Below are 46,554 nucleotides of genomic sequence, written 5' to 3' on the forward strand. Positions count from 1 at the left end.
TCGGCGACACCCATGTCGGCGGTTTTACCGATCTCTGGGCGCTGGATAAAGCGGGAAAACTGGATCCACTGTTGGCGCAATCCTAAGCGCTGCTGTGCCCTTCACTAACACGTTATTTTTAAATCAGTTAAGTCGAGTTCATTATGTCAGAAGAAAATAACCAACAAGATGCTGGTCAGGCAGCCGCTGGCGGCCCGGTATTTGCGATCCAACGTATCTATTTGAAAGATATTTCTTTCGAAACCCCAATGGGCCCAGAGGCATTCACCAAAGCCTACAAGCCAAACATCCAGCAGGATTTAAACATCCAGGCCAATCAGGTTGAAGAAGGCCTGTTTGAAGTGGTATTGCTGCTCACCATCACTGCCCGCATCGAAGACCGCGCGGTATTTTTGGTAGAAGTGAAACAAGCTGGTCTGTTTGCGATTGCCGGTATTGAAGGCCCGGCAGTGACTCAACTGATCAACACTGCCTGCCCGCAAATCCTGTTTCCATATGCGCGTGAAGCGGTTGATGGCATCCTCGGTCGCGGTAGCTTCCCACCGCTGATGTTGGCGCCAATCAACTTTGACGCTGTATTCGTGCAAGCGATTGCCGCAGCACAACAACAAGCGGCGCAAGCACAGTCTGAAAAGCCGGAAGTTGTGAACTAAGCTATTAGCAATTCTGTTGCGAGGCGCAAAAGGCAACCACTTGTTGGTTGCCTTTTTTATTGCAGGTCAAGCCAAGGTAAATCTGTCATTGTAATCTCGTCAAAGTCTCGCATAATCTCCCCCTGCCGATAGCATCGAGTAATCTCTCATGTTCAACCTCTCCGCCAAAAACGACCATCAAACCAGCCACATAGCCGCGATTGACCTGGGTTCCAACAGCTTTCACATGATTGTGGCGCGCTGGGACAACGGCCAACTCACGCTACTCGACCGTTTGCGCGAGCCGGTGCGACTGGGGTTCGGCTTGCAGGAAGACTTGAGCCTTAGTGAAGATGCGCGCGAACGCGCACTCGCCTGCCTTGAGCGCTTTGGCGAATGCCTGCGCGGTTATCCCTCGCGCAGTGTGCGGATTGTCGGCACCAAAACCCTGCGCAGTGTGCGCGATTCAAGCCAGTTTCTGGCAGAGGCGGAAAAACGCCTCGGCCATCCGGTAGAAATTATTTCCGGTGATGAAGAGGCGCGCCTGATTTACCTTGGCGTCGCCAACGATATCGCCCCCGATGGCGACAACCGCATTGTGATGGACATCGGCGGTGGTAGTACCGAGGTGATCATCGGCAAAGGCATGCAGCCGCGCCTGAAAGAAAGTTTGAACATGGGTTGTATCACCATCACCAAAAAATTCTTTATGGATGGCAAGGTCACCGAGCGCTCCGTGACCCGCGCGCTCATCGCCTGTTTACAGGAACTGGAGCCGGTGAAGGATGAGTTCTTACAAGCCGGTTGGCTGCAGGTTCTGGGCGCCTCGGGCAGTATCAAGGCAGTCGCCAAAGTCTGTCAGGCCAACGGTTGGAGCGACGGCACTATCACCCTCGACTCGCTCGAAAAAATCATCGCTATCTATTTGAAACACGGCAAACTCGATGCGCCTATCGCCGGTTTGTCGGACGACCGCCAGCCGGTGTTCCTCGGCGGTGTGATGGTGCTTAGTGCGCTGTTTGACGCGCTCGAACTTGAGCAGATGGTCGCCTCTGAATGGGCGCTGCGCGAAGGCCTGCTGTTCGACCAAAAAGGCCGCTTGGAGAACCACGATATCCGCCAGGCGAGTGTGGATGCGCTCGCGGCGCGTTTCCACGTCAATATGGATAAGGCAGTCGCGGTGGAAAAAACCGCGCTCAATCTGCTGAAACAGGTGGCGCAAAGCTGGCAGCTCACCACCGATGACGCGGGCAAACTGCTCGGTTGGGCGGCACGTTTGTATCAGGTGGGCTTGGATATCGCGCACAACGACTACCACAAGCACTCCGCCTATATCGTGCAGAACGTCGATCTCGCCGGTTGCTCCCGCGCCGAACAGACCCAGCTGTCCGCATTGGTACTCGCCCATCGCAAACGTTTCCCTGCCAAAAGTTTCCCACTCGACAATACCGATCTGCTGCGCCTCGCGATTTTGCTGCGCATGGCGGCGATTTTTCATCGCGGCCGCATCAAAGAAGGCATGCCCGCCATCAAACTCAAGGCGGATCACAAGAAGATCAAACTCAGCCTACCAGTTGAGTGGATCAACGAGCATCCGCTCACCCAGGCCGACCTTGAAACTGAGCAGCGCCATCTGGGCGATATCGGCTACCAGCTGGAAGTGATCGCTGATTAAGCGATTGGCAAGGGCTGGTTTTGGGAGTAAAGTGTTACCAAAATACACACTTCTGTTTTATCGAGTTACCCATGCAAGAGTCCTCTCCCGCCAAAAGCGGCTATTTTTTTGTCGCTGGCGCTGTTTTGATTTGGTCCGGTTTTGTGTTGGTGTCGCGCATCGGTGGCACCAGTGTGTTGAATGCCTTTGATATCACCGCCTTGCGTTTTGCTGGCGCAAGCGCAATCCTGCTGCCGGTCTGGCTGTTCTGGAAGCGCGTCCCCCTGTTTAACAAGAAAGTCCTGTCGCTTGCTCTGACTGGTGGTATCGGCTACTCAGTGGTGGTGTATTTCGCCTTCAAGCACGCGCCCGCTGCCCACGGGGCGGTGTTGATCTCCGGCTTGCTGCCGTTTTTTGTGCCGCTGGTGGCGTATTTTTTATTGAAGGAACCGCTGCGCCGCAATTTGCGTATCGCCTTACCGGTGATTGCATTGGGAATGATCTGCTTGGGGGTGGATATTTTCTCGCGCAGCGAAAACACCCTGCCCGGCGATTTATTGCTGGTGGCGTCATCGCTGATCTGGGCGATTTACACCATCCTCGCCAAACGCTCCGGTTTGGGTGCATGGGAGACGGCGATTGGCAGCGCGCTGCTAGCCACACTCATCTATTTGCCGGTGTACCTATTATTCCTGCCCAAGGCGATTACGCTGGCACCGATCAACGACATCATCCTGCAAGCGTTCTATCAAGGTGTGGTGGTGGCGGTTATCGCCATGCTGTTTTTCATGGCCGCCATGACCCGCCTCGGGCCGACCAGAACTGGTGCTTGCATGGCCCTGGTGCCAGCGGTTGCGGGAATCAGCGCATCGCTGATTTTGGGTGAAGCCCTGGATGCATGGTTAGTGGCAGGTTTGCTGACCACCAGCGCCGGTGCCTGGTTGGGCGCACGCGGTTAAATCCAACAGGTTCAGACGAAAAAAGCCGATGGCATAACACCATCGGCTTTTTTATTGCGGCGGGAAAAACTAGTTACACACAGTGCCGGTCACTTGCGGGATTTCAGCGCTGGTGTGGTTGCCCTGAAAACCGAACTCAACCGTTTGCCCCGGTGCGATGCTGTTGTTCCAACCTGCACCCGTTGCCGAGTATGGATTGCTGCCAGTCACTGTTGCATTCCAGGTGCCGGTCAGGCGTGTACTGCCCGCGTACTGCCAACCGACATTCCAGTTATTGATCGTACTGGTGCCTTTGTTGGTAATGCGGATCGCACCGGTAAAACCTGATCCCCAGTTATTGCTGATTACATAGCTGCAATTGCCAGCCGTTGTTGCTGTGCTTGAAGCCGCGCTGCTACTGGCTGGGGTTGAACTTGCGGGAGTCGAGCTGGCCGGTGTGCTGCTGCGCGATGAACTGCTGGCAACAACCGAACTGGTGGCGCCAGTCGGTGTGGTGCTGAAGGCATTGGAATTGCCGTTGCCATCGGCAGTAGTGAACTTCACCCAGAACCAGTAAGGCGTGCCGTTGGTGAGGCCGGTGGCGGTGTAGCTGCGGGTACTGGCACTGAGCGATGCAATGCGGGTGCGCCCGTTAATGTCAGCGTCGGTATCACGGTAGATTTCGATCCCGGTGATATTGCCCGTCACCGTCCAGTTAAGTGTCACTTGCCCATTGCCCGATGTGCCGCCCAGATTAACATCCACAGCAGATGCCGACGAACTGCTGCTGGATGAACTGCTCGATGGCGCCGTCGCATTCGGGTTAGTGCCGACAAAATACAAATCAGGTGCCGGTGGTGTCGCCATGCCATCGCCGAGGAAGAAACTGGTGTGTGGCGGTTGGTTGTAGGCGACGTTTTGCCACGCAATCGCCTGGCGATATTGCGAGTCGTGCATGAGCGTGCGCAGCTTATAAGTAGTGGCAGTGGGGGTGCTGAAAATCAGCAGCTGGCTGTTGTTTTCGTGGCGCCAGATTACCTCTTCACGCCAGTCGCCGAGGATGTCGGCCGACAAACCGGGCGTGGATTTGGTGCCGTTGTTGGAGGCCGCGCCGTAGTTGTAAGCAGTAAGTAAACGCGAGCTGTTATTGCTGGCGTAATTCCATTTATCGATCATGGTGTTGTTCAGCTGCTCGCGCAGCAAATCGCCATCCCACCAGGCCGCAAAGTTGACTGATGCTGGTTTGCTACTAGTGATGGAGCCTCCGGTTGCCGAGGTAATACCCGTCACGCTGCTCCAACTTTCTGCGCCGGGGGTGCGTGGATCTATATCCATAATTACGCCACGGCCTACATCCGAGCCATTACTCGGTTTGGTCCAGATGACTTGACCGGTGCGCGCATCGCGCATACTGACACCGACGGCGTTGGCCTCATGCACCATAAATGCTTCCAAACCTGGGCGGCTGGGGATGAAATCCGACAGATGCAGCGCATCACCGTGGCCAAAGCCGGTGGAGTGCATGAAAGTGCCGTTGTCGTTGATGGTGGCTGAGCCGTAGACAATTTCATCTTTACCGTCCTGATCCACATCGCCCAAGGTCAGTGAGTGCGCGCCCTGTCCGGCTGCTGCGCCATTGCCACTGGAGTTGCTATCGAATGTCCAGCGGCGGGTGAGCTGGCCGTTGCGCCAATCCCATGCGACCAATACCGCGCGGGTGTAGTAGCCGCGTGTCATCACCAGACTTGGGCGGGTACCGTCGAGGTAGGCGACGCCAGCGAGGAAGCGGTCGACGCGGTTGCCGTAGTTATCGCCCCAGCTGCTCACGGTGCCGCGCGCGGGCAGATAATCAGTGGTCGCCATGGCGACACCGGTCTGACCGTTGAAGATCGTCAGGTATTCCGCACCGCTGAGGATATAACCGCCGGAGTTGCGGTAGTCAGTATTGGCGTTGCTGCCGCCGAGCACTGTGCCCGCCGCGTCTTTGGTGCCCGGTGCGGTTTTCAATGCGACTTCGGCTTTGCCGTCACCGTCCAGGTCATACACCATAAATTGCGTGTAGTGGGCACCGGCGCGGATGTTTTTGCCTAGATCAATCCGCCACAAACGCGTGCCGTTCATTTCATAGGCATCGATAAACACATTGCCGGTATAACCGGATTGGGAATTGTCCTTGGCGTTGGACGGGTCCCACTTCACCACGATTTCATATTCGCCATCGCCATCCAGATCGCCCACGCTCAGGTCGTTAGGTGAGTAGGTATAGGCTTCGCCGCTCGGCGTTGTCCCGCCATTCGGGCGGCTCAGGTTCACCGCCAGATAAGGGTTCGCCCAGGTTGCTTTGGCCGGATTGGCCGCCAGCTCGGTACCGTTGATAACCGCGCGTACTGTGTAAGCCGCACTTGTCGTACCGCTGGTATCCAGATAGTTGGTGCTGTTGGTAATTGGCGACGCGGTAATTTTGCTGCCGTTGCGATAGACGTTAAAGCTGACGTTGCTCGGGTCATCGCCCAACATCCGCCAACTGATCAGGATGCCGCTGCCGGATGGCAAGGCGACTACACCGCGATCCAGATATTCCGCCTGGCGCGCCGCAAAACTGCTGGCGGTAGCGAGGCTAAGTCCGGCGCACACACACGCCAATAGAGTTTTGCGTAGCCAGGGCTGCTGATTGAATTTGACCATTTTCGTTATCTCGTTATTCGGTAGGTAAGTCAGGCCAGCACGCACGGATAAACGGCGGGCAAAGCGCTGCGTCAGGTTTTGTGTATTTATTTACAGGTAGAACCGAATGCCGTTGTGTTCAGGTACAACTAAATTATTAGAATTATTGTGATTGTTAGCCTGCTGGAGAGATCCGATACATTGCCGGAAGCGGGGTGTGGGCAAGAATATAATATGTATGATGAATGAAAAACTGGCGCCGTTATTCTATGCGCCAGATCGATGATTTTTTATTAAATTTGCGACAAGATAGGATATTTAATAGCCAGATGTGCGAGGGGTTGGCGCCCCAACCCTCGGACCGTCGGTTCAGGTTGAAGGTGTTGTCTTAATATTGAATTCGCCGCGTAAGCGCAGGGAGATAGACGTGATATAGGCAATAAACAACGCCGAGAAGGCACTAAAGTGCAATGCATCAATAGTCGTTAAGCCCCAAAATGAAAACTCAACTCGCGGGACAATAAAGGATGCCGCATAGGCAAAAAGTGCGTAGGCCACGAGGCTTGCCTCATGTCGTATCAGGTCTGAGCGACCCAAACGGCCTAATGATGGTAGCCCCAGAATAAGCCTCACCCATAATGCATAATGGTCGTTCGATATAGTCATCTTTCGTGTTGTTCATTGCATATAGCTCCTGTTCCAGTAAGTCGACATTGATCTCAAATGTCGCGGCCAGAGCCCGAAGCGATGCATAACTCACCCTATGGCCTGCTTCAACCCGCTGAATGGTGCGAAGACTTAATCCGGCCGCCTCAGCCAACTGCTCTTGGGAAATACCCCGGTCTTCTCTATGTTTTCGAATTAGCATGTCAATCTCCGGTTGCGACTTACCCAATCTAGGTCATCCAACTCACTGTCGGTGACGACAGCACCCGCCAAATTAGCCGCCAGCAGTGATATTTTGTGATTTTTTCGGTTTGCCTTACGATAAAGGCAGAAAAAACCGGCAACCCTAGCAGCCCCCCTACGACGAAATGATTGCTGGCCACGCGCGTTCGAAGGGACTGATTGTAGTAACGAACAACACTAAACAATTTGAAAACGTACTGGGTATTCGTTTGGTGAATTGGGTTAAATAATTGTTGTAGCGTGATGAATAGATTGGCTTGAATTGTCGAACCTATATGTTACGAGTTGCTCGTAGCGTTCTAAGCTCTTTAACCGCTGCATCGAAGTTAATTAGCGCGTTATTAATGATTGCTTCTACTTGCAATTGGAGTTCTTGCATTTCAGGTGTTTGCACTGGTAGCTGCGTTAACCATTGAGCAATTCGACGGTGCCGTTCTGTTAGCAGATTTTGGTCGATTGTTTTGCGAGTAAGAATTGTTTAAATGTTTGCCTTTTAACTTATCCAATAAAACCTGTTGGGCTTCACAAACTCAGTCCACTTGATCCGCCCATCATTCATGGCTTCAATTAATGATTACGCACTATGCGCAGACCAGCGCTCCAGCAGAATGGCTTGGGCATCGATGGGTTCTTCGCCTTCGTGAACTTGGGAGGGAATGTAGCTGCCGTCTTCCTGCAACAACCAGGCGTGGGTGTTGTCGGTCAGGTAGAGATGCAGATCTTCCAAAATGCGGTCGCGGATTTTTTTGTGTTTGATCGGGAAACAAGTCTCGACGCGATGGAACATGTTGCGCAGCATCCAGTCCGCACTTGAGCAGTACAAATCCGGATTGCCATTGTTCTCAAAATAAAACACGCGGTGATGTTCGAGGAAGCGGCCGATAATCGAGCGCACGCGAATATTTTCTGATAGCCCCGCAACACCCGGGCGCAATTGGCACACGCCGCGCACAATCAAATCAATCTGCACACCGGCTTGCGACGCAGCGTAGAGTTCGTTCACCAATTCTTCATCGTAAAGCGAATTCATTTTGGCGATGATACGTGCGGGTTTGCCTTGCTCGGCGTGTTCTTTTTCTGTGCGGATGCGACGCACCATGCCTTTGTGCAAGGTGAAAGGCGCGTACAAAAGCGCTTCCATTTTGGAGGCTTTGCCCATGCTCGATAATTGCAAAAAGATGCGATACACATCTTCGCCGATATCTTTATCCGAGGTGAGCAAACCGTAGTCGGTATAAATTTTACTGGTGCGCGGGTGATAGTTACCGGTGCCCAAATGCACGTAGTAGCGCAGCTTGCCGGTTTCACGGCGTGCAACCAAAATCATTTTGGAGTGAGTTTTAAATCCAACTACACCGTAAATTACGTGGATACCAAAACGCTGCAAACGTTCGGCCAGTGCTACGTTTTGTTCTTCATCAAAACGCGCGCGCAATTCCACAATCGCGGTAACTTCTTTGCCTGCTTTAGCCGCAGCAACCAATGCATCCACAATCGGTGAATTAGAGCCGGTGCGATACAGGGTTTGTTTGATCGCCAACACGTTCGGGTCTGCAGCTGCCTCGCGCAAAAAGTCCACTACACCCTGGAATGAATCGAAGGGGTGATGGAGCAAAATGTCCTGCTTTTGCAGCACTTCAAAATAGGAGTTGGTGCGCTTGGGCAATTTGGGCATGGACTGTACAAAGGGTTTGAAAAAGTAGCGCGAGTCTTTTACCAGATCGAATAAATCGCTGTAGCGGTTTAAATTCACCGGACCGTTGATGCGGTACAAATCGCGCTCTTTAATTTCGCAGCGCTGCAATAAAAATTGCTCTAATTCCGATGGGCAAGTATCGGTAATTTCCAGACGCACTTCATCGCCGTATTGGCGATAGGCGAGTTCACCTTGTACTGCGCGCAATAAATCGTCGGTCTCTTCTTCGTCGAGGAAAATATCCGAGTTGCGCGTGAGGCGGAATTGATAGCTTTCCATCACCGTCATGCCGACAAATATTTCGGCCATGAAAAAATGGATGATGGAAGAAATAAATACGAAATTGCGCCCGTCCTTACTCAGGGCTTCGGGCAATTCAATAATGTGCGGCAATGAGCGCGGCACTTGCACAATTGCGCGGCCGGAGTTGCGGCCAAAGGCATCTTTGCCATCGAGCCGCACAATGAAATTCAAACTCTTGTTGAGGATGCGTGGAAACGGGTGCGCTGGGTCGAGCCCGATTGGGCTGAGCACGGGCAACACATCGGATAAAAAGATGTGTTTCAGGTATTGGATTTGTTCCGGCGTCCATTCTTCGCGGCGCAACACCTGGATGCCTTGCTCGCGCATCGCGGTCAGTAATTCGCTGTTGAGGATGCGGTACTGCTCGGCCACTAATTCGTGGGCGCGCAGGGAGATTTCGTTCAAGGTCTGGGTTTGGGTCATGCCATCCGGCCCTTGGGTGGGAGGGGCATTACGCTCAAGGATTTCTACCAGTCCGCCGACGCGCACTTCAAAAAATTCGTCGAGGTTAGTGGAAAAAATACACAGAAAACGCAGCCGTTCCAGCAAGGGTAAATTGCGGTTGTAAGCTTGATGAAGCACACGTTTGTTAAATTCGAGCAGGCTCAGCTCGCGGTTGAAATAGGCGTTAGACACCTTGTACCTCGTTAACCCGGGAAAATAGTGCGGTCAGATTATGGCAGTTATGTGACAGAAATAAGACAGCATCTGCCTGTGGCTAACACTAGCAAAGTTTTACGAATAACGGGGGACTTAGTGCAAAAACTAGTGGTAATTGGCGAGGATATAAAAAGAAGAGATGGCCTTGGACAACATCCAAGGCCGGGTACTGATTAATTGCACTTATACACATCAAAGCTTTGGCGACCATCTTGTACTAGGCTCGCTGGTACTACGGTATCACCGCCAAATTGGCTGGCTTCGTTGCGCGCCATGTTGGTCAACTCGGTCGCTACTTTCTCTGGTGAACGCTTCATTGAACCAACGAAGTTATCTTTCACTTTTACGTTTACGGTGCGCACTTTTTCACAGCTGCGAACGTTCGCTGCATTGGCTACAGCAACGCTGCTGCCTTGGTCGCTTACTTTTACCCAGGTACAAGCGCTGGTCAGGCTGACAGCGGCAACGGCTAACATCAGGGAGATTTTTTTCATACACAATTCCTCAGGGGTGATTAATTAATAATCAGGGGACAAAAAATGTGGAGCTACACTAATCGGATGGCCGCTGAGTTGCAAGCCGCTAGCCCGCATAGTGCGTGGCCTTACCCTGTCGCGCTGGTGAATATGTCACTGCGGTAATGGCCGGTAATAATTAATTTGGGTAAACATGGGTGACAGTAGTATCTTGTGCCAATTTATTGCCCGAAAACCGTGTGAACCGTGCGACATAGCACTGACTTACAAAATAAAAGTATCAATAGGAAAAATCGCTAAAGAGGAGTTTACCCATGGGTTCAGGTTCGTTCAGCCTTTCTAAAATATTTTCCTGGCGCGGTTTGTGGATGCTGGGAAAGTTGTTGGTCATTATCGCTATCCCTATGGGGATTTCACTGCTGGCCGGCAAAATCTACCAAAGTTGGGATGATGATCCGGATCGCGGCGCAGTGGCGATTGATAAGGGCGCCTTCGGTGAAAACTATTCCACCCCCATTTATCTGGATCAGGGTTGGACGCCCAACGACAGCCTTTGGTACTACAACACTACGCAAGGTTCGGCGTTAATTCCCTACGATTTTTTTATCGCGCTGGAACAATCCGATTCCACCGAATTATTCCGTTCAAATGACCTGATCGACAAATACCGCTATCTACCGCAAAAGCCGACGTTTTTTAATCCGGATGGATTACCCGTTGGCTTTGTTAAAGAGTCTTACAAAGGTAATGACTATGTTGGTTATACCTGCGCCGCGTGCCACACCGGCCAAGTGAATTACAAAGGCCATGCGATCCGTATCGACGGCGGCCCGGCGATGGCGGACATGGTGGGCTTCCTCACCGATCTGGAAAAAAGCATGGCGGCGACTATTGCTGATGCCGAGAAAAACCAGCGCTTTGTTGCCAAGGTATTGGAGTTGAAAAATACCTATTCCGATGCGGAAGCTGTGCAGGCCGACCTCAAGCGCTGGGCGCGCAAAACCCGCTTGTACAACACCATCAATTTATCCAGCGTTGAATACGGCTACGCGCGTCTCGATGCATTCGGGCGCATCTACAATCGCGTGCTGGAGCATGTGATCAGCCGCAACCAATTGCGCGATGTGCTGTTGGGTGTGACCAAAGCGGGCAATGAAGATCTCGATTTGTTGACACCGGCGCAGGTCGACAAAGTGCTGGAAGGCATCAGCGAAACCATCATCGGTGATTTGCAGTTCGCCAAAATTATCGACCGTTTGATGTCGACTAAAGAGGGTTATCCCGGCCTCAACATGGACGATATGAACCGCATTAAAGCGCTGATTTTTAACGAACCCAATGCGCCGGTGAGTTACCCCTTCCTGTGGGATATTGTGCAATCGGATTACGTGCAGTGGAATGGTCTGGCGAGCAACGCTGGCGTCGGTCCGATTGGCCGCAATACCGGTGAAGTGATCGGCGTGTTCGGCATCCTCGATTGGACTGCCCACAAGCGCGGCTGGAGTTTGTCGTCGCTGCTTACCGGACAAAAGAGCAAGAGCTACCAAATCGATTTCACGTCTTCTATCGATCTGGTGAATTTGTCGCGCCTGGAATCCCACTTGGCAAGTCTGACCTCACCGGTCTGGCCAACACAAAAAGCGGACAATCCTACCCAAGAAGTTGCCAAAGCGATTTTTGATAAATTACCCGAGTGGCAAATTGATGGAGCAAAAGTTCGCCGTGGCCGCGCGCTTTATGCGGAGTATTGCGAGTCTTGCCACGAGGTGATTGATCGCACCGACCGCGACCGCATTGTGGTGGCGAGTATGGCGAATATCGATGTGATGGGCACCGACCGCGCCATGGCGGAAAATAGCGTTAACTACAAAGGCTATTCGGGCAATTTCAACAACACTTACCAGACCGAAAGTGTCGGTGGATTGGTGATTAAAGATCGCGCGCCGGTAGTGCAAATCCTTACTGCGGCGACCATGGGTGAAGTGGCAACCGAGCCGGATCCGGATAAATGGTGGCCGCGCCGCGCGCTGGATTGGCTGTATATGATGGCCAAATCCTTCTTTGATAATCAAATTAAAGCCAGTGTAAAATCCGGCGATTATCTACCGGACACTACCGCCCAGCCGTATCAATCGCTGCTATCCTACAAAGGCCGCTCACTCAATGGCATCTGGGCAACTGCGCCCTATTTGCACAATGGTTCAGTGCCGACCCTGTACGATTTGTTGCTGCCGGTAAAGCGCGAAGGTGATGCCGAAGATGGACTTTATCGCCCGACTGAATTTAAAGTCGGTAGTCGCGAATTTGATCCAATTAAAGTAGGGTTGCGTTCCGAGGGTTATGAAGGCTTTACCTTCAAGGCCGATAAACGCGGCGATTTTAATACCGGCCACGAATACGGTACCGCCCATGCACCGGCCGTCAATGGCACAAAACAAGAGCCACTGACCGATGCCGAGCGCTGGGATCTGGTTGAATATATTAAAACCTTGTAATTGCCAATGCCGGATTTTTATCGCACTGGCGCCTGTTAAACAGGCTTATCCGGTGCGCTAATCAAAGGAAAGATAACGCCACTGTTTGCAGTAATGTCCCTTATTTAGCGAAGGGGCGATGCTGCAAAAGTGGCGTTGTTGTATTTAAATGGTCGCATTTTCTAATTACTCCACATTTTTATGGTCTAACGACGCAATCCACAATTTGATGCAGCGTTAAGACCCTTATCGAGTTATTTGTTTTGTTATGCGATCACCAATAAGTAGGCGCCAGCAATTGCTGGCCAGTTTGACCGGCGGCCTGTCGCTGGTATTGATGTTGGCAGTGCCGCCAGTGCAGGCACAGGGCGAAAAACGCGTGACGGTTCCGATCGCGCTGCCGTTCCAACAGTCGAGCAATGCCAGTGCATCCTCAGCTCCTGCCCAGATAGCACCCGCGCACGCGGTGCAGGCTACGCCATTCACCCAGTCCACTCCGCAATCGACCACCACTGTTTCAATTCCCATTACTACTGTCGTTGGCGGTAATGCGATCGTCGGTGCTGCGAGTTCTGCGAGTGTTTCCTCGGCGGCGTTGCAGGCGATAACGGCGGAAAACTCTCTGTCGGCGATGCCATTGGCGAGTACCCAGCTAGCCGCCGCACCTGTAGTGGTTGCTGCATCGAGCCCTGCCAGTTCTGCCGCATCCAGCGCAGCCTTGCCGCCTGCAAAACCTATAGTGGCGATCAAAGAGGCGCAAGAGAAAAGCGAACTGGCGGAGGCGGAAAAAGCCCAGCCAGCAGCGCAGATCCCGATAATCACCACCGCGCCGATCAAAGCACCGCGCTATCCGGTCGGTCATCCGGAAGCGTTTGTGCCGGAATTTGAAGATTACATCGCCAAAAAAGTTGCACCCTTTGTACCCGGTGTAGCAGTGGTGATTGTCTCTGGCGGGCAGATTAAATCGCTCAATGGCTACGGTGTGCGCCGTGCCGGCACCCGTGAAAGTGTGACGCCCGATACCGTGTTCCGCCTCGCGTCCCTGTCCAAACCCTTTGCCGGTACTGCAGCGGGTTTGTTGGTCGACGAAGGCAAAATTAGCTGGGATACCACCGTGACCTCGGTATTGCCCAATGTCGCATTCAAAAATAAAGCCTATGGCAAACAGCTCACCCTGCGCCACGCCCTCGGTCAATCCTCTGGTTTGCCGCGTCATACTTACACCCACTATATCGACGAAAACATGAGCTATGCCGATATGGTCAATCGTCTGCGCTATGTGAATTTTGCCTGCGCGCCGGGCAAATGTTTTGCCTACCAGAATGTGATGTACAGCCTCGCGGGCGACATGATCAAGAAAAAATCCGGCGTGAGTTTTGAAAATTATGTCGAGAAGAAAATATTCGATCCGCTCGGCATGCGCAGCGCCTCCTACGGTTTGGCGAGTTATAACGCCTCGCCCAACCGCGCATCCCCGCATATCAGTGGTGGTAAGCGCTGGGTTCCAACATCGGTTAATGCCAACTGGTATCGCGTTGCACCGGCGGCGGGGGTGAATGCGAGCATTGTCGATATGTCGCGCTTTTTGCTCGGGCAAATGGGTAAGCGGCAGGATGTGTTGTCCTTGCCAGTACTCAACTCGATTCAGGCGCGGGTGACCAAAAACACTCCCGGGCAAAACTATTATGCAGCGCACAAGCTAGCGGCGAATACCGCCTACGGTATGGGCTGGCGGGTATTTGATTACGGGCGCGATAAAAACTTTATCCACCACGGTGGTTGGGTAAAAGGTTTCCGCACCGAGATGGTGTTCAACCGCGATCTGCAGATCGGCATGGTGTTCCTGTCCAATTCCGAGACACCACTTGCGCGCGGTGTGATCTTTCAATTCCTCGATAGCTACCAGCGCTCCAAAGCCGCTGCACGCGCCGCTAACAAGAAGAAATAACCGTGAACTTGGCCGCTTTGCATCCCCGCCAGATACTGCGCGCGCTCGATGAGCTGGATGCAACTGCGCCTTCGCACAGCATGAGCAAACCGGCGGCGATGCGCCGGGTGATGCTGGTGTTGGCGTGCGTGTCGGTCAGTTTGCTGGTTTTGCATTATGCCAAATTCTCCACCCACTTCCTCGCGACTCTGGCCTGGTTGGGCGAATGGCGCGGATTGGGCGCGGATTACTACGAGCAAACCCTGGCGCAAAAGGGCTGGTTGGATTTGGGTGGTTATATCTGGTGGACAGCTTGCCACCTGCTCACCTTTATCGTGTTGCCTTGGCTGGTAATCCGCTACGGTTTCAAACAGTCGATGCTCGATTTCGGCTGGCGCTGGAATCAGGTCAGCCAGCATTGGCGTGGTTACTTGCTGCTACTCAGCCCGATTTTGGTGTTTGTGGTGCTGGTGAGTTTTGGCGAGGATTTCGTCAATCACTATCCCTTTTATCGCCATGCAGGTCGCAGCTGGCTGGATTTCCTGCTGTGGGAACTGCTCTATATGAGTCAGTTTATCTTCCTCGAATTCTTCTTCCGCGGGTTTATGCTCAATGCATTGCGCCCGGCCATCGGCGTCAATGCGATCTGGGTGATGTGCGTGCCCTATATGATGATCCATCTGCCCAAGTTGGCGTTGGAGGCAACCGGCGCAATTTTGTTCGGTTTGTTCCTTGGCATACTTGCGTTGCAATCCCGTTCAATTTGGGGCGGCGTTCTGGTTCATGCCGGCGTTGCACTCAGCATGGATATCGCCGCCTTGCTGCGAAAACAGGATTTTCCTGGATCATTTTTTCCCTTCTGATTTCCCTCTTATAACTCTTGGTGACTTGCAATTTTTGCTGCGCCGGGCGGGCCCAGCAAAATCAATGACTTGTCGCTTAAATAATCTGACCTGCTAAAAATGGCATTTAAATATGCAAAATTGTGTGACTTGAATCACTAATCTTTGCTGCTAGAGTCAGAGTTACCTAATCAATAAGATGGCTCCCGGGAGTGAAGGACATGCGTAGTTTCTACCGTCCAGCGTCCACCAGATATATGCTGCTAGCCATAGCCTTAATGGCGGCAGCAGCCAACGCTTCAGTACTCGAATGCAATAAGACACTTCAGGTCAATCAAGCCTTCACCGCCGAGTGCAAATCGGTTGAGCAAATTACCGGTGCCACATCGGTCAATACGTTAAAGGCTGCCATCCCTGCCGTAACCCCTGCTGCCATAGTGGCTGGGGGTGGATTTCCGCTTAACCAAACCCGTGTATCCGATGCTGCTACCGGCTCTGTTCCGCTGTTGGTTTTAATCAGTGCTCTGGTTGGCGTGATTCTGATTCGCGCCAAAAGTTACAACAGCAAATAAGTCGTCACTCATCAGCTGTAGTAGCAAAGACCAAAAACAAAGATAGTCATATGTATATCTAGCCAGTAAAATCACACTATTCATTTTTTACTGGCTTTGGTTATGGATGTCTCCCTCCTGTTAGATTCGCTCAACAACGCCCAGCGCGATGCCGTTGGCGCACCCGCGTGCAACCAATTGATCCTCGCTGGTGCGGGCAGCGGTAAAACCCGCGTGTTGGTACATCGCATCGCTTGGTTGATCCAAGTCGAGCAGGTATCGCCCTATTCGATTATGGCGGTGACCTTTACCAACAAAGCCGCGCGCGAAATGCGTGCCCGCCTCGACGAACTTTTCCATCAGAACGGACAGCCAATCAATAGCCGCGCCATGTGGGTCGGCACTTTCCACGGCCTTGCCCATCGCCTGTTAAAAGCCCATTGGCAGGATGCAAAACTGCCGCAGAATTTCCAGATTCTCGACAGCGACGACCAATTGCGTTTGATCAAGCGCGTCTATCAAACGCTGAATATCGACGAGAACAAATGGCCGCACAAACAAGCCCAGTGGTATATCAACGGCCAAAAAGATGAGGGCCTGCGCCCGCAACATATTCAGGATACTGGCGATCCGTTTGTGCGCACCATGCTGCAGATTTATCGCGCTTACGAAGAAGATTGCCAGCGCGGCGGCATGGTGGATTTCGCCGAAATTTTATTGCGCGCCCACGAACTTTGGTTGCACAAACCGCACATCCTCGAACATTACCAACAGCGTTTTCCATTTATACTTGTCGACGAATTTCAGGATACCAACAGCGTACAATATGCATGGCTGCGCGTGCTCGCTGGCAAAACCGCGTGCGTGACTGCAGTGGGTGACGACGACCAATCCATTTACGGTTGGCGCGGTGCAAAAATTGAAAATATCCAGCGCTTCTCGCAGGATTTTGCTAACACCCAAGTCTATCGCCTCGAACAAAATTATCGCTCTACTGGCAATATCCTCAGCGCCGCCAACGCGGTGATCAAACACAACTACGGCCGCCTCGGCAAAGAGTTGTGGACCGAAGGTGACAAAGGCGATCCCATTTCACTTTACGCCGCCTACAACGAGCAAGACGAAGCGCGTTTTATTGTGGAGCGCATTCAGGATTGGGCACGCAAAGGCCACGAGAAAAAAACCATCGCGATTTTGTATCGCTCCAACGCCCAGTCACGGGTATTGGAAGAAGCCTTGTTGCGCGAAGCAATTCCCTATCGCATTTATGGCGGCCAGCGTTTCTATGATCGCCTCGAAATTAAAAATGCCATCGCCTACATGCGTTTGATCAGCAATCGCCACGACGATGCGGGTTTTGAACGCGTAATTAATACACCCACGCGCGGCATTGGCGGCAAAACCGTTGACGATATTCGTTTGTTTGCGCGTGAACAGGGCTGTTCACTTTGGGCAGCGGCGGAACAAATGGTTGCCAAGCGCGTATTCGCAGCGCGCGCCGGTAATGCGGTGCAATCCTTTTTAAATTTGGTGGATAAGCTCGCGCAGGAAGCCCACGCGTTTGATGACCATGGCGAAACGCTTGCGCTCGATATGATCGCGAAAAAAGTCATTGAAGATACTGGTTTGCTTGAATTCCATCAAAACGAAAAAGGTGAAAAAGGCCAGGCACGCGGCGAAAACTTGCAGGAATTAATTACCGCTTGCCGCGCATTTGATGCCGACGAAGAAGGTGAGGATTTAACGCCGCTGCAACAGTTTTTGGATACCGCTGCGCTCGATGCCGGTGAAAACCAGGCCGATGAATTTGAAGATGCGGTGCAATTGATGACCTTGCACTCGGCCAAAGGTTTGGAATTTCCACTGGTGTTTTTGGCCGGTGTGGAAGAGGGATTATTCCCGCACAAAATGTCGGCGGATGATCCCGATCGTTTGGAAGAAGAGCGTCGCCTCTGTTACGTGGGTATCACCCGCACGATGGAAAAATTATTTATCAGTTACGCCGAAACCCGTCGCTTGTACGGTAACGAAACCTTTAATGCGGTCTCGCGTTTTGTAAAAGAAATTCCTGCGGATTGCATCGAAGAAGTGCGCTTGAAAACAGCGGTCACTCGACCAGTCAGTTTTAATCGCCCCGCATTAACCCAGGCTTCAAAACGCACACCCATGTATGAAACCGGCGAAGACACCGGCTTCCGCCTCGGTCAGCGCGTTACTCATGCGATGTTTGGTGAAGGTGTGATTTTGCAATTTGAAGGTAATGGGCCTAATGCTGTTATCCATGTTAAGTTTGAGCAAGACGGCACGAAAAAATTTATTATGCAATATGCAAAGCTGCAAGGAATATGATCGCAATCAATTATCGTGCCGCCGTTGATGTTTCTTCAGGTGAAAGAAGCGGTTCAATTAACGGATTAATGATGCCAAAGTAATCTAATTCTCGTTGACCACTAAAAAAAGTATCGAAAAAATTATAAAAGTACAATGTAAGATAATCGCGCTCTTGAGGAGATGGGGCAGTGGGAATTGCTCCTTCGGTCAGTTCGGCAAGCGTTAGTCTGGTAAAAAAATTAATTGACTGAAGCTTATCGAGACTTGCTTCAAGTTTGCTCTCGCCTAAGCCGGCAGCATTTGCTAATCGTTGGCCGAGTAGAGTGGCTGGTAGATGTTTAGGCCAATTGGCAGTGTGTAATTCTGTATTGCTCCATACCAGATAGGGAGTGGAAAAAATCTCCCTTGAGTGTGTTGATATTTCTGCTTTAGGTTTAAATCCCGTCTCTTCGTAAATGCGAAAATCCCCGCCTAAAATGGGTAAGTGATCGCCATAAAATAAAACCACAACAGGTGGTGCATCAATTTTTTCGAAGGTTTCAATAAGTTCATTCAGGGCTTTGCGTGACTCACGCACACCTACTGAGTAGGTGCTCAGCGCACGATATTCAGTAGTTGATAGATTAGGTACTGCATCCCAGTTAATCGTTACTGGTTCAAGGTTTTGATAGCGATCATCATCAAACGGGCCATGATTGGCCATTGTCACTGCAAATAAAAACGTGGGCTCAGAGGATGATTCAAGCGTGGTTTCGATCAACCGGTTAACAGCTCGATCTGAAATATAAATACTGTTTCTGTCCTCTTGATCAAAATAATTTTCATCCCAAAAAGTTTGAAAGCCAAGCATTGGATAAACTTTGTTGCGATTCCAAAACCAATTTTGATAAGGGTGCATGCCGATAGTTCTATAACCATTATGGCGAAATCTCCATGCCAAGCTAGGTTGAGGCTTTTGCATAAAATGAATGAAAGGTATGGAGCCGTCTGGGAATAGGCCTAGTGATGCGCCAGTAAGTATTTCAAATTCGGTGTTTGCTGTTGCCCCTCCAAATGTAGGTACTTGAACATAACCTGTTGCGCATGCACGCGTATTTTGATTACGACCTTCACACAGTATATTGAGATCACCCGGTGAGCCGTCAGGATATAAATCAGCGTGGAGTTTGCCCGGATCCCAATAAGCCTCCGATTGAATAACAATAACGTGCGGCCGTTTGGCATTCAGAGGTGCGGCTGCATTTTGGATGGATAGCTTGCTAGATAACATTGCTATCGATTCAGTACTATAACCGTCAGGTTTTTGAACTTTAAAATTAGTATAGTTATAAATAAAACCTGGCAAAAATCCGGTTATTTTATATAGCTCGCTTGCGTTGGTAATCTGCCATACCTCAGGCAAATGAGAAGAGTCTATGAGCTTTTGTGATTGATGCGTAAGTAATAATATAAAGGTGAGTGCTACTACCCCACGCAATGCGGTCAGTCTATTATGATTAAATACTTTAATAGATTTTAGCCAAAATAAGTAACCGACTCCTCCGATGACGGCCAAAATGGTTAATGCAGCGGCGATGGCAATTATTTTTCCTGCGACAAATATGAGTGATTCGAATGCTTGGTCAATTATGTAGAAGTCGCTCGGTAATAATGGTGAGTCGAGGAAGTTTAACTTTAATTTATTGGTGATTGCGAATAGTGTAAGAAATGAAAAAATAGATGAGATGGAAAAAATTCTTGAAAAAATAGAGCGCAAAATAAGATAAGAGAATAGTGAAACAATGATGCCTATTCCAAGAAAGTAGTAGTATTTTTCTGCCCATTCAATGGTGATTGAAAAATTCCAATCTCTCAATGGGAGTTCAAACAAGAAGAAAATTGCACAAGTAAAAGTTAATACCAGAAGAAAGTACTTCAATAGGAAAAAGTTCGAAATATATATCCATCTGAATGTCCTGAGCGGGGATTTTTTCAATCCAATGAATAAATGATAAAAGCGTATTGCTGGCTGGCTTACGGAGAAGCTTGTTGCCCAGCTGACCCAGCTGTCCCACCATTGAGAAAGCTGGGAGAAATAATTAAGTTTTAGTGTTGTAATGATGATTATTGAAATGAATGCGCTAAATATTGTGCCCGCAGCCAAGCCTTGGTTGTAAGCTGAGTTTAGTTGGGTGTTTAGGGCTATAAGTGCAAAACCGTGAAACAAAAGTATTGATTTGTATAGGGACTCGCGGTTTGTAAATATTTCACTGTCTATTTCTTTTATAGGAAGGAACCCTTTGTAGTATCCGGCAAGAAAAAAGATATATAAAAACGATATGACTTTCAGCTGTGAGGGAAGTATTAGTGCTGAAACAATAAGAATTGTTAGTCTAGCTACGGATGCAATAACGTTATCTTCTATGATTTTAGTTAGATAGGTTAGCGTGCAGCAATATAAAAATCCTGCAACAAAAAACATAGGGCCGATAGGTGTCAGGAACGATATGTCATTATCTGTACTGATTGACAGTGTTACTGAGTAGTAAAAAAATTGAAAAAATAGATAAGTAAAAACTGTTTGACTTACGATATGTGTTTTTGAAAAAAATTTTTCTTGGTTTTTAAGAAAAAGGCCAAAATAAATAAAAATTATAGGATAGAGAAAACCGCTGATGCTGTAATGGATGAAGGCAATTCTACTATCAACTGATGTTAATTCGGTTAGTATTTGGTTTAACACGAATAGAATCAAAATTGCATTCAGTGCAAGATTCGCGGAGGTTTTCGTTAATGGCGGAGGATTTGATTTTCTATTGACCATCAGAAATCTCCACATTAAACAGGGTTCTCTGCAAGCTATAAAGTGAAGATCCTAATGCCTGATTTAATGTGTGATTGTCCGGTGGGTAAATGAAGGTAGACACTTCGTAGATCCCCGGTATTGCATTTCCTGGAATATCTATAGAAATAGTGTCAGAAAAAATTATTCCTGTGCTCGGTATGTCTTTGTAGTATTGATTAAGGGAGCCAATTTTTTGGGTATCGATAAAAGTAAGTTGTTGGTGTTTGTTTTTTACGTAGTAACCAATGAGGTGAGATTCAGGCAGGGGCTCTGATAGCCTCCAGGAAACAGAAAATATCAATGTTTGACCTGGAGCTAATTTTTCAGTTTTGGGTGTTACGCTAATTAATTGTGCATTTTGCCCAAAATCAGCGTAATGATATTGCGGGGTTGTTGTTTGTTCCGGTTGCTTTATATACAGCCAGCAAATGAGCAGGAGGCAAATAACAATAAGTGTTTGGGATATTCGATCAATGCTGGAGTGTGTTTGTTTTATACCAGGCATCAGGACTCCTTGATGAAGAAAAAGGAAAATTCATGCGCATTTTCTAACAGTTAGAATTTTTACGCCAGAGTTACTGCTTTTTTGGATCGCCCTGCGCAGTAATTTCTACTAAAGTCGCAATCCCGTTCTTACGCAATTTTTCCATCAATGCGGCAAGCCGCTCAACATCGGCTGCGTCCAATTGTTCGCCGTGGGTAAAACTCAAACGTTTTTTTGCTACCAGTTCGCGCACGTATTCCGGGCGTACACGCAGGCGTTCGGCGGTTTGGGTGATGGAGAGAAGTTGACGCAACATTGCTGGCTCGCGGGCAGGTCGTGGTAAATAGTTAGAGCGGCTTACTATGCCATATTTGTCCTCAACTGAGTGTATTGGTGCAGTGGTTTTCACGCGTCGCCTTGCTGTTGTTGGCCGTTCTGCTCAGCTCTGGCTGTGAGTTGCGGCAAGCTGTGCCATAATTTGCCCCATAACATAGTCGCTATAAGGTTCTTTCAATGGCTAATCTTGGCACCCTCTACACAGTTTCTGCGCCCTCGGGTGCCGGTAAAACCAGTCTGGTCAGCGCGTTGGTGAAATCCAACCCGGAAGTCTGCGTCTCTATTTCGCATACCACCCGCGCTATGCGCCCCGGTGAAATCGATGGTGTGAATTACCATTTTGTCGATCACGCGACCTTTGAATCCATGCTGGAGCAAGGCGCCTTTCTTGAGCACGCGCGCGTATTTAGCAACCTGTACGGCACCTCCCAACAATGGGTGGTGGATACCTTGAATCAGGGTATCGATGTGATTCTGGAGATCGATTGGCAAGGTGCGCAACAGGTGCGCAAATTGATGCCGGATACTGTGAGCCTGTTTATCCTGCCGCCGTCGTTGGCCTGTTTGCGCCAGCGTTTGACCGGCCGTGGTCAGGACGATGATTCGGTGATTGAAGCACGCATGAATGAGGCGATCAGCGAAATGTCCCACTATGTCGAGGCGGATTATTTGATCGTGAACGACGACTTTACCGTCGCCCTCGCGCAATTCCAGGCACTGATTACCAGCCAACATATCCGTTTGGCGCGCCAGGTTGAGCGTCATAGTCAATTACTTAGCGATTTATTGGCTTAAATTTGGCCATGTGCGGTTGGCATAGATGCGGCCAGTAACGCATAATAGCCGGCCGAATTGCAGCATGGCTGCGTTTTCCCAAGCGCCTGCATACAGAACACCTTAGATAGAGCACACAAAGTTATGGCACGTATTACCGTTGAAGATTGTTTGGATCATGTTGATAACCGTTTTGAGTTGGTAATGGTTGGCAGCAAGCGCGCGCGTCAATTGGCAATCGGTGGTAAAGACCCACACGTTGCGCCAGAAAACGACAAGCCTACCGTTATCGCCCTGCGCGAAATCGAAGAAGGCTTTATCGATGCAAGCATCCTGTTGGAAAAAGATACACTGCCACAACCCAAGCCTGAGCGCGTGTACGAAAACGATATCTAAGTCGATTCTTAATATGCCAGTACCCGCTGCCGTTACGGATAGCGGGTTTGTCGTCTGGCGTGTTGTCTGGAGAGGCGTGTGCAAACCATAGAGGCTTTAAGCCACCGGCTATCGTCCTATCTGGAACCTTCCCAAATTAATTTGGTGAAGCGCGCCTACTTCTACGCCGAACAAGCCCACGACGGCCAAAAACGTCGCAGCGGCGAAGCTTACATAACCCATCCTCTCGCCGTTGCCGATATTCTCGCCAGCATGCATATGGACCATCAAAGTCTGATGGCGGCCATGCTGCACGACGTGATTGAAGATACCGGCATCAGCAAAAAAGCCATCGCCGGCCAGTTTGGCGATTCGGTTGCGGATTTGGTTGATGGTGTGAGCAAGCTCACCCAGATCGAGTTTGAATCCCACGCGGAAAAACAGGCGGAAAACTTCCAGAAGATGGCGTTGGCGATGGCCAATGACCTGCGTGTTATCCTCGTTAAACTCGCTGACCGCTTGCACAACATGCGCACCCTCGGCGCTATGCCGAAGGACAAAAAGCGTCGCATCGCCAAAGAAACCCTCGAAATCTATGCGCCCATTGCCCATCGTCTGGGTATGAATGAAGTGCGCCTCGAATTGGAAGACCGCAGCTTCTACTGCATGTATCCACTGCGCGCGACCCGCTTGCAGGCTGCGCTCAAAACCGCGCGCGGCAACCGCAAGGAATTGGTCGAGCAGATCCAGACCTCATTTGAAAAACGGCTGCTGAAAGAAAACATCAATTCGATTGTGATTGGCCGCGAAAAACATTTATTCAGCATCTACGAAAAGATGCGCCAGAAGAAAAAATTCTTCAAAGAAATTATGGATGTCTACGCCTTCCGCATCGTGGTGGATACGGTGGACACCTGTTATCGCGTGCTCGGTGTAGTGCACAACCTGTACAAGCCGGTCGCGGGCGAATTCAAAGATTACATCGCGATTCCCAAAGCCAACGGCTACCAATCGCTGCACACAGTTCTGGTTGGTATGCATGGCGTGCCGATTGAAGTGCAAATCCGCACCAAAGAAATGGACGAGATGGCGAACAGCGGTATCGCGGCGCATTTCCTCTATAAATCCAGCAGCGATGAGCCGATCAACGCCAGCCACAGCCGCGCGCGCCAATGGGTGCAAGGCCTGCTGGAAATGCAGAAAAACGCGGGCAACTCGCTCGAGTTTATCGAAAACGTCAAAATCGATCTCTTCCCTGATGAGGTGTATGTCTTTACGCCTAAAGGCAAGATTGTCGAGTTGCCTACCGGTGCAACTCCGGTCGATTTCGCTTACGCGGTGCATACCGATGTGGGCAATACCTGCGTCGCCTGCCGTATTAACGAGCGTATGGCGCCGCTGTCGCAGCCGCTGATGAGTGGACAAAAAGTCGCGATCATCACCGCGCAGGGCGCACAACCGAATCCTAACTGGCTTAACTTTGCCGTATCCGCCAAAGCGCGCTCCGCGATTCGTCATTATCTGAAACATCAGCGTCATCACCAGTCAGTGACACTTGGCAAGCGCATGCTCAGTCGCGCGCTGGCAGAAATCCATATCGATCTCGAACACATGGCCGAAGAGCAGCAACACAAATTGCTGCAGGGCGCGCAAGTGGAGTCGATGGATAAACTCTACGAAGAGATCGGCCTCGGTAACAAAGTGGTTTATTCGCTGGTGAAATTGTTGCAACCGGATGCGGAGCTTAAAGCGCGCGCCGGTACGCTCAACTCGGCGATTACGATTGATTCCGCCGAAGGCATGATGATCAGCTTCGCGCGCTGCTGCCGTCCGATTCCCGGCGACCCGATTATCGGCCACGTCAGCTCTGGCAAAGGTTTGGTGATCCATCAAGACACTTGTCGCAATATCGCCGAGATCCGCAACTATCCCGACAAAATCAGCCAGGTAAATTGGGCCGCAACCGTCAGCGGTGAATTTTTGGTGGATGTGCGCGTGGAAGTGGAAAGCGACCGCGGTATTATCGCCACCCTCGCGACGCGCATTACAGAGCAGGGTGCGAGCATCGAACACATCAACGTCCACGAACGCGATGCCCACAACAGCGTGATCCATTTGTGTATCGGCGTGCACAACCGTATCCACCTCGCCAACATCATGCGCCGCATTCGCAACCTGAGTTTTGTGATCCGGGTAAATCGCAGTAAAAACTAGCGACAATCTTCTATACTTTCGCTCTTCCTTCTTTTTTGATAACTACTCATAAAGGTTTTTCCAATGACCAATAAAGCCATTATCCACAGCGACAACGCCCCCGCCGCCATAGGCACTTATTCACAAGCGGTGAAAGTAAATAACACCGTTTATTTGTCGGGCCAGATTCCGCTTGATCCAAAAACCATGCAATTGGTGGAAGGCGATTTTGCAGTACAAGCGCATCAGGTTTTTAAAAACCTGCAAGCGGTATGCGAAGCGGCCGGTGGTGGTTTGAAAGATATCGTTAAGTTGAATATTTATCTGACCGACCTGGCAAACTTCCCCATCGTGAATGAAGTGATGGGTCAATACTTCCAGCAGCCATACCCGGCACGCGCCGCGATTGGCATTAGCCAGCTGCCGCGCGCGTCGTTAATTGAGGCAGATGGTGTGATGGTTATTTAAATTTTTAATCACTTTCACTAATAAAATTGCCAATCAAAAATGCCCGACTCGTCGGGCATTTTTTTTGCGAAAAAAAGCGGAATTATTGCGTAAAACTTGTTGAATGAATCGCAGTGAATTATTGTAGCCATGCAGCTGAGTGCCGAATTTTAAATTGGCATAGTCAATTGCATAGATAAAAATTAAGAAGGCAAACGCCAGGGCAAAAGGACTATTTATGAAATTATATTTACATTTACTGCTAGTTATTAGCACCGCATTTTTATCATCTATCGCGCAATCAGCGACTGCTCTCTCAACCGAAGATTTCTCCAAGCTGCCGGATGCAAACCGGTTGGTATTATCTCCTGACGGAAAAAAACTGGCTTCGATTGTTCGTCTCGATGCCGATGGGGTGCACGGGAGTGCTGTACAGGTAACTGATCTCGCTACTAAAAAAATTAACTATGCGTTATTTTCCGATAACTCCAAATTCTTTTTGAATTGGGTTCAATGGAAAGACAATACAACATTGCTGACCGGTGCATTTACACCATCGGAGCGCGACACCTACGTGATGGGGCAGCGGATTCACTTCAAAACCCGCGACTTCCATTTGATGATTATCAATACCGAAACTGATGCGGTTACGGTGCCATTTACCTATAATTTTTTGAGCCGCTATAAAATATTGCCATCCAACCGCGATCAGGTAATTGATCCGCTGCGCAATGATCCCGACCATATTCTTATGCTGATGCCTGGATTGGATCGCGGCTTTCCGTTGGAGTCTCTGGTTTACAAGGTCAATATAAAAACCCAGAAAGCAACGTTATTCCATCCTGCTCAGCATAATGTGTACAACTGGGGAACCGATCAGCAACACAATGTGCGGGTGACTTCCGGCATGAAGGACGATTTATTTTCTACCAATGTGCGCGATGCTGATTCAGACAAGTGGCGCAATCTTTGGCCCTACAAAATTTTTTCGGAAGACAGAGTTGAACCTTTGGGTTTTGATCAGGACCCGAATATTTTTTATGTGCGTGCCTATCATCAAAAACGTATGGCGATTTTCAAAGTCAATTTGAAAGATCCGGAATTAAAGCGTGAGCTGGTAGTTGCTGATCCAAAATACGATGTGCTCGGTCAGCTGGTTTATTCTCCTGCTACACGCAAAGCGATTGGTGTTTCTGCGTTGGAAGAAGGTGGCACGCATTTTTTTGATAAGGATTTACAAACACTGCAACAAAAAATTGATAAGGCAATTCCGAACAATCGCAACTATATCTATTCACTAACTGATGATATGCAAAAATTCCTGGTGTACTCCACCAGCAGTACAGATTCGGGAACCTATTATTTAGGGCAAGCTAATCCCGTCAAACTGGATGCGGTTGCCTATAAGTACAATAAGTTAACGCCGGAATTTATGAGCAAAAGTGAGCGAATTGAATATAAAGCTCGTGATGGTTTAACGATTGAGGCATTTTTAACCCTGCCTAAAAATGTCACTGGTAAAAAGCTGCCGACGCTGATGTTCCCACACGGAGGTCCAATTGCGCGTGACAGCGACGATTTTGATTACTGGACCCAATTTTTTGCCAGCAAAGGCTACGCTGTATTGCAAATGAACTTCCGTGGTTCAAACGGGCAAGGAATTGAATTGCGCAATGCCGGTCTGAAAAATTGGGGCAAGGAAATGCAGGATGATGTAGAAGATGGTGCACGTCATTTGATTGCCAAAGGTATCGCTGATCCGCAAGCGATTGCGATTGTCGGTGCAAGTTACGGTGGTTATGCTTCGTTGATGGGCGCGGTGAAAACACCGGACTTTTATCGCTGTGCGATCAGCGTGAATGGTGTGAGCAACGTTTATGATCTGGTGAAAAATAATCGCGCTTTCTGGCGCAGCTACAACATCATTGACGAAATGATCGGTAACGATAACGCTACGCTCAAAGCTATATCACCGGTTAATTTTGCCGATAAAATCAAAGCACCTGTATTGTTAGTGCACGGTACCGATGATCGTCAAGTGGAAATTAAACACAGTTATGAAATGCGCGATGCTCTACAAAAAGCGAAAAAAGATGTGACCTTTGTTGAATTGCCCAGCGAAGATCATTTTCTTTTAAACGAAAAAAATCGCATCGATACTTTCCGCGCAATGGATACATTTTTAGATAAATGTCTGCCGGTAAAAAAAGATCAGTCAGTAGCGATTAATTAACGCAAAATTGCTCTGCAAATAAAAAGGCCGATCACATTATTCTGATCGGCCTTTTTATTTTCAGTCACAACTTACTTTTTCAGCGTCGCCTTGGGGTTGGGCAGATCGGTGATTGTGCCAGCACCTAATTCCGCAGCCAGACCAACAGATTCGTGCAGCGTCGGGTGAGCGTGGATGGTGAGGGCGATGTCTTCTACGCTGGAGCCGAACTCCAGTGCGAGGGTGAGTTCGCCGAGTAATTCACCGGCGTGGACGCCGACCAAACCGGCGCCGAGTAAGCGGTCGGTTTTTGCATCATAAATAAGCTTGGTTTTGCCTTCGCTGCGATCAGAGGCGATGGCGCGGCCGCTGGCGCTCCAGGGGAAGGCGGCGGTTTTGTAGTCCAAACCTTGTTGCTTGGCTTCTTTTTCGGTCAGGCCGACCCAGGCGATTTCCGGGCTGGTGTAGGCGATAGATGGGATCGCCATAGGCGCAAACGCGTGTGGATGGCCTGCAACACCTTCGGCGGCGGCGTGGCCTTCGTGGGTGGCTTTATGTGCAAGCATTGGCTGGCCGACGATATCGCCGATGGCGTAGATGTGCGGCACATTGGTTTGCAGATATTGGTTGACCGGGATAAAGCCGCGCTCATCGACATTCACGCCCGCTTTTTCGGCGCCGATCAATTTGCCGTTAGGCGTGCGTCCTACCGCGACCAATACCGCATCAAAATCAAGCGGCGTAGCTGGCGCCTGCGCACCGCTGAAGGCTACCTGGATCGATTCGGCTTTGGCGGTCACTGCTTCAACTTTGGTGGACAGCAATACTTCAAAGCGGTCTTTGTTGTACTTGCTGTAGATCTGTACCAGATCTTTGTCGGCCGCTGGCACCAGCTGGTCGGCGAATTCGACTACGGTCACTTTACTGCCGAGGGCCTCGTACACAGTCGCCATTTCCAGGCCGATAATCCCGCCGCCAATCACCAGCAAGCGCGCTGGCACCGAGCGCAATTCGAGTGCGCCGGTTGAATCAAAAATACGTGGATCTTCGGGGATAAACGGCAGTTTTACGCTGCGTGATCCCGCCGCGATAATCGCGTGGTCAAAGTCGATCAAGGTGGTTTCGCCACCTTTTACTACCTGCAATTGGCGGTCGCTGGTAAAGCTGCCGTGGCCTTCTACGACTTTCACTTTGCGGCCTTTGGCCATGGCGCCAACACCGGACACCAGTTTACTCACCACCGAATCTTTGTAGGCGCGCACCTTGTCCAGATCGTGGCTGACGGTGCCGATGCTCAGGCCGAGATTGTCGGCGTGTTTGGTTTCATTGATCACTTCCGCAACGTGCAGCAGTGCTTTGGAGGGAATACAACCCACGTTCAGGCAGACGCCGCCGAGGCTGGAATAGCGTTCGACCAGTACCACATCAAGGCCGAGATCAGCCGCGCGGAAAGCCGCAGAGTAGCCGCCGGGGCCACTGCCGAGTACAACGAGTTGGGTTTTGATATTTGCCATCGTTAGCTCCTGTGCACATTGGGAATATCGGGGAATCGCATCATAAGCGATTCCCCGGCACTTGGGGCAGCTGACGGTCATTACATTCGTCAGGTATGTTAAGGCGCGAGTACCTGCAAGGCTGCCGAGATGTAAACCAGAGGTGCATTCCAGTTGATGGCGATCTCGTTGGTGGAATAGCTGCATTGGTCATCGACAAACGATTTGGCTGGCAGGGGCGAAGGATAGTTGGAGCAATCACCCGAGTGATCCGGGTGCGGGCCGCCGACAATAAAACCGGGAATCGGCGCGGCTATACCGTCACCGCCAGAGGGGCGATGGTGGATATTCATCGGCGTCTTGTTGCCATAACCGGTCACGAACGAATAGTCAGTCGCGTTGCGCCCGAGCACATAGTCAAACAGCGACTGCGCGGCTTGGCGATAAGCGGTTTTGCTGGTATCCAGTTGATAAGCCTCAAGCAGCATCAACGCCTGGTTCAAGGCTCCGGAATTACTGCCCCAGTAAAAATCTCCTTTTTCGAGCGAGACACCGTAAGGCGATGCCGCTTTTTTGGCGACAATACCGGCTGCTACACCATCGAGGCGGGTTTTGATCAGTGCCTTGTCAGCGGCAGCGGTGAGCGAATCCAGATTCTGCGCTAAGGAAATCCAGCCCAGACTTTTCACGCCGATCCAGCCGGGAATATCGGCGCTGGTGTCGGCGGGTTTCATCGCTGCGTAATAGCTGTCGTCATCGGTGGCGATGTACAGCTCGGCCGCTGCCCAGAAGAATTCGTCGCTCACATCGTTATCGCCGTAACCGCCGGTTTGGATATCGGCTGGCTGGCTGTAGTAGATCGCGGGATTCGCTTTCGCCCAAGTCCATGCAGCTTTGGACGCGGCAAGCATTTTGGCGGAGAGGCCGGGATATTGGGTTTCGTAGCCAGCATAAATACGGCTGGCGGCAGCCATTACGGCGGCAAAATCCAATGTGGCGGCAGTGGATTTTTGCACCAGATAGCGCTCGGATTTATCGGCCTCGGGCATCTCAAACCCGTTAAATCCCTTGCTAGTGAGTTTGTGATAAACGCCACCGTCGTTCGGGTCCTGCATCGCCAGCATCCATTCCAGATTCCACAGAATCTCGTTGAGAATATCCGGCACCGCATCGCCCGATTCGGGGATATTCAGCGATTGTGCAGTGAAGTAGGCGGGAAAACGCTCGAATGCCGCCAATAAGGTGTAAGTGGTGATGCCCGAGTTGACGATGTATTTATTGTAATCGCCCGCGTCATACCAGCCTTTGGGCGCACTCACGACCGTGCCTTCCGGGCGTGTGGCGTCAGCGGCTGAGGCGTGGATAAAGACATTGGTATCCGGATGGCCAGCAGCGCGCTGGTAAATGCCCGCGTGGGTTTCAAGCAGTGCGGTGCTGGCGCGGTTAAAGTAAAACGCCTTGAGCGCCGCCGCATTCAGCGCTTTATAAGCGTCGGCGGAAATAGTGAAGCTTGCTGCTTGCGCAACTCCGGCCACTTTCAGCTCGTAATTCCCCGGTGTTGTCAGGCTGGAAAAATCGGCCAGTTTTACTGACTCGAATGACGGCTCCCATACGGCGGCGGCGGTGAGATTGCCTGCCAATACTTCTTCCGTCGTGCCTGCTTTGACGATGCTAAAACGTGTTGCATCTACGCCGGGAACTACGGCGAGTTTTTCCACGTTGGGGGTGAAGCCCAACTGGTTGAGTTTGATCTGCTCTGGCACCGTCACTTTGGGTGGTTCGACCGGATGGATGCAGCTGCTGGCGTCGCCTTTTGGTGTTTGGCTAAGGGTGACTGCGCCGCCGTCGCTGGAGGTGATTTTCATCCAGTTGAGGTTAAAGGGGCTGCTTTTCATCTGCACACAGAGGGCGTAGTTGCCCGCCGCTAATTGACCGAGCGAGTGGTTGAGGCTACTCCAAACTTGCCAGCCGCCGGTGGGCGCAACGCTAATGTCATCGACCGCGCGGACACCATCGATTTCGTACCAGAAAGCGCCGCCGGATTGTGCCGTCGCCACCCGGCTTTCAATCGCAAAAGTGCCCGCCTGGGTGACGTTGATACTGAATTCGAGCCAGTCGCCGGTATCGATATAGGCGATGCTGTAACCGCCGCCCGCATCGGTGGATTTTTCGATATCCACATCATCGGTGCGGTATTCACCGGTGGTATTGCCCGCCGTGGTGTCGTGGTAGCGCAGGTAATCTTCCGCTTCGATCAGCAAGCCGGTAAACGCCGCTGCCGATGAGCTGCTGGCTGATATCGCGAGGCTTGAACTTGCAGCCGCCGGGCTGGAGCTGGATGCCGCACTGCTGGATGAGCTTTTGTTGCCGCCACCACTGCCGCTGCCGCCGCAGGCTGTGAGCAGGCCTATTGCCAGTGTGAGGCTGGCGGGTAAAAAGTATTTTGTTATGGTCATTATTTTTCCCCTGTGAGAGTCGTGTACCAGTAAACGCTGGCACGCGGATGCTAGGGGAAGAGGTCGGGCAAATACTCACCACTTCAGGTTGTAGCAGTCGCCACTTTCGGTTGCGGCTGAAAGTGGTGGTGAGTGATAAAGGGGGAATAGGGAGTTAGCGGGCTTTTTCGGCGGTCCACATGGCGATCGGCATCCCCGGTCGGGTTTCGATGGCACTGAAACCGGCGGCGGCGAGTAGTTGCGGTTTATCGAGCTTATGCCAGGCATCGACAAAAGGTTCGTAAACCCGCGCGGCCAGTAGCTTGAAATACAACTTTGACCAACCGGCAGCGCGCAACAATTCACGCAGACGCAGCGGCTGCAGTTGTTCGTGGGACGGCTCGGCGATCACCAGCTTGCCGCCCGGTTTAAGTACCCGCGCAAATTCGGCCAGTGCCTGTTCGATATATTTGGGCGGGATTTCATGCAGCACAAAGCAGAGGGCGATGCCGTCGAGCGATTGGTCGGCAAAGGGTAAATCTTCAGCGAGGCCGGGGATAAATTCGATCCCGGGATGATCGTGCGCGGCGTGGCGCAACAGGTAAGGTGATGGATCAAGCCCCCACACCCGCTTCACTTCGGCCTGCTTGATTGCTGCCGCAGTGCGCCCGCCTGCGGTGCCCACATCCAACACAAAATCGAGGCCGTATAAGTGATTGGCGATCCAGGCGCGCGCGCGCTGCATATGGCCGCACATGGCGATATCAAAGCCGGTGATGTAGCCGCGCGAAAAGCGGCTGGAATAATTGCCGTTGGGCAGATTATGGAATTCTTGCAGCAGATATTTGGGTACGGATGGCAGGGTAAAGGCGCCTTCCGGCAGCACCACCGGACGATGCTCTTTGCCGAGGAACGAGCGCAACACTTCGCGCCAGCTGCGCCAGCGCCGGAAATCGAGTTGATCGGGCCAGGTCTCGGCCAGTTGTATGTTGTTCCAGTCGGGCGCTTGCGGCAATCCGTGATCTCGCAAGAATCCCTGTTGTTGCAATGGTTCGGCGGCGCGAGCGGCTGGTACTAAATCCATGAGTAAACCTTATTTATTAACGGGTTGCCGGAGGTTCAGGCGACAACCGCAAAAACGTAACGCCGGGCATAGTAAACGCCAGCGGAAAAAATGTACATGTGCATAGCGCCCCTTGTGACGGGGTTAAATCATCGCCAAAAGCGCGGTGAAAGATGAGCCAAATCCCGCGAAAAGCAGGTATAGTGCGGCGCTTCAATGACTGGATCAGGGCTAACTTTTGCTGAGCATCAAAGGACTTAGTTTTGGATATCCGCGCCAACCGGTGCACTTGGACGGGCTGACGCTGGATGTCGCGCGGGGCGATATCCTTGGCTTGCTCGGCCCCAATGGCGCAGGTAAAACCACACTGGTGTCGCTGATCGCCGGGCTGCTGAAACCGGCGGCGGGTAGTATCCAACTGGCGGGCGAACCGGCCGCATTGGGTCGGCGCGAGCTGGCGCTGGTGCCGCAGGAATATGCTTTCTATCTGCGCCTTACTGGTCGCGAAAACCTCGATTATTTCGCCGCTGTCTGCCATTCCAATCCCCAAACCCGTCGCGCTGCTGTCGAGCGGGCAATCGAAGAAACTGGTTTGGGCGAGCTGCAACATCAATTGGCGGCGCGCTACTCCGGCGGTTTCAAGCGTCGGCTCAATATCGCTATCGCCCTGCTGCAAGCACCGGAATTACTGATCCTCGACGAACCCACCGCCAACGTCGATCCGCAATCGCGCGCGTTTTTGCTGGACGTTGTCCGGCGCCTGAATCAGTCGGGTACCACCATTATTTACACCTCCCATCTGCTCGACGAAGTAGAAGATCTGTGCCGCTCGGTGGCGGTGATGGATCGCGGTCGCATTCTGTTGCAGGGCGATATGAAAAGCCTGCTTGCCGAGCAGCATTGTTTGCATCTTGCGCTTCCTTCTGCACCGCCAGCCGCGCTGCTTGCACAGGCTGGGGTTGTTAAACGGGATGAATCCCCAAGCGCGCAAGAGTGGGAGTTTGATCTGGATCGTCTGGGAATATCGGCCGCACAATTGCTGCTGCAACTGGAGCAGGCGGGCATCACCCCTATCCAAATCCACTATGGCCAGCGGCGTTTGGAAAGTGTTTTCCTGACAGCTTTAGCGCGGGAGAACGAGCGCCTATGAGCAGATTAATCGCCTCCATCCACAAAGAAACGCGACTGCTGCTGCGCGACTGGCACGGTCTGCTGGTGCTGTTCGTGATGCCCGCGCTGTTTGTGCTGATTATGTCGCTTGCCCTGCAAGGCCAGTTTGCGCAACAGGGCGGCGGGCAGCTCAAAGGCTGGCTGAGTGGCGAGCAGTTGATTGTCGAGAACACCCAAGCCGAAGCTTTCGTGAATCTGCTGCGCGAACAACCGGATCTGGAAATACGCCTCGCTATGCCCGGCTCGCCGCTGAGCACGTCCGATCGCTTGTTCCAAATCCATATCCTCGCCCGCTTTGATCAGGCATTAGCAGGTGAAGGTGATCCGCGCACCGGCGTTGAACTGAGCTTTGCCCCTGAACTCGGGTTGCGTGAACGCGCCTTGATCGAAGCGGCGGTGCAGCGCACTTTTGCCGAATTAAATACCACACTGATCGCCGAAGAACTGGGTTTCGACCGCGCTTACGCCCAGCGCGAACTGCTCAAAACCGGCTTTATCACGGTGGTGGATGGTGCCGGTAATCAGGCTGCCACCCGACCCAATTCCGTGCAGCAAAATGTACCGGCCTGGCTGATCTTCGGGATGTTTTTTATCTCAATTCCCTTCTCCACCACGGTGATTCAGGAGCGCCAGCAAAAGACGCTGATGCGCCTGCAAACCTGCGGCATGCCGCTCAGCCAAATCTATCTTGGCAAGTTGTTACCTTATCTGGTGATCAACCTGCTGCAGCTGGGGTTGATGCTGGCGATAGGTGCATTGTTGCTGCCACTGGCGGGTGCTCAGGCGCTGTCGCTGGATGTGTCTTTCGTCGCGTTAGTATTGATCAGTATCAGCACCAGTTGCGCGGCTTTGGGTTGGGCATCGCTGGTCGCCGCCGTCAGCCGCACCATTGAGCAGGCGACAATCCTGAGCGGCGCTTCCTGCATTATTTTCGCCGCGCTCGGCGGCATAATGGTGCCGCGTTTTGTGATGCCGCCGCTGATGCAAGACCTGAGTTGGCTCTCGCCCATGGCTTGGGCATTGGATGGATTTTTAGCAGTATTGGTACGCGGTGGTGGCTGTGCCGCCGTGGCCATAAACAGCTTGATGCTGGTCGCCCTCGGCGGCCTGTTGGCATCGGCTGCCATTTTTATCTCCCGCTGGAAGCAAAACCATGACTGATTTTTCCTCCGCCGCGTTCAAGCGCGAGCTGAAGCAATTGATTATCGATGAATGCGACAAGGACATTAGCCCCGACGATATCGGCGACGACGACAAGCTGGTGCGCGGCAGTCTCGACCTGGATTCGCTCGACGTGCTGCAAATCTGCATGGCGATCAAAAACCGCTATGGCGTGCGGATTGAAGGTTCATCCACGGCGCGTAAAGTCATGGTATCGACTAACACCCTGGCCGCTTTTATCGCCAGCGAACGCGCTTGATGACAGCCAGTATCCGCTATCTGGATGCTCGCTCGGCGCTTGGTTTGTCGCTCGACGAATGCGTCGATAACCTGCTCGGTGGGCACAAGCCCTGGCGTTGGCTCGATTTCCCCAACTTGCAGGAGCCCCTGCAGCTGCCCTATTTTGCGCTGCCGGAATCAGCAGATGCTGACGCCACGCGCATCTATTCGCATTTGCAAGATATGACCGGCAAGGCAATCGCTGCGCAGGATTTGGATAGCGCCCAGCGCGCGCGGACCGGATTATTTATCGGCTCCTCCTCCTACGATGTCGGCGTCTCGGAAGCCAATTATTTCCTGGCTTTGGAGCAGCAAGCGCAGGAAACTGGTGCGGCAGATCCGCTGCCAATGGGTATCGTCGGCTACGGCAAAATGGCCGAGCGCTTGCGCCGCGAATTTCAATTGTCGCCCCACTGTTACAGCTACAGCACCGCCTGTACCTCCAGCGCTAACGCCTTGCTCTATGCCCAGCGGTTGTTGGCGGCGGGGTTGATCGATAATGCGCTGGTTATCGGCGTCGAATTTTTCAACCAGACCACCCTGCTCGGTTTTCACAGCCTCGGCCTGATTTCACCCAGCCAGCGGCTCGCCCCCTTTGCGGCCGACCGCGATGGTTTGGTGCTCGGCGAAGCCTGCGCGTTGGTGATGTTGGGTCGCGCGGATGAGTCTGCGCCTGTGCAGCTCGAACTCTGCGGCGGCGCCATCGCCACCGATAATCACAGCCTCACCGCCGCCATTGCCGATGGCTCCAGTCTGGCGACGGTAATCGCAGCAGCGCTGGCTGAAACCGGTGTGACCGCGAGCGCGATCAAAGGTGTCAAAGCCCATGGCACTGCCTCGCTGATGAATGACGAAGCCGAGGCAGCAGCAATCAAACACGTGTTCCCCGAGTCGCTCCCCGCCGTATTTGCACTCAAACAATTTTGCGGCCATACCCTCGGCGCCAGCGGTGCGCTGGAGCTTGCGCTAGCGGCGGGCTGTCTGTTGCGCAATCGTTTGCCATCCAACCCCGGCCACCAATTTGATCCAGCGCTGGGGGTGGCACTGAACATTCAAGCCGGCGCCGCACCCGACGGCCATTACCTGTTTAATTGCTTCGCCTTCGGTGGCAACAACAATGCGCTGGTGCTGCGCAAAACCAGTCGTACGGAGGCGCTGCAATGAAGCTGATCTCCCACTATTCGTTGCATCACAGTTTTGCCCGTGACCAAGCGGAGCTACCCGATCTGCGCGCGCTTATCGCCCCTTGGGTGCCGCAGCGGATTCGCCGTATCGATCGCTACATAGAGCTGTGCGTCGCTGGCGGTCTGAACTGCGTCGCAGGCCGCCAATTGCCGGAAAACACAGGTGTTTATCTAGCGACTCGCGCAGGCGCGGTGAGCACACCTGCAGAAGTGATGGAAGGTATTTTCGCCCAGCAAGACACTCCCATGCCGCTGCATTTTGTCAACACACTCGGCAACACCGCCGGTTTTTACCTGACTCAATTGCTGCACACCAAAGGCAATACGGTGGTGGTCGCGCAGGAGCAATTGTCGTTCGAGGCAGCGCTGCTGCATGCATGGCTCGACCTGCAACAAGGGCGAATCCACACCGCGTTAGTGGGCGGTTTCGATGAAGCCGCATTACCGCTCGCACAACACGCCCGTCGTTTGGGAGTTGATGCGCAAGATGAAATCGCCGAAGGCAGCCACTGGTTATTGTTATCAACCGAAACAACAAATACCGCCGCGATAACCTTGGGCAATCCAGTTTACTTTGCTGATGTAGAAGAAGTGCTTGAGTGGCTGCGCGAACAAGATGTACAACATCTGCAATGTGCTTTTAATCCAACGGCTGAAGAACAAGCGCAACTTACAAATGTGGTTGGCGAAGTACAGGTTTGCACTCAAACTGGCATCAGCCAAGGCGCATTTTCCGGTGGATCGCTAATTGAACTTTGCGCACGGGTGGAGCAATTTGGCAAAAGCGGAATTCATCTCGCGCGCAACTTTTCTCATGGTGATGCTGGTAGTTATTGCGCTCTACGGGTCGATCTTTCTCAATGAATTATCGCTGCGGCCACTTATGGATTGTAAGTAGCGTAAATCGTTAAACTTTTTGCAGCAATTCACTAGCGCGCAACTTAAAAACCATGCGATTGATTGCTATGTTAAGGCTGATTCTTACGGGCAACCTTAGCGTTCTCAAGCCAACCATTACTTAAAAGATTTTTTGCCCAACTTTCAGAAAAAGACGCAACATCTTTTAGCATTAGTTCATTTAACACTACTATTTCAGATCCAATCAGTCGTATTAAAGGGTGAAATACGCCTGGAGAAGAGTATGAGTATGGAATCCAGCCGTCATTGCCATCTACATTTGAAATTAAGAACTCAATTCTAAGGTCATAAATAAGCTCACCAAATTCAGTATAGGAATGAGCTATTGAAATAATATTTTCTTCAACTAATTCAATTGATAATGGGTCGAAATAATCAATTTCCAGCTTTAGGTATAAGCCATCTCTATAGTCAATTGCACAATGTTTATATAGCAACAACTCGATGACTCTCTGCATGTGATAGCAGATTTTTTTTGAGGATTTTATTTCACAAGCACTTCTCGGTTTTACGTTGATGATTTGAATGGTTTCTTTCACGCACATTTCAACATCATTGTATATTTCGTTGCCTGTAAACCTTATAACTTGATATCCATTTTTTTCTAAAAAACGTTCTCTAGATGCATCATGTTTTCGTTGTTCTCTAGTTTTATGATATTCATGTCCATCGAGCTCGATAATGCAGGCTTTATCCAAGATAAGAAAATCAACTCGAAATTTACCTATCCACTCCTGTGGTCTTAAGCTAGGAATTTTTTCTTTAGCCGCATCCCAGTACATTTTTTCAATTGGAGTCATTTCAATATTCATTGATCTCTCTTCCCTAAAGTCTTATATAACCGCCCCGTTATACAGCCCGACTTTTTTGCCCTTTGTGCCACACCTTTAAAAACTCCCACACCTGCAATTCTTGATCGGCGCAGGTGAGTAATTCGTTGGCGACTTTTGCCAGATCAATTATTTCGGATTTTTTGCATTGTTGTACGGTGGTGAGCGCGAAGCGGCGCCATTGGTCGCCGGCGTCGGTCATCATTTGCGCTGCTTGCGCGAGTTGGTCGTCTTGCAAAATTCCAGCGGACTCTTTCAAAAATGAGGCGTAGATAAAACGGAAGCCTGCGCCGCCGGTGCCTATCTCTTCCTGCATGCGCACTATGTGGCCGAGGAATAATTGCTGCTCTTTTGCGCTGCCTTTCAGCCCGGCGATTTTGCGCGCGAGGTGGCGCACGCCGCGGATGCCGATAATCGGCAGCGGTGCGCCGGTCATGACTTTGCAGTTTTTGGCGATGGCTTCGGGAATCAGGCGCGCGTAGTCCACTTGCGACGGCACTGATTCGATGGAATACATCAAACCTTTGGGTGCCAGCGGGCCGCGCGCAAAACGGGCTTTGTTCAGGTGGCGCGAGGCCACGGTGACCGGTGCTTCAAAGACCGGATCGCTGATCTGGTAATTGTCGCCCTCTTTGCCGTACACCAGCAGGTTGTGCGCGTTGAAGTGGAAGCGCATCTCTTCCGGGAAGTAGGGTAAGTAGTACACCGAGGTCTGCAAGCCGACCAATTTCCCCTCGCTTATCGCTGCATCCAGCGCTTCGGCGCCGCGCATGGGGTTGCCGAATTTCTGGAAGGAGACTTTTACCCCGAGGCGTTTGCACAGGGTTTTGATAATAAATTTGGGCGGCAGGCGATAGGCAATCAGCGGCTGGCCGGAAATCTTGACGATGGGGATATAGGCAAACGCGAGGGCGTTCGCGAGGCCAAATGCCATAGGTTCTGACATCGGCAGGCCACTGTGGGTGAGCAAAGCGGAGATAACGCCGCTCTCGCAATGGGCGGACTGGTTGTGGGCAAAAGTCATGTCAGGCATCCGGGGTGGTTAGCAGTTGTGCGCGGGGGATATCAAACACCTCGGCGTAGCGGTCGAGCAGCGCAGGCGACAAGCGCGCAAAATGTTTGGGCTGGAAGTGGCGGTTGATGCGCCAGCGCCAAATGCCCGATACCTGCGCCAGCAGCGGCAAATCCATGCGGCTGGCGTACATGTGGTAGTAGAGCGGCGAGCGGGTGCCGGCTTTGACCTCAGCCAGGGCGGCGCGGGCAAGTTGCTCGAACTCTTCTACTGCGGCACAGGTAGCGGCGGCCTCAACTTCCCAACCGGAAGATTTCACCCCCACGTATTCACCCGCTTCAGTTTGGGCGTAGAGCAATTTTTTGTGGCCAGCGTAACTACTGCTGTTGTCCTGGGGAACCTGGTCACTGCGCATGGGCAATCCTTAAACGACGGTTAACAGCATGTAGGCGACTGCAAAGCGGCCGCTCTCGGGAACATAGCAGAGGATTTTTTCGCCCGGCTGCAAGCGGCCGGAGCGGAAAATCTCGTCGAGCATGATGTACATGGAAGCCGAGCCGGTATTGCCCTTGGTGGCAAGATTGGTGAACCAGCGCTCTTCGGGGATCACAAACTCGGCTGCGCGCAGGCCATCGGCCAATTTGTCGCGGAAGTAGGCCGATGAATAATGGGGCAGGAAGTGGTCGATATCCTCGGGCTTGATGCCGTATTTCTGCTGCAACTGGCGCAGTGGTTTTTCGACCGTGTAGTGGGTGATGTTGGCGTTGAGTTGCTTCACATCCTGCTTGACCGCCAACAGGCTGTCTTGCTGGCATTCATCGCGGCTGACTTGCTGCCAGCCGGTGAGCGAGCCGTCGGCATTTTTGCGTGCACCGGCGTACATACAAGTGTCCATCTCGTTGGCGTAGGAGAGAATATCCAGCCACTCGATTCGCAGTGCACGTTGACCTGCGGGAACTTGCTGCTCAAGTAATACCGCACCGGCACCGTCGGAGAGCATCCAGCGCAGGAAGTCTTTTTCAAATGCGATCTCGGGATTCTGCTCCAACTCGGCTAATTGGTGGTCGATCTCCGGTGCAAAGTTTTGCCCTTGCATTGTGTAGGACGCCGCTTCCGACGCCGTCGCGACCGCTTTGCTGTGCAATCCGCCCAACACATTCATGTAGGCATATTTGAGCGCGCTCATGCCGCAGGCGCAAACGCCAGTGGTGCCCGCGACTTCGCACGCGGGCGCACCCAATTCGCCGTGCACCATGGAGGCGTGGCTGGGAATCAGTTGGTCGGCGATGGTGGTGGAGGCAACCAAGCAGCCGATATCGCCCAAACCGAACTCTGCATCCAGCAAACCGCGCACGGCTTCGGCGCCCAACTGCGCGTTGGTGTAGTTGTGCTTGCCGGTGGTTTTATCGATGGCGTAATGGCGGCTGGTGATCTGGTTGCTGCGCAGCACCATGCGGCGCGCACGGGAGGCGCGCTCGCCCACTTGGCCGAGCAGGGGTTCCATTTCGTCATTGCTGACCGGCTCGTTGGGCATAAAGCTGCTGGTGCGGGTGATGTAAACAGGTGCTATCGGCATAACGTAAGCTACTTCTTTTCTGGTTGCGCAGTGCGATTAATCGGCTGCGCTTATGTTGGGCAATTATTGGTTAGGCAATTACTGCTGGGCAATAGAGGTTTCGCAGGCCGGGCAAGCGGCGGCAACTACCTTTCGGTCTTCACCGGATGGCTGGGCGAAATAAGCCTTCTGGCGGGCGATGCGCGCTTTCATCAGCGGTGCGAACAAGCGCTTCAATATAGACGTCACCGGCACGACTGTCAGGATCAAGGTCAACAGAAATAGTGCATAGGCGATGGTCAGCGGCTTGCGCAGCCAGGCATCGGGTTTGCCTGCGGCGAGGAACAGTTTGCCCCAGAGATAAAAACTGCGGGTGCCCACTTTCTCACTGGCGATCAGTCGCTCATTGATGGTCACGGCGCCCAAGCCTTGCAGCAGGGTTTCATCGAGTGCTTTGTCGCTCGTGAGACCTTTGCGGATCGCGACCCCAAAACGGGCGGCGGAATCGATTTCTGCCTCGGCTACACCGGCGGCCGGAATCCCCAGTGGGAAGGGGCCTTTGTTGCCAGTGAGCATCCACAATGGGGTCGAGATAAAACTCGCGGCGGTGCCGGCTTCATCGACCAGAGCCACATTGCCGACCAGTTTGGCGTTCAGACGCGCGAGATGGGCTTTGACTTTCTCCTGCGCCATCAACCACATATTGCGGCAGGCGATGACCGTCACCACCGGCGTATTCGCCAGCAGCCGCTCGGCCTCTGCGCTTTGCAGGAATGCAGTCACGGGAATGGATGGCGCGAGGAACCAAACCTGATAGGCGAGGATCACAAGGTCGTAGGGTTCATCACTGGGTAAGTGAATGGGTTTTAACGCACAGCCGCGCTCGTGCGCCGCTTCGGGAAAGGTGTTGATAAAGCGGATAAACGGCCAAGGGAAGGGATAGTTTTCCACCGGCTCAAGCCGCAGATGATCGAGTTGGATCGCAGGCTGCGCAGCGAGCGGCTCAATAATGGATGACACAACCTTGTGCAGTTGACCGGTCTGCGAGTAATGAACGACTAATACGCGCTTGGGTTTCCTTATGTCCGTCAATGTATTAACTCCAGTTTTTCGTCGCGTGTTTCAGTTTGTATGGATTGCTGCCGTGGCATCCAAATCAGGACGTCATGTTATAGTGCGGCGCAGTTTATCACAGCAATTTACGGGGATAATAATTTGAAAAAGCGGATGTTTTCACTCTTTTTGCCACTTATTTCTATCATCGTGCCAGCAATTGCCCAAGCTGCAAGTCTAGTCATTCATATACAGGATTATCGTCATTTCGGCGTTTCAGTCTACATCGCTATTTACACCGTAAAAGACGGTGGCTCATGGAGCGACGAGCCGATCAGGCTCTTGCAGTCGCCATTGGCGGCGGGAGATGAAATGCAATTGGATACCGATTTGCCGCCCGGCCGTTACGCGATGCGGGCGTTTGTCGACCTTAATGGCAATGGCGAATTGGACGTGGGCGCATTTGGCAAACCGAAAGAGCCATTTGCGTTTAGTCGATTAAATGGCGCGGCCGACTCTTTGCGCTTCAAAGCGGCTGCGGTGGATGTAGGTGATAAAGGTGAGTTGGTGCTGCGCTTTTTGCATCCCAAAGAGAGCACTAAAAACATCGCCAAAGGCGCTGCTGCAACTGAAGCTAGATCAACTGAGCCTTAGCCTCGAGGATAAGCTGGTCGCCGCTACGGATCTGCAATTTGATACTGGTGGGCGCGGTGTTTTCAGCATCGATTGCGTCCAGATCGCCATGTAACTGCGCCGCCATTCCCGGCAATAAGGGCGCGACAAATTTCACTTTGCTAAATCCCGCCACGCGGCGCTCCGGCAATTGCGCGCGCAGACACAGGTCGATTTTCGCCAGCAGCCAGGCACCGGGCACCAATGGCGCACCGGGAAAATGCCCCTGCACGCAGCGCTCCTGTTCGTTCACGGTGAAATCCACTAGCATGCCGCCTCCTGAAATTATCGCTGGTAATCATTGTTATGGCTGAGTCACTTACCGCCCCGCTCGGCTACGCGGGTATCGAATCCCTTTTGCCTCATGCTGCGCCAATGGTATTGCTCGACGTGGTTGAGAGCTGGGATTCACAGACCATTTGCTGTTCGGCCCAATCCCATTTGGCAATCGATAATCCCCTGCGCCAGAGCGGGATATTATCGGTCTACGCCGGTGTCGAGTACGCCGCGCAAGCCCAAGCGATTCATGCGCGCCTTACGGCTAATGCCGATGCTGACGAAACTCCGCGCAAAGGTTTTGTCGCAGTGGCATCCAAGCTTGAAGCGAGCGTGCGCGATCTTGATGAAATCGCTGTGCCTTTGCAGATTGAATTGACGCAATTGGCTGCCAACGACCAATCTTCGCTCTACCGCTTTTCGCTCAGTGCCGCCGGAAATCAATTGCTGCAAGGCGAGTTGCTGGCGGTCTTGGCTCCGGCGGACGAGTAAGGTTTTAGAAAAAGCTGAAGCCGACCTGGAAGAGTTTTTCCACATCGCGGATATGTTTTTTCTGCAGCAAAAACACAATCACATGGTCACCCGATTGCACCACCACATCGTCGTGGGCGATCACCACTTCATCGCCATCCGGCCCCTGCCGCACAATCGCGCCTATATTGGCGCCCTCGGGCAAATCTATATCTTCCAGCGCTTTGCCCACCACCTTGGATGACTTGGCGTCACCGTGGGCGATAATCTCAATCGCCTCGGCCGCACCGCGGCGCAATGAATGCACGTTGACGATATCGCCGCGGCGCACATGGGTAAGCAAGCTGCCGATGGTGGTGGTCTGGGGGGAAATGGCGATGTCGATATCGCCGCCCTGTACCACATCCACGTAGGCGGGATTGTTGATCAGCGTCATCACTTTGCGCGCGCCCAAGCGCTTGGCGAGCATGGACGACATGATGTTGGCTTCGTCATCGTTGGTGAGTGCGAGGAACACATCGGTATCTTCGATGCTCTCCTCCAGCAGCAAATCCTTATCGGACGCGCTGCCCTGAATCACTATCGCCCGTTCCAGTTGGTCGGACAGGTGGATGCAGCGCGGTTTGTTGTACTCGATCACGCGCACGTTATAGCGCCCTTCAAGCATCTTCGCGAGACGCAGGCCGATATTGCCGCCGCCCGCAATAGTGATGCGTTTGTAGGCGACTTCGAGCCGACGCAACTCGCTCATCACCGCGCGGATATCGGCCTTGGCAGCGATAAAGAAAACTTCGTCATCGGCTTCGATCACCGTCGTTCCGGTGGGCATAATGGCGCGATTACGGCGATAAATCGCGGCAACGCGCGTATCAACCGACGGCATATGCTCGCGCAAAAAACGCAGTTCCTGCCCGACCAGCGGCCCGCCGTGATAAGCCTTCACCGCTACCAGCTGGACCTTGCCATCGGCAAAATCCAGCACCTGCAAAGCGCCGGGTTGCTCAATCAAACGGAAGATATATTCAGATACCAACTGCTCGGGGCTGATCAATACATCAACCGGAATCGCCTCGGACTCAAACAACTGGTGATGGGTCAAATAGGAGGTGGCGCGCACGCGTGCGATTTTGGTGGGGGTGTGGAACAGGTTGTCGGCGACTATGCAGGCGATCATGTTGATCTCATCGTTGCTAGTCACCGCCACCAGCATATCCGCATCTTCCGCACCCGCTTGCGTCAAGGTGTCCGGATGCGAGGCCTCGCCCGCGATCACGCTGATATCCAACCGGTCGCGCAACTCGCGCAAGCGCGCCTCGTCGGTGTCGACCACGGTAATGTCGTTGGCCTCACTCGCCAAATGCTCTGCCAGACTACCGCCGACTTGTCCTGCGCCGAGGATGATGATTTTCATAATTTGCCCGTTATTGTGAGTTTTTTATCAGCCGTAATCGTGCCGATTATTAGCAAAGCCTAGTGCGCATCAGTCTGCTTTGCGCAGTCGCGCGTAGTAAAAACCATCGTGTCTATCCAGTTGCGGTAAGAGTTGTCTGCCTTGGGGTTGTGGGATTCCCCATTCAACATCGAGTTGATCGCAACTTGCATCTTTCTGGCGTGCCACAAAGGCTTCGATGATCCGGGTGTTTTCCTTGGGCATAATCGAGCAGGTGGCGTAGAGCAAGATGCCGCCCGGCTTGAGCAGTGGCCACAGGCTTTTTAGTAGTTGCTGTTGCAGCTCGCCCAAGCGATCCAGCTCTTCGGGGGTGCGCAACACTTTGATGTCCGGATGGCGGCGGATAATGCCGGTCGCCGAGCAGGGAGCATCGAGCAGTATGCGGTCGAACTGCTCGCCGTCCCACCACTCATTCGGTTTGGTGCCGTCGCCGCAGATGATATTTGCACTGACGTCTAGGCGCGCCAGATTTTCGCGCACGCGATTGAGGCGGCGTTCATCGGCGTCCAGTGCAGTTACCACCAAGCTCGGCTCTAACTCGAGGAGGTGTCCGGTTTTACCGCCGGGTGCGCTACAGGCATCTAATACACGCAAGTTGGGCGACAATTGCAGCAAATCACCACTCAATTGCGCTGCTTCATCCTGCACGCTCAACCAGCCTTCAGCGAAGTGCGGTAGTTTGCGCGGATCAGTCGCCTGCTCAAGCGTTATGCCGTAAGGGCTGTATTGGGTCGGTTTAGCATTTATGCCTGCATCATTTAGCAGTGCGAGATAATCGTCGCGGCTGATCTTGCTAATGTTCAGGCGCAGGCTAAAAGGCGGGTGCTGGTTGTTGGCAGCGATCAATTGTTCAAGTTGTTCCGGCCAGCACTTGCTGATCATCGCCTCCATCCATGCCGGATGATTGCTTTGAAAAGCGCGGTTAGTGCTGAGAAATTCGTTAATTCTGGCGCTATCGCGCTGAAAACTGCGCAATACACCGTTTACTAGTTTGGTCGCCCAGGGCTTTTTGATATGGCGGGTAACTTCCACCGTTTCGCCAATTGCGGCGTGGTCGGGAATACGGGTATGCAGCAATTGATACAGTCCAAGCAACAGTAGTGCTTGTACATCGCCATCTTTGGCGCGTAGCGGTTTATCCAGCAGGCATTCGGTATAGGCTTGTAATTGGGGATAAAAACGACAAGTGCCAAAGCAAAGTTCTTGCAGTAACGCGCGATCATTTTCCGCTATCTTCGCTGAAACTGGCGGCAACAGGCTGGAGAGTGAGCCTTTCATCGCGAGGATCTGTGTTATCACCTGCGCCGCCGCGGCGCGCACGCTTAACATGCTGGTTGTTCCAGTTGATCGCCGACTTTAAATAAGTCAGGGTGGCCGCGCAGTATCTCGCCCACACTCATCGCCTTTTTGCCGGGCAATTGTAGCTGCTCAAGAATAAGCTGGCCTTGGACGCACGCTACCCATAGTCCGTCTGCGCTTATTTGAGTGATGCTGCCGGGTGCGGCGTTTACGGTTTTGTCTGAGGCTTTTGCGGCCCACACGCGGATGCGCTGGTCATCACCAGTACCTGCCGGCTTGGTGTGCGCCACCGGAAAAGGATTAAATGCGCGTACTTTGCGTTCCAGTTCAATGGCGGAAAGTTGCCAATTTAATGCGGCTTCTTCTTTGTTGAGCTTGGGGGCGTAATTGGATTGGCTGTCATCCTGCTTTTCGGGATTGAGCTTGCCTGCAGCTATCAGCTCAAGCGCTTCTAGTAATGATGGGGTACCTACGGCGATGAGCTTATCGTGCAGGCTTCCGCCAGTATCGTCGTTTAATATCGGGCAAAAT

The 46,554-nt window shown here is 52.2% G+C and carries 40 protein-coding genes; 20 read left to right on the forward strand and 20 right to left on the reverse strand.

Features of this window, described 5'->3' with window-relative positions; all coding sequences use genetic code 11:
• Positions 1-143 precede the first annotated feature (143 nt).
• The 3 genes from secB (at position 144) to AAGC78_RS17880 (ending at position 3,245) form a co-directional block, all read left to right on the forward strand.
• A complete protein-coding gene (secB, locus tag AAGC78_RS17870; protein WP_435785465.1) occupies positions 144-653 on the forward strand; it encodes a protein-export chaperone SecB in 510 nt (169 codons plus the stop codon).
• Between the two features lie 148 nt (positions 654-801).
• On the forward strand, positions 802-2,307 hold the full coding sequence (locus AAGC78_RS17875) for a Ppx/GppA phosphatase family protein (protein WP_435785466.1): 1,506 nt from the start codon (positions 802-804) through the stop codon (positions 2,305-2,307).
• Positions 2,308-2,378: 71 nt separating this feature from the next.
• The gene (locus tag AAGC78_RS17880; RefSeq protein WP_435785467.1) at positions 2,379-3,245 is read left to right on the forward strand and encodes a DMT family transporter; all 867 of its coding nucleotides are present in this window, start codon (positions 2,379-2,381) and stop codon (positions 3,243-3,245) included.
• Between the two features lie 69 nt (positions 3,246-3,314).
• Here the strand turns inward: AAGC78_RS17880 and AAGC78_RS17885 are convergent, their stop codons facing one another.
• The 5 genes from AAGC78_RS17885 to AAGC78_RS17905 all read right to left on the reverse strand — a co-directional run bounded on the left by AAGC78_RS17885 (position 3,315) and on the right by AAGC78_RS17905 (position 9,950).
• Complete coding sequence (locus AAGC78_RS17885) at positions 3,315-5,909, reverse strand: cellulose binding domain-containing protein (RefSeq protein WP_435785468.1); 2,595 nt, start codon at positions 5,907-5,909, stop codon at positions 3,315-3,317.
• Between the two features lie 348 nt (positions 5,910-6,257).
• Positions 6,258-6,446 carry a hypothetical protein gene (locus AAGC78_RS17890; protein WP_435785469.1) on the reverse strand — a complete coding sequence of 63 codons (189 nt, stop codon included), beginning with the start codon at positions 6,444-6,446 and terminating at the stop codon, positions 6,258-6,260.
• A gap of 10 nt (positions 6,447-6,456) precedes the next feature.
• The gene (locus tag AAGC78_RS17895) at positions 6,457-6,756 is read right to left on the reverse strand and encodes a helix-turn-helix domain-containing protein (protein WP_435785470.1); all 300 of its coding nucleotides are present in this window, start codon (positions 6,754-6,756) and stop codon (positions 6,457-6,459) included.
• A gap of 615 nt (positions 6,757-7,371) precedes the next feature.
• Complete coding sequence (ppk1, locus tag AAGC78_RS17900; protein ID WP_435785471.1) at positions 7,372-9,432, reverse strand: polyphosphate kinase 1; 2,061 nt, start codon at positions 9,430-9,432, stop codon at positions 7,372-7,374.
• 197 nt (positions 9,433-9,629) lie between these two features.
• The gene (locus AAGC78_RS17905; protein WP_435785472.1) at positions 9,630-9,950 is read right to left on the reverse strand and encodes a DUF4156 domain-containing protein; all 321 of its coding nucleotides are present in this window, start codon (positions 9,948-9,950) and stop codon (positions 9,630-9,632) included.
• 296 nt (positions 9,951-10,246) lie between these two features.
• Here AAGC78_RS17905 and AAGC78_RS17910 point away from each other — a divergent pair, with 296 nt between their 5' ends.
• The 5 genes from AAGC78_RS17910 (at position 10,247) to uvrD (ending at position 18,075) form a co-directional block, all read left to right on the forward strand.
• Positions 10,247-12,427, forward strand: a complete 2,181-nt coding sequence (locus AAGC78_RS17910; RefSeq protein WP_435785473.1) for a di-heme-cytochrome C peroxidase — start codon at positions 10,247-10,249, stop codon at positions 12,425-12,427.
• A gap of 277 nt (positions 12,428-12,704) precedes the next feature.
• Positions 12,705-14,354, forward strand: coding sequence for a serine hydrolase domain-containing protein (locus AAGC78_RS17915; RefSeq protein WP_435785474.1), 1,650 nt, complete (start codon positions 12,705-12,707; stop codon positions 14,352-14,354).
• A 2-nt stretch (positions 14,355-14,356) separates the two neighbouring features.
• Positions 14,357-15,196 carry a CPBP family intramembrane glutamic endopeptidase gene (locus AAGC78_RS17920; protein ID WP_435785475.1) on the forward strand — a complete coding sequence of 280 codons (840 nt, stop codon included), beginning with the start codon at positions 14,357-14,359 and terminating at the stop codon, positions 15,194-15,196.
• A gap of 200 nt (positions 15,197-15,396) precedes the next feature.
• A complete protein-coding gene (locus AAGC78_RS17925) occupies positions 15,397-15,747 on the forward strand; it encodes a hypothetical protein (protein ID WP_435785476.1) in 351 nt (116 codons plus the stop codon).
• A gap of 102 nt (positions 15,748-15,849) precedes the next feature.
• Positions 15,850-18,075, forward strand: a complete 2,226-nt coding sequence (gene uvrD / locus AAGC78_RS17930) for a DNA helicase II (RefSeq protein ID WP_435785477.1) — start codon at positions 15,850-15,852, stop codon at positions 18,073-18,075.
• Positions 18,076-18,085: 10 nt separating this feature from the next.
• Here uvrD and AAGC78_RS17935 read toward each other — a convergent pair whose 3' ends face one another.
• The 3 genes from AAGC78_RS17935 to AAGC78_RS17945 all read right to left on the reverse strand — a co-directional run bounded on the left by AAGC78_RS17935 (position 18,086) and on the right by AAGC78_RS17945 (position 21,774).
• Positions 18,086-20,860 carry an LTA synthase family protein gene (locus AAGC78_RS17935; RefSeq protein WP_435785478.1) on the reverse strand — a complete coding sequence of 925 codons (2,775 nt, stop codon included), beginning with the start codon at positions 20,858-20,860 and terminating at the stop codon, positions 18,086-18,088.
• Complete coding sequence (locus tag AAGC78_RS17940) at positions 20,850-21,386, reverse strand: hypothetical protein (protein ID WP_435785479.1); 537 nt, start codon at positions 21,384-21,386, stop codon at positions 20,850-20,852. Before AAGC78_RS17940 ends, AAGC78_RS17935 begins: the two co-directional genes overlap by 11 nt.
• Before the next feature lie 70 nt (positions 21,387-21,456).
• Positions 21,457-21,774 carry a hypothetical protein gene (locus AAGC78_RS17945; RefSeq protein WP_435785480.1) on the reverse strand — a complete coding sequence of 106 codons (318 nt, stop codon included), beginning with the start codon at positions 21,772-21,774 and terminating at the stop codon, positions 21,457-21,459.
• 104 nt (positions 21,775-21,878) lie between these two features.
• On the opposite strand from AAGC78_RS17945, the gene gmk reads away from it, so the two are divergent.
• The 5 genes from gmk (at position 21,879) to AAGC78_RS17970 (ending at position 27,723) form a co-directional block, all read left to right on the forward strand.
• Entirely contained in the window at positions 21,879-22,496 is a 618-nt protein-coding gene (gene gmk, locus AAGC78_RS17950; RefSeq protein WP_435785481.1) for a guanylate kinase, read from the forward strand.
• A 123-nt stretch (positions 22,497-22,619) separates the two neighbouring features.
• A complete protein-coding gene (rpoZ, locus tag AAGC78_RS17955) occupies positions 22,620-22,871 on the forward strand; it encodes a DNA-directed RNA polymerase subunit omega (protein ID WP_062060126.1) in 252 nt (83 codons plus the stop codon).
• Between the two features lie 78 nt (positions 22,872-22,949).
• On the forward strand, positions 22,950-25,064 hold the full coding sequence (locus AAGC78_RS17960; protein WP_435785482.1) for a RelA/SpoT family protein: 2,115 nt from the start codon (positions 22,950-22,952) through the stop codon (positions 25,062-25,064).
• A 63-nt stretch (positions 25,065-25,127) separates the two neighbouring features.
• Entirely contained in the window at positions 25,128-25,511 is a 384-nt protein-coding gene (locus tag AAGC78_RS17965) for a RidA family protein (RefSeq protein WP_435785483.1), read from the forward strand.
• A 217-nt stretch (positions 25,512-25,728) separates the two neighbouring features.
• Positions 25,729-27,723: an alpha/beta hydrolase family protein gene (locus AAGC78_RS17970; protein WP_435785484.1), complete on the forward strand. Its 1,995-nt coding sequence runs from the start codon at positions 25,729-25,731 to the stop codon at positions 27,721-27,723.
• Between the two features lie 71 nt (positions 27,724-27,794).
• Here AAGC78_RS17970 and lpdA read toward each other — a convergent pair whose 3' ends face one another.
• The 3 genes from lpdA to AAGC78_RS17985 form a co-directional block, all read right to left on the reverse strand.
• Positions 27,795-29,216 carry a dihydrolipoyl dehydrogenase gene (gene lpdA, locus AAGC78_RS17975; RefSeq protein ID WP_435785485.1) on the reverse strand — a complete coding sequence of 474 codons (1,422 nt, stop codon included), beginning with the start codon at positions 29,214-29,216 and terminating at the stop codon, positions 27,795-27,797.
• Positions 29,217-29,314: 98 nt separating this feature from the next.
• A complete protein-coding gene (locus AAGC78_RS17980; RefSeq protein WP_435785486.1) occupies positions 29,315-31,651 on the reverse strand; it encodes a glycoside hydrolase family 9 protein in 2,337 nt (778 codons plus the stop codon).
• A 154-nt stretch (positions 31,652-31,805) separates the two neighbouring features.
• Entirely contained in the window at positions 31,806-32,714 is a 909-nt protein-coding gene (locus AAGC78_RS17985; RefSeq protein WP_435785487.1) for a class I SAM-dependent methyltransferase, read from the reverse strand.
• A gap of 217 nt (positions 32,715-32,931) precedes the next feature.
• On the opposite strand from AAGC78_RS17985, the gene AAGC78_RS17990 reads away from it, so the two are divergent.
• From AAGC78_RS17990 to AAGC78_RS18010, 5 genes are read left to right on the forward strand one after another with little or no spacing between them, the layout of a single operon-like run.
• A complete protein-coding gene (locus AAGC78_RS17990; RefSeq protein ID WP_435785488.1) occupies positions 32,932-33,843 on the forward strand; it encodes an ABC transporter ATP-binding protein in 912 nt (303 codons plus the stop codon).
• Positions 33,840-35,024 carry an ABC transporter permease gene (locus tag AAGC78_RS17995; RefSeq protein ID WP_435785489.1) on the forward strand — a complete coding sequence of 395 codons (1,185 nt, stop codon included), beginning with the start codon at positions 33,840-33,842 and terminating at the stop codon, positions 35,022-35,024. The genes AAGC78_RS17990 and AAGC78_RS17995 overlap by 4 nt, the downstream gene beginning before the upstream one ends.
• Positions 35,017-35,283 carry a phosphopantetheine-binding protein gene (locus AAGC78_RS18000; protein WP_435785490.1) on the forward strand — a complete coding sequence of 89 codons (267 nt, stop codon included), beginning with the start codon at positions 35,017-35,019 and terminating at the stop codon, positions 35,281-35,283. Before AAGC78_RS17995 ends, AAGC78_RS18000 begins: the two co-directional genes overlap by 8 nt.
• Positions 35,283-36,467: a beta-ketoacyl synthase N-terminal-like domain-containing protein gene (locus tag AAGC78_RS18005; RefSeq protein ID WP_435785491.1), complete on the forward strand. Its 1,185-nt coding sequence runs from the start codon at positions 35,283-35,285 to the stop codon at positions 36,465-36,467. The genes AAGC78_RS18000 and AAGC78_RS18005 overlap by 1 nt, the downstream gene beginning before the upstream one ends.
• Positions 36,464-37,351 (forward strand): hypothetical protein, encoded by an 888-nt coding sequence (locus AAGC78_RS18010; RefSeq protein ID WP_435785492.1) that lies wholly within the window; start codon positions 36,464-36,466, stop codon positions 37,349-37,351. Before AAGC78_RS18005 ends, AAGC78_RS18010 begins: the two co-directional genes overlap by 4 nt.
• Positions 37,352-37,455: 104 nt before the next feature.
• Here AAGC78_RS18010 and AAGC78_RS18015 read toward each other — a convergent pair whose 3' ends face one another.
• The 5 genes from AAGC78_RS18015 to AAGC78_RS18035 form a co-directional block, all read right to left on the reverse strand.
• Complete coding sequence (locus AAGC78_RS18015; protein WP_435785493.1) at positions 37,456-38,217, reverse strand: endonuclease domain-containing protein; 762 nt, start codon at positions 38,215-38,217, stop codon at positions 37,456-37,458.
• Positions 38,218-38,254: 37 nt separating this feature from the next.
• Positions 38,255-39,259, reverse strand: a complete 1,005-nt coding sequence (locus AAGC78_RS18020; protein WP_435785494.1) for a BtrH N-terminal domain-containing protein — start codon at positions 39,257-39,259, stop codon at positions 38,255-38,257.
• Position 39,260: 1 nt separating this feature from the next.
• Positions 39,261-39,662, reverse strand: coding sequence for a hypothetical protein (locus AAGC78_RS18025; protein WP_435785495.1), 402 nt, complete (start codon positions 39,660-39,662; stop codon positions 39,261-39,263).
• A 9-nt stretch (positions 39,663-39,671) separates the two neighbouring features.
• Complete coding sequence (locus tag AAGC78_RS18030; protein WP_435785496.1) at positions 39,672-40,823, reverse strand: beta-ketoacyl-ACP synthase III; 1,152 nt, start codon at positions 40,821-40,823, stop codon at positions 39,672-39,674.
• 78 nt (positions 40,824-40,901) lie between these two features.
• Entirely contained in the window at positions 40,902-41,822 is a 921-nt protein-coding gene (locus tag AAGC78_RS18035; protein WP_435785497.1) for a dialkylrecorsinol condensing enzyme, read from the reverse strand.
• Between the two features lie 207 nt (positions 41,823-42,029).
• Here AAGC78_RS18035 and AAGC78_RS18040 point away from each other — a divergent pair, with 207 nt between their 5' ends.
• Complete coding sequence (locus AAGC78_RS18040) at positions 42,030-42,509, forward strand: DUF2141 domain-containing protein (RefSeq protein WP_435785498.1); 480 nt, start codon at positions 42,030-42,032, stop codon at positions 42,507-42,509.
• Here AAGC78_RS18040 and AAGC78_RS18045 read toward each other — a convergent pair.
• Positions 42,490-42,798 carry a hypothetical protein gene (locus tag AAGC78_RS18045; protein ID WP_435785499.1) on the reverse strand — a complete coding sequence of 103 codons (309 nt, stop codon included), beginning with the start codon at positions 42,796-42,798 and terminating at the stop codon, positions 42,490-42,492. The genes AAGC78_RS18040 and AAGC78_RS18045 overlap by 20 nt on opposite strands.
• 35 nt (positions 42,799-42,833) lie before the next feature.
• Between AAGC78_RS18045 and AAGC78_RS18050 the strand changes: the two genes are divergently transcribed.
• Positions 42,834-43,295, forward strand: a complete 462-nt coding sequence (locus AAGC78_RS18050; protein WP_435785500.1) for a hypothetical protein — start codon at positions 42,834-42,836, stop codon at positions 43,293-43,295.
• A 4-nt stretch (positions 43,296-43,299) separates the two neighbouring features.
• Here the strand turns inward: AAGC78_RS18050 and trkA are convergent, their stop codons facing one another.
• From trkA to AAGC78_RS18065, 3 genes are all read right to left on the reverse strand, one after another.
• Entirely contained in the window at positions 43,300-44,685 is a 1,386-nt protein-coding gene (gene trkA / locus AAGC78_RS18055) for a Trk system potassium transporter TrkA (RefSeq protein WP_435785501.1), read from the reverse strand.
• Positions 44,686-44,754: 69 nt separating this feature from the next.
• On the reverse strand, positions 44,755-46,053 hold the full coding sequence (gene rsmB, locus AAGC78_RS18060; protein WP_435785502.1) for a 16S rRNA (cytosine(967)-C(5))-methyltransferase RsmB: 1,299 nt from the start codon (positions 46,051-46,053) through the stop codon (positions 44,755-44,757).
• On the reverse strand, positions 46,047-46,554 hold a 508-nt coding region (locus tag AAGC78_RS18065; RefSeq protein WP_435785503.1), incomplete at its 5' end, for a methionyl-tRNA formyltransferase. The genes AAGC78_RS18065 and rsmB, both read right to left, overlap by 7 nt.

The sequence above is a fragment of the Cellvibrio sp. genome (assembly GCF_039207905.1).
GTDB lineage: Bacteria > Pseudomonadota > Gammaproteobacteria > Pseudomonadales > Cellvibrionaceae > Cellvibrio.

What these genes read in the sequence shown, in the direction of transcription:
- secB (WP_435785465.1), top strand. Translation starts at nt 144, where the DNA reads ATGTCAGAAGAAAATAACCAACAAGATGCTGGTCAGGCAGCCGCTGGC.
- AAGC78_RS17875 (WP_435785466.1), top strand. Translation starts at nt 802, where the DNA reads ATGTTCAACCTCTCCGCCAAAAACGACCATCAAACCAGCCACATAGCC.
- AAGC78_RS17880 (WP_435785467.1), top strand. Translation starts at nt 2,379, where the DNA reads ATGCAAGAGTCCTCTCCCGCCAAAAGCGGCTATTTTTTTGTCGCTGGC.
- AAGC78_RS17885 (WP_435785468.1), bottom strand. Translation starts at nt 5,909, where the DNA reads ATGGTCAAATTCAATCAGCAGCCCTGGCTACGCAAAACTCTATTGGCG.
- AAGC78_RS17895 (WP_435785470.1), bottom strand. Translation starts at nt 6,756, where the DNA reads ATGCTAATTCGAAAACATAGAGAAGACCGGGGTATTTCCCAAGAGCAG.
- AAGC78_RS17905 (WP_435785472.1), bottom strand. Translation starts at nt 9,950, where the DNA reads ATGAAAAAAATCTCCCTGATGTTAGCCGTTGCCGCTGTCAGCCTGACC.
- AAGC78_RS17910 (WP_435785473.1), top strand. Translation starts at nt 10,247, where the DNA reads ATGGGTTCAGGTTCGTTCAGCCTTTCTAAAATATTTTCCTGGCGCGGT.
- AAGC78_RS17925 (WP_435785476.1), top strand. Translation starts at nt 15,397, where the DNA reads ATGCGTAGTTTCTACCGTCCAGCGTCCACCAGATATATGCTGCTAGCC.
- uvrD (WP_435785477.1), top strand. Translation starts at nt 15,850, where the DNA reads ATGGATGTCTCCCTCCTGTTAGATTCGCTCAACAACGCCCAGCGCGAT.
- AAGC78_RS17935 (WP_435785478.1), bottom strand. Translation starts at nt 20,860, where the DNA reads ATGGTCAATAGAAAATCAAATCCTCCGCCATTAACGAAAACCTCCGCG.
- AAGC78_RS17940 (WP_435785479.1), bottom strand. Translation starts at nt 21,386, where the DNA reads ATGCCTGGTATAAAACAAACACACTCCAGCATTGATCGAATATCCCAA.
- gmk (WP_435785481.1), top strand. Translation starts at nt 21,879, where the DNA reads ATGGCTAATCTTGGCACCCTCTACACAGTTTCTGCGCCCTCGGGTGCC.
- rpoZ (WP_062060126.1), top strand. Translation starts at nt 22,620, where the DNA reads ATGGCACGTATTACCGTTGAAGATTGTTTGGATCATGTTGATAACCGT.
- AAGC78_RS17965 (WP_435785483.1), top strand. Translation starts at nt 25,128, where the DNA reads ATGACCAATAAAGCCATTATCCACAGCGACAACGCCCCCGCCGCCATA.
- AAGC78_RS17970 (WP_435785484.1), top strand. Translation starts at nt 25,729, where the DNA reads ATGAAATTATATTTACATTTACTGCTAGTTATTAGCACCGCATTTTTA.
- lpdA (WP_435785485.1), bottom strand. Translation starts at nt 29,216, where the DNA reads ATGGCAAATATCAAAACCCAACTCGTTGTACTCGGCAGTGGCCCCGGC.
- AAGC78_RS17980 (WP_435785486.1), bottom strand. Translation starts at nt 31,651, where the DNA reads ATGACCATAACAAAATACTTTTTACCCGCCAGCCTCACACTGGCAATA.
- AAGC78_RS17985 (WP_435785487.1), bottom strand. Translation starts at nt 32,714, where the DNA reads ATGGATTTAGTACCAGCCGCTCGCGCCGCCGAACCATTGCAACAACAG.
- AAGC78_RS17995 (WP_435785489.1), top strand. Translation starts at nt 33,840, where the DNA reads ATGAGCAGATTAATCGCCTCCATCCACAAAGAAACGCGACTGCTGCTG.
- AAGC78_RS18000 (WP_435785490.1), top strand. Translation starts at nt 35,017, where the DNA reads ATGACTGATTTTTCCTCCGCCGCGTTCAAGCGCGAGCTGAAGCAATTG.
- AAGC78_RS18005 (WP_435785491.1), top strand. Translation starts at nt 35,283, where the DNA reads ATGACAGCCAGTATCCGCTATCTGGATGCTCGCTCGGCGCTTGGTTTG.
- AAGC78_RS18010 (WP_435785492.1), top strand. Translation starts at nt 36,464, where the DNA reads ATGAAGCTGATCTCCCACTATTCGTTGCATCACAGTTTTGCCCGTGAC.
- AAGC78_RS18015 (WP_435785493.1), bottom strand. Translation starts at nt 38,217, where the DNA reads ATGAATATTGAAATGACTCCAATTGAAAAAATGTACTGGGATGCGGCT.
- AAGC78_RS18020 (WP_435785494.1), bottom strand. Translation starts at nt 39,259, where the DNA reads ATGACTTTTGCCCACAACCAGTCCGCCCATTGCGAGAGCGGCGTTATC.
- AAGC78_RS18025 (WP_435785495.1), bottom strand. Translation starts at nt 39,662, where the DNA reads ATGCGCAGTGACCAGGTTCCCCAGGACAACAGCAGTAGTTACGCTGGC.
- AAGC78_RS18030 (WP_435785496.1), bottom strand. Translation starts at nt 40,823, where the DNA reads ATGCCGATAGCACCTGTTTACATCACCCGCACCAGCAGCTTTATGCCC.
- AAGC78_RS18040 (WP_435785498.1), top strand. Translation starts at nt 42,030, where the DNA reads ATGTTTTCACTCTTTTTGCCACTTATTTCTATCATCGTGCCAGCAATT.
- AAGC78_RS18045 (WP_435785499.1), bottom strand. Translation starts at nt 42,798, where the DNA reads ATGCTAGTGGATTTCACCGTGAACGAACAGGAGCGCTGCGTGCAGGGG.
- AAGC78_RS18050 (WP_435785500.1), top strand. Translation starts at nt 42,834, where the DNA reads ATGGCTGAGTCACTTACCGCCCCGCTCGGCTACGCGGGTATCGAATCC.
- trkA (WP_435785501.1), bottom strand. Translation starts at nt 44,685, where the DNA reads ATGAAAATCATCATCCTCGGCGCAGGACAAGTCGGCGGTAGTCTGGCA.
- rsmB (WP_435785502.1), bottom strand. Translation starts at nt 46,053, where the DNA reads ATGTTAAGCGTGCGCGCCGCGGCGGCGCAGGTGATAACACAGATCCTC.